The organism is Mycolicibacterium flavescens (assembly GCF_001722335.1).
GTDB lineage: Bacteria > Actinomycetota > Actinomycetes > Mycobacteriales > Mycobacteriaceae > Mycobacterium > Mycobacterium flavescens.
In genome coordinates, this window is sequence record NZ_MIHA01000016.1 from 1 (window position 1) to 57,362 (window position 57,362).

53 protein-coding genes, 1 tRNA gene and 1 pseudogene (1 of these 55 running past the window's edge) are annotated in these 57,362 nt (G+C 69.2%); 34 read left to right on the top strand and 21 right to left on the bottom strand.

Features of this window, described 5'->3' with window-relative positions; all coding sequences use genetic code 11:
- The 4 genes and pseudogenes from BHQ18_RS20035 to BHQ18_RS20050 all read left to right on the top strand — a co-directional run.
- Positions 1-190, top strand: a pseudogene (locus tag BHQ18_RS20035) (HNH endonuclease signature motif containing protein); the annotation flags it as partial.
- Between the two features lie 93 nt (positions 191-283).
- A complete protein-coding gene (locus tag BHQ18_RS20040; RefSeq protein WP_069415397.1) occupies positions 284-592 on the top strand; it encodes a helix-turn-helix transcriptional regulator in 309 nt (102 codons plus the stop codon).
- Positions 567-1,112, top strand: coding sequence for a hypothetical protein (locus BHQ18_RS20045; RefSeq protein ID WP_069415398.1), 546 nt, complete (start codon positions 567-569; stop codon positions 1,110-1,112). Before BHQ18_RS20040 ends, BHQ18_RS20045 begins: the two co-directional genes overlap by 26 nt.
- Positions 1,113-1,150: 38 nt before the next feature.
- Complete coding sequence (locus BHQ18_RS20050; RefSeq protein ID WP_069415399.1) at positions 1,151-1,516, top strand: hypothetical protein; 366 nt, start codon at positions 1,151-1,153, stop codon at positions 1,514-1,516.
- Here BHQ18_RS20050 and pgi read toward each other — a convergent pair whose 3' ends face one another.
- Entirely contained in the window at positions 1,517-3,166 is a 1,650-nt protein-coding gene (pgi, locus tag BHQ18_RS20055; protein ID WP_069415400.1) for a glucose-6-phosphate isomerase, read from the bottom strand.
- A 48-nt stretch (positions 3,167-3,214) separates the two neighbouring features.
- Here pgi and BHQ18_RS20060 point away from each other — a divergent pair, with 48 nt between their 5' ends.
- Both BHQ18_RS20060 and BHQ18_RS20065 read left to right on the top strand, forming a co-directional pair.
- Positions 3,215-4,675 (top strand): NAD-dependent succinate-semialdehyde dehydrogenase, encoded by a 1,461-nt coding sequence (locus tag BHQ18_RS20060; protein ID WP_069415401.1) that lies wholly within the window; start codon positions 3,215-3,217, stop codon positions 4,673-4,675.
- A gap of 79 nt (positions 4,676-4,754) precedes the next feature.
- Complete coding sequence (locus tag BHQ18_RS20065) at positions 4,755-6,725, top strand: SGNH/GDSL hydrolase family protein (RefSeq protein ID WP_084294179.1); 1,971 nt, start codon at positions 4,755-4,757, stop codon at positions 6,723-6,725.
- Between the two features lie 100 nt (positions 6,726-6,825).
- Here the strand turns inward: BHQ18_RS20065 and BHQ18_RS20070 are convergent, their stop codons facing one another.
- Positions 6,826-7,149: a chorismate mutase gene (locus tag BHQ18_RS20070; protein ID WP_264010301.1), complete on the bottom strand. Its 324-nt coding sequence runs from the start codon at positions 7,147-7,149 to the stop codon at positions 6,826-6,828.
- Positions 7,150-7,333: 184 nt separating this feature from the next.
- Here BHQ18_RS20070 and pcrA point away from each other — a divergent pair, with 184 nt between their 5' ends.
- Positions 7,334-9,637, top strand: coding sequence for a DNA helicase PcrA (gene pcrA, locus BHQ18_RS20075; RefSeq protein WP_069415403.1), 2,304 nt, complete (start codon positions 7,334-7,336; stop codon positions 9,635-9,637).
- On the opposite strand, the gene BHQ18_RS20080 is transcribed toward pcrA, so the two are convergent.
- On the bottom strand, positions 9,634-10,209 hold the full coding sequence (locus tag BHQ18_RS20080) for a hypothetical protein (RefSeq protein WP_205866151.1): 576 nt from the start codon (positions 10,207-10,209) through the stop codon (positions 9,634-9,636). The genes pcrA and BHQ18_RS20080 overlap by 4 nt on opposite strands.
- 9 nt (positions 10,210-10,218) lie before the next feature.
- Complete coding sequence (locus tag BHQ18_RS20085) at positions 10,219-11,268, bottom strand: M23 family metallopeptidase (protein ID WP_069415404.1); 1,050 nt, start codon at positions 11,266-11,268, stop codon at positions 10,219-10,221.
- Positions 11,269-11,517: 249 nt separating this feature from the next.
- On the opposite strand from BHQ18_RS20085, the gene sucC reads away from it, so the two are divergent.
- Complete coding sequence (gene sucC / locus BHQ18_RS20090) at positions 11,518-12,699, top strand: ADP-forming succinate--CoA ligase subunit beta (RefSeq protein ID WP_069415405.1); 1,182 nt, start codon at positions 11,518-11,520, stop codon at positions 12,697-12,699.
- Positions 12,700-12,711: 12 nt separating this feature from the next.
- A complete protein-coding gene (gene sucD, locus BHQ18_RS20095) occupies positions 12,712-13,614 on the top strand; it encodes a succinate--CoA ligase subunit alpha (RefSeq protein WP_069415406.1) in 903 nt (300 codons plus the stop codon).
- 76 nt (positions 13,615-13,690) lie between these two features.
- Here sucD and BHQ18_RS20100 read toward each other — a convergent pair whose 3' ends face one another.
- Together BHQ18_RS20100 and BHQ18_RS20105 are read right to left on the bottom strand one after the other, a co-directional pair.
- Positions 13,691-15,547: a S9 family peptidase gene (locus tag BHQ18_RS20100; RefSeq protein ID WP_069415502.1), complete on the bottom strand. Its 1,857-nt coding sequence runs from the start codon at positions 15,545-15,547 to the stop codon at positions 13,691-13,693.
- 24 nt (positions 15,548-15,571) lie between these two features.
- Positions 15,572-16,189: a TetR/AcrR family transcriptional regulator gene (locus tag BHQ18_RS20105; RefSeq protein WP_069415407.1), complete on the bottom strand. Its 618-nt coding sequence runs from the start codon at positions 16,187-16,189 to the stop codon at positions 15,572-15,574.
- Positions 16,190-16,316: 127 nt separating this feature from the next.
- On the opposite strand from BHQ18_RS20105, the gene BHQ18_RS20110 reads away from it, so the two are divergent.
- Positions 16,317-17,855 (top strand): acetyl-CoA acetyltransferase, encoded by a 1,539-nt coding sequence (locus tag BHQ18_RS20110; RefSeq protein ID WP_069415408.1) that lies wholly within the window; start codon positions 16,317-16,319, stop codon positions 17,853-17,855.
- Positions 17,855-18,586, top strand: a complete 732-nt coding sequence (gene modA / locus BHQ18_RS20115; RefSeq protein ID WP_069415409.1) for a molybdate ABC transporter substrate-binding protein — start codon at positions 17,855-17,857, stop codon at positions 18,584-18,586. The genes BHQ18_RS20110 and modA overlap by 1 nt, the downstream gene beginning before the upstream one ends.
- On the opposite strand, the gene BHQ18_RS20120 is transcribed toward modA, so the two are convergent.
- Positions 18,587-19,435, bottom strand: coding sequence for an LLM class F420-dependent oxidoreductase (locus BHQ18_RS20120; RefSeq protein ID WP_069415410.1), 849 nt, complete (start codon positions 19,433-19,435; stop codon positions 18,587-18,589).
- Positions 19,436-19,577: 142 nt separating this feature from the next.
- Between BHQ18_RS20120 and sfnG the strand changes: the two genes are divergently transcribed.
- From sfnG to BHQ18_RS20160, 8 genes are all read left to right on the top strand, one after another.
- Positions 19,578-20,708 (top strand): dimethylsulfone monooxygenase SfnG, encoded by a 1,131-nt coding sequence (sfnG, locus tag BHQ18_RS20125; RefSeq protein ID WP_069415411.1) that lies wholly within the window; start codon positions 19,578-19,580, stop codon positions 20,706-20,708.
- 51 nt (positions 20,709-20,759) lie between these two features.
- Complete coding sequence (locus BHQ18_RS20130; protein WP_069415412.1) at positions 20,760-21,653, top strand: DUF5336 domain-containing protein; 894 nt, start codon at positions 20,760-20,762, stop codon at positions 21,651-21,653.
- A 60-nt stretch (positions 21,654-21,713) separates the two neighbouring features.
- Entirely contained in the window at positions 21,714-23,096 is a 1,383-nt protein-coding gene (locus tag BHQ18_RS20135; protein WP_069415413.1) for a cell division protein PerM, read from the top strand.
- A 10-nt stretch (positions 23,097-23,106) separates the two neighbouring features.
- Positions 23,107-23,736, top strand: a complete 630-nt coding sequence (purN, locus tag BHQ18_RS20140; RefSeq protein ID WP_069415414.1) for a phosphoribosylglycinamide formyltransferase — start codon at positions 23,107-23,109, stop codon at positions 23,734-23,736.
- Positions 23,733-25,301 (top strand): bifunctional phosphoribosylaminoimidazolecarboxamide formyltransferase/IMP cyclohydrolase, encoded by a 1,569-nt coding sequence (gene purH, locus BHQ18_RS20145; protein ID WP_069415415.1) that lies wholly within the window; start codon positions 23,733-23,735, stop codon positions 25,299-25,301. Before purN ends, purH begins: the two co-directional genes overlap by 4 nt.
- Before the next feature lie 62 nt (positions 25,302-25,363).
- Positions 25,364-26,773, top strand: coding sequence for a toll/interleukin-1 receptor domain-containing protein (locus tag BHQ18_RS20150; RefSeq protein ID WP_069415416.1), 1,410 nt, complete (start codon positions 25,364-25,366; stop codon positions 26,771-26,773).
- 74 nt (positions 26,774-26,847) lie between these two features.
- On the top strand, positions 26,848-28,230 hold the full coding sequence (locus tag BHQ18_RS20155; protein WP_069415503.1) for a sigma 54-interacting transcriptional regulator: 1,383 nt from the start codon (positions 26,848-26,850) through the stop codon (positions 28,228-28,230).
- On the top strand, positions 28,223-30,205 hold the full coding sequence (locus BHQ18_RS20160; RefSeq protein WP_069415417.1) for a vWA domain-containing protein: 1,983 nt from the start codon (positions 28,223-28,225) through the stop codon (positions 30,203-30,205). The genes BHQ18_RS20155 and BHQ18_RS20160 overlap by 8 nt, the downstream gene beginning before the upstream one ends.
- On the opposite strand, the gene BHQ18_RS20165 is transcribed toward BHQ18_RS20160, so the two are convergent.
- The 8 genes from BHQ18_RS20165 to BHQ18_RS20200 form a co-directional block, all read right to left on the bottom strand.
- Positions 30,202-30,783, bottom strand: coding sequence for a DUF1707 SHOCT-like domain-containing protein (locus BHQ18_RS20165; protein ID WP_069415418.1), 582 nt, complete (start codon positions 30,781-30,783; stop codon positions 30,202-30,204). The two genes, BHQ18_RS20160 and BHQ18_RS20165, sit on opposite strands and share 4 nt — an antisense overlap.
- A 94-nt stretch (positions 30,784-30,877) precedes the next feature.
- Complete coding sequence (locus BHQ18_RS20170; protein ID WP_069415419.1) at positions 30,878-31,651, bottom strand: SDR family oxidoreductase; 774 nt, start codon at positions 31,649-31,651, stop codon at positions 30,878-30,880.
- Positions 31,651-32,418, bottom strand: coding sequence for an enoyl-CoA hydratase family protein (locus tag BHQ18_RS20175; protein ID WP_069415420.1), 768 nt, complete (start codon positions 32,416-32,418; stop codon positions 31,651-31,653). The genes BHQ18_RS20170 and BHQ18_RS20175 overlap by 1 nt, the downstream gene beginning before the upstream one ends.
- Positions 32,418-33,578, bottom strand: coding sequence for an acyl-CoA dehydrogenase family protein (locus BHQ18_RS20180; RefSeq protein ID WP_069415421.1), 1,161 nt, complete (start codon positions 33,576-33,578; stop codon positions 32,418-32,420). The genes BHQ18_RS20175 and BHQ18_RS20180 overlap by 1 nt, the downstream gene beginning before the upstream one ends.
- Positions 33,575-35,557 (bottom strand): acetyl/propionyl/methylcrotonyl-CoA carboxylase subunit alpha, encoded by a 1,983-nt coding sequence (locus BHQ18_RS20185; RefSeq protein WP_069415422.1) that lies wholly within the window; start codon positions 35,555-35,557, stop codon positions 33,575-33,577. The genes BHQ18_RS20180 and BHQ18_RS20185 overlap by 4 nt, the downstream gene beginning before the upstream one ends.
- A 7-nt stretch (positions 35,558-35,564) precedes the next feature.
- The gene (locus BHQ18_RS20190; protein WP_069415423.1) at positions 35,565-37,160 is read right to left on the bottom strand and encodes an acyl-CoA carboxylase subunit beta; all 1,596 of its coding nucleotides are present in this window, start codon (positions 37,158-37,160) and stop codon (positions 35,565-35,567) included.
- A gap of 91 nt (positions 37,161-37,251) precedes the next feature.
- Positions 37,252-38,400, bottom strand: a complete 1,149-nt coding sequence (locus tag BHQ18_RS20195) for an acyl-CoA dehydrogenase family protein (RefSeq protein WP_069415424.1) — start codon at positions 38,398-38,400, stop codon at positions 37,252-37,254.
- A complete protein-coding gene (locus BHQ18_RS20200; protein WP_264010300.1) occupies positions 38,397-40,097 on the bottom strand; it encodes an acyclic terpene utilization AtuA family protein in 1,701 nt (566 codons plus the stop codon). Before BHQ18_RS20200 ends, BHQ18_RS20195 begins: the two co-directional genes overlap by 4 nt.
- Positions 40,098-40,316: 219 nt before the next feature.
- Between BHQ18_RS20200 and rpmF the strand changes: the two genes are divergently transcribed.
- From rpmF to BHQ18_RS20235, 7 genes are all read left to right on the top strand, one after another.
- Positions 40,317-40,490 carry a 50S ribosomal protein L32 gene (gene rpmF, locus BHQ18_RS20205; protein WP_069415425.1) on the top strand — a complete coding sequence of 58 codons (174 nt, stop codon included), beginning with the start codon at positions 40,317-40,319 and terminating at the stop codon, positions 40,488-40,490.
- A gap of 52 nt (positions 40,491-40,542) precedes the next feature.
- Entirely contained in the window at positions 40,543-41,229 is a 687-nt protein-coding gene (locus BHQ18_RS20210; RefSeq protein ID WP_069415505.1) for a response regulator transcription factor, read from the top strand.
- Entirely contained in the window at positions 41,229-42,692 is a 1,464-nt protein-coding gene (locus tag BHQ18_RS20215; RefSeq protein WP_084294185.1) for a HAMP domain-containing sensor histidine kinase, read from the top strand. The genes BHQ18_RS20210 and BHQ18_RS20215 overlap by 1 nt, the downstream gene beginning before the upstream one ends.
- Before the next feature lie 172 nt (positions 42,693-42,864).
- Positions 42,865-44,181, top strand: a complete 1,317-nt coding sequence (locus BHQ18_RS20220) for a S1C family serine protease (protein ID WP_069415427.1) — start codon at positions 42,865-42,867, stop codon at positions 44,179-44,181.
- Between the two features lie 71 nt (positions 44,182-44,252).
- Positions 44,253-44,750: a MogA/MoaB family molybdenum cofactor biosynthesis protein gene (locus tag BHQ18_RS20225; protein ID WP_069415428.1), complete on the top strand. Its 498-nt coding sequence runs from the start codon at positions 44,253-44,255 to the stop codon at positions 44,748-44,750.
- Positions 44,751-45,346: 596 nt separating this feature from the next.
- Positions 45,347-45,973, top strand: a complete 627-nt coding sequence (locus BHQ18_RS20230; protein ID WP_069415429.1) for a porin MspA — start codon at positions 45,347-45,349, stop codon at positions 45,971-45,973.
- A gap of 481 nt (positions 45,974-46,454) precedes the next feature.
- Positions 46,455-47,093, top strand: a complete 639-nt coding sequence (locus BHQ18_RS20235; RefSeq protein ID WP_069415430.1) for a porin MspA — start codon at positions 46,455-46,457, stop codon at positions 47,091-47,093.
- Positions 47,094-47,145: 52 nt separating this feature from the next.
- Here the strand turns inward: BHQ18_RS20235 and mscL are convergent, their stop codons facing one another.
- The 4 genes from mscL to BHQ18_RS20250 form a co-directional block, all read right to left on the bottom strand.
- Entirely contained in the window at positions 47,146-47,604 is a 459-nt protein-coding gene (mscL, locus tag BHQ18_RS20240) for a large-conductance mechanosensitive channel protein MscL (protein ID WP_069415431.1), read from the bottom strand.
- A gap of 102 nt (positions 47,605-47,706) precedes the next feature.
- Entirely contained in the window at positions 47,707-48,357 is a 651-nt protein-coding gene (locus BHQ18_RS20245; RefSeq protein WP_069415432.1) for an SAF domain-containing protein, read from the bottom strand.
- Positions 48,358-48,425: 68 nt separating this feature from the next.
- Complete coding sequence (locus BHQ18_RS29240; RefSeq protein ID WP_084294187.1) at positions 48,426-48,752, bottom strand: FmdB family zinc ribbon protein; 327 nt, start codon at positions 48,750-48,752, stop codon at positions 48,426-48,428.
- Positions 48,753-48,824: 72 nt separating this feature from the next.
- Complete coding sequence (locus tag BHQ18_RS20250) at positions 48,825-49,400, bottom strand: 5-formyltetrahydrofolate cyclo-ligase (protein ID WP_069415433.1); 576 nt, start codon at positions 49,398-49,400, stop codon at positions 48,825-48,827.
- Between the two features lie 64 nt (positions 49,401-49,464).
- On the opposite strand from BHQ18_RS20250, the gene BHQ18_RS20255 reads away from it, so the two are divergent.
- The 8 genes from BHQ18_RS20255 (at position 49,465) to BHQ18_RS20290 (ending at position 56,454) form a co-directional block, all read left to right on the top strand.
- Positions 49,465-50,373, top strand: a complete 909-nt coding sequence (locus BHQ18_RS20255; RefSeq protein ID WP_069415434.1) for a UTP--glucose-1-phosphate uridylyltransferase — start codon at positions 49,465-49,467, stop codon at positions 50,371-50,373.
- Positions 50,374-50,421: 48 nt separating this feature from the next.
- Positions 50,422-51,681, top strand: coding sequence for a molybdotransferase-like divisome protein Glp (gene glp / locus BHQ18_RS20260; RefSeq protein WP_069415435.1), 1,260 nt, complete (start codon positions 50,422-50,424; stop codon positions 51,679-51,681).
- Between the two features lie 19 nt (positions 51,682-51,700).
- Positions 51,701-52,354, top strand: a complete 654-nt coding sequence (locus tag BHQ18_RS20265; RefSeq protein ID WP_069415436.1) for a GNAT family N-acetyltransferase — start codon at positions 51,701-51,703, stop codon at positions 52,352-52,354.
- 232 nt (positions 52,355-52,586) lie between these two features.
- Complete coding sequence (gene sepX / locus BHQ18_RS20270) at positions 52,587-53,621, top strand: divisome protein SepX/GlpR (protein ID WP_069415437.1); 1,035 nt, start codon at positions 52,587-52,589, stop codon at positions 53,619-53,621.
- Between the two features lie 51 nt (positions 53,622-53,672).
- A tRNA-Ala gene (locus tag BHQ18_RS20275) sits at positions 53,673-53,748 on the top strand.
- 60 nt (positions 53,749-53,808) lie between these two features.
- A complete protein-coding gene (locus BHQ18_RS20280; protein WP_069415438.1) occupies positions 53,809-54,108 on the top strand; it encodes a type VII secretion target in 300 nt (99 codons plus the stop codon).
- Between the two features lie 10 nt (positions 54,109-54,118).
- Positions 54,119-55,909 (top strand): alpha/beta hydrolase, encoded by a 1,791-nt coding sequence (locus BHQ18_RS20285; protein WP_205866152.1) that lies wholly within the window; start codon positions 54,119-54,121, stop codon positions 55,907-55,909.
- Positions 55,910-55,926: 17 nt separating this feature from the next.
- Positions 55,927-56,454 (top strand): lipoprotein LppJ family protein, encoded by a 528-nt coding sequence (locus tag BHQ18_RS20290; RefSeq protein WP_084294189.1) that lies wholly within the window; start codon positions 55,927-55,929, stop codon positions 56,452-56,454.
- A 4-nt stretch (positions 56,455-56,458) separates the two neighbouring features.
- Here the strand turns inward: BHQ18_RS20290 and BHQ18_RS20295 are convergent, their stop codons facing one another.
- Both BHQ18_RS20295 and BHQ18_RS20300 read right to left on the bottom strand, forming a co-directional pair.
- The gene (locus tag BHQ18_RS20295; protein WP_069415439.1) at positions 56,459-57,259 is read right to left on the bottom strand and encodes an SDR family oxidoreductase; all 801 of its coding nucleotides are present in this window, start codon (positions 57,257-57,259) and stop codon (positions 56,459-56,461) included.
- A 55-nt stretch (positions 57,260-57,314) separates the two neighbouring features.
- Positions 57,315-57,362, bottom strand: the 3' portion of a protein-coding gene (locus tag BHQ18_RS20300; RefSeq protein WP_069415440.1) for a superoxide dismutase. Its footprint extends 573 nt past the window's final position; only the last 48 of its 621 coding nucleotides appear in the window; its start codon lies beyond the right edge, outside the window; the stop codon is at positions 57,315-57,317.

The following is a 57,362-nucleotide window of genomic DNA, read 5'->3' on the forward strand; positions in this document are numbered from 1 at the left end:
CGGAAAACGCAAAGACGGCCGCACCGAATGGCGACCCCCACCGCAGTTGGACACCGGCCAGGCCCGGGTCAACAACTACCACCACCCCGAGCGTTACCTGATCCCCGACGACGGCGCCCACGACGCCGGCGGCGATGACGACGGCGCCGAAAGACCCGACCCCACCGACACCGACCGCGACGCCAGCTGACACCGCGGAACCCCACCACGCCGATAACCGCTATACCGGTCAATTTGTGGTAACCGCTTGACGAAGCGTTGGGTTTTCCTAACAATGCTTTGTATGAGTCCGGTGAGAAGGGGCAAGGCGCTCCCGATCTACAACCGCATCGGTGTGCTGCGCGCCGAGCGACGGATGACGCGGGCCGACCTCGCGGCGCTCATCGACGTCAACCCGCAGACCGTGGGGGCACTCGAACGTGGTGATCACTACCCGAGCCTCGATCTGGCGTTCCGCATCTGCGACGTGTTCGGCCTGCCCGTTGAAGCGGTGTTCTCCCGTACGGAGTTCACCCCGTTGTCCACCGAGCTCTACCGAAATCCGCGACCGCAAGGAGGCGACCGAGATGTCCCAACCGACCCGGCAACCTGATCGAAACCTGATCGACCGGTATCAGGACTTCCGCACCCGCCGATTCCTGAAACATGAACGCACATACGCGAATCTGTTTCCCCGCTGGCGGACGCAGTCGCGACGCCGCCTGCTCGTGGTGGGCCTGGCGATCACGTTCGCGTGCATGTTCGTCGTGAGCGTGTTGAGCGCAGTCAACATGCGGTGGGCTCCGCTGGCCTGGCTCGGCGCCTGCATCGTGTTCCTGCCGCTGTGGACGATGCTGCAGATCGTGTCCGGTCGGCAGGGCGACGCTCCCGAGGCGGCGCTCGACGAGTACGAGGTCCAGCAGCGCAACAGTGCGCGGTCAATCGGCCTGACCATCACCCAGTACCTGATGCTAATTCCGATCGGCTACCTGCTCATCGCGTCGATCTACCTGCAGGACACCGACGCCGACGTGGCCTACGCCGGCGCGCTGATGTCGCTGGCCGTGCTGGTGTTCGGCGGGTGCGCGCCGGCGATGATCCTCGGCTGGAGTCGACCCGACCCCGAGCAATGACTCTATGGTGGTCAGCGACAACCGTAGAGAGGAACACGATGCTCGCCCTGACCACCTGGACCGGAGGACTGCTCGTCGCGACAGGGGTGATCGCGTACATCGCCAGCGGAGCGGTCAGCGTCACCGCGCTCATCCCCGCGTTCGTCGGCGTGCTGCTGCTCATCGCCGCGCTGATCGGGCGTCGCTCCGACCAAGCCCGCAAGGTCGCCATGCACGCCGCCCTCGTGATCGCCCTGCTCGCGGCGCTCGGCGCGCTGCGCAATGTGTTCGGCCTCGGCGACGTGTTCGCCGGCACGGCCGAGCGACCCGCCGCGGTCATCACCAGCACCATCATGTTCGTGCTGCTGGTGGCCTACCTGATCGCCGGCGTGCGGTCGTTCGTCAAGGCCCGCGCCGCGCGCTGATCAGGCCGGCCGGCCCCGCTCGGACCGGTAGCGGCGCACCAGCGCGTCGGTCGACGAATCCGACTGCTCGGGCGGCGCGTCGCCGGCGGTGATCACCGGCAACAGCGCCTTGGCCTGCGTCTTACCCAACTCGACGCCCCACTGGTCGAACGAGTCGATGCCCCACACCACACCCTCGGTGAACACCTGGTGCTCGTAGAGCGCGATCAACTGGCCCAGCACCGACGGCGTCAACTTGGTCGCCAGGATCGACGTGGTGGGCCGGTTGCCCGGCATCACCTTGTGCGGCACCACATCCGGCGGCGTACCCTCCGCCGAGATCTCGTCGGCGGTCTTACCGAACGCCAGCACCTGCGTCTGCGCGAAGAAGTTGCTCATCAGCAGATCGTGCATGCTGCCGGTGCCGTCACCGGTCGGCAGATCGTCGGTCGGCTGCGAGAACCCGAGGAAGTCGGCGGGCACCAGGCGGGTGCCCTGATGCAGCAGCTGGTAGAAAGCGTGCTGGCCGTTGGTTCCCGGTTCGCCCCAGAAGATCTCGCCCGTACTGGTGGTGACCGGCGACCCGTCGGCGCGCACCGACTTGCCGTTGGACTCCATGGTCAGCTGCTGCAGATACGCCGCGAAGCGCGCCAGATCATTCGAATACGGCAGCACCGCACGGGTTTCGGCACCGAAGAACTCGTTGTACCACAACCCGATCAGACCCAGCAGCACCGGCACATTGGATTCCAGTGGCGCCGTTCGGAAATGCTCGTCGACGATGTGGAACCCGGACAGGAACTCGGCGAACCGCTCCCGACCGATCACCGCCATCACGCTCAGCCCGATCGCGCTGTCCACCGAGTAACGACCGCCGACCCAGTCCCAGAACCCGAACATGTTGTCGGTGTTGATGCCGAAATCGTCGACCAGCTTCTTGTTCGTCGACACCGCCACGAAATGCTTTGACACCGCAGCATCACCCAGAGCGTCGGTCAGCCACCGCCGCGCCGCCATCGCATTGGTCAGCGTCTCGAGCGTCGAGAACGTCTTCGACGCCACGATGAAAAGCGTTGTCGCCGGGTCCAGTCCGTCCAGCGTGGCCACCAGATCCGCCGGGTCGACATTGGACACGAACCGCGCCGAGATCCCGGCATCGGCGTAGTGCCGCAGTGCCAGCGTCACCATCGCCGGGCCGAGGTCCGATCCGCCGATGCCGATGTTGACGACTGTCTTGATCGGTTGCCCTGTCGCACCGGTCCATTCACCGCTGCGCAACCGGTCGGTGAAGTCGCCCATCCGGTCGAGCACCTCGTGCACGTCGGCGACGACGTTCTGCCCGTCGACCACCAACTCGGCGTCCCGCGGCAACCGCAGTGCGGTGTGCAGCACCGCGCGGTCCTCCGAGGTGTTGATGTGCGCGCCCGAGAACATCGCGTCGCGGCGCTGCTCCAGCCCGGCCGCCCTGGCGAGCTCGACCAGCAACCCGAGCGTCTCCCGCGTGACCCGGTGCTTGCTGTAGTCGATGTAGAGGTCGCCGACCGTCGCGGCCAGCTCGGTGCCGCGCGCCGGGTCCTGGGCGAACAGCTCGCGAAGATGTTTGGAGCCGATCTGCTCGTGATGACGGTGCAGCGCCTGCCAGGCCGGGGTCGAGGCGATATCGCTACTCATGTGCACGACCCTAATGCGGCGAAATGGCCAAAGGTGTAAGAGGGAGTTATGGATACCGCGAAGCTGCTTGCGTCTGTGCCCACCGGACTGTGGATCGGTGGTGAGGAGCGCCGGCCGATCGCCGACAGCTCCGCCACCTTCGACGTGCTCGACCCCTCCGACGACCAGGTGCTGGCCACCATCGCCAACGCCGGCGCCGAGGACGCGATCGCCGCGCTCGACGCCGCGTGCGAAGTGCAGGCCGACTGGGCGGCCACCCCGCCGCGCGAGCGCGGCGAAATCCTGCGGGCGGTGTTCGAGAAGATCAACGACCGTGCCGAGGACATCGCGACGCTGATGACCCTCGAGATGGGCAAGGTGCTGCCCGAGAGCATGGGCGAGGTCAAATACGGCGGCGAGTTCTTCCGCTGGTTCGCCGAGGAGGCGGTGCGCATCGCCGGCCGTTACACCCCCAGCCCGGCGGGCACCGGCCGCGTGCTGGTGACCAAGCAGCCCGTCGGCCCCTGCTACGCGATCACACCGTGGAACTTCCCGCTGGCCATGGGCACCCGCAAGATCGGCCCCGCCTTCGCCGCCGGGTGCACGATGATCGTCAAACCGGCCCAGGAGACGCCGCTGACCATGCTGCTGCTGGCCAAGCTGATGGACGAGGCCGGCCTGCCCAAGGGTGTGCTGTCGGTGCTGCCGACCAAGAGCCCAGGCGACGTCACCGCCGCCCTCATCGACGACGGCCGCCTGCGCAAGCTCACGTTCACCGGCTCCACCGGCGTCGGCAAGGCACTGGTCAAACAGTCCGCCGACAAGCTGCTGCGCACCTCGATGGAACTCGGCGGCAACGCGCCGTTCATCGTGTTCGACGACGCCGACATCGACGCCGCCGTCGACGGCGCGATCCTGGCCAAGATGCGCAACGGCGGCGAGGCCTGCACCGCGGCCAACCGGTTCCACGTCGCCAACTCCGTGCGCGAGGAGTTCACCGAGAAACTCGTCAAGCGGATGAGCGAGTTCACGCTCGGCAAGGGTCTCGACGAGTCGGCCACCCTCGGCCCGCTGATCAACGCCAAACAGGTCGCCACCGTTGAAGACCTGGTCTCCGACGCGGTCTCGCGCGGCGCGACCGTCGCCGTCGGCGGCGTCGCACCCGGCGGACCCGGCAACTTCTACCCGGCCACCGTGCTGGCCGACGTGCCCGCCGACGCCCGCATCCTCAAGGAGGAGGTGTTCGGCCCCGTCGCCCCGATCACCGGCTTCGACACCGAGGAGGAAGGGGTCGCTGCCGCCAACGACACCGAGTACGGGCTGGCCGCCTACATCTACACCCAGTCGCTGGACCGTGCGCTGCGTGTCGCCGAGGGCATCCAGTCCGGCATGGTCGGCGTCAACCGCGGCGTGATCTCCGACCCGGCCGCGCCGTTCGGCGGAGTCAAGGAGTCCGGCTTCGGCCGCGAGGGCGGTCTGGAAGGTATTGACGAGTACCTCGAGATCAAATACATCGCTCTGACGAAATAGTGGAGCCGTGACCAAGTAAGCCGAGACACGCCGCCGCGCCTGCCGCCGCGGGTCTGCTCGGACCGGCAAGATTTCCCGAGTGAATGCGCGTCGCTCCGTCGCGCCCGCTGATCGCCGCCCGGGTCGGCGTGGCGAGATTCCCGCCCTGGACGGCATCCGCGCCGTCGCCGTCGCGCTCGTGCTCGCCGACCACGGCGGCATCCCGGGAGTCTCCGGCGGGTTCCTGGGCGTCGACGTGTTCTTCGTGCTGAGCGGATTCCTGATCACCTCCCTGCTCCTCGACGAGCACGCCGGCAGCGGGCGAATCGGCCTGCGCGACTTCTGGATCCGTCGCGCCCGTCGGCTGCTGCCCGCGCTACTGGTGATGGTGCTCGCGGTCGTCGCCGCGCGCGGGCTGTTCGCCGCCGAGTCCGTCGCCACACTGCGCGACGACGCCGTCGCCTCATTTTTCTGGATGGCGAACTGGATGTTCGTCGCGCAGCAGACCGACTACTTCGCCCACGGCGCACCGCCGTCGCCGCTGCAGCACACCTGGTCGCTCGGCGTCGAGGAGCAGTACTACGTGCTGTGGCCGCTGCTGCTGATCGTGCTCGCCGCGGTGTTCTGCCGGCGCGACCGGCACCGGCTGCGCTGGGCGGTGTTCGCGGTGGCGAGCCTCGGCGCCGTCGCCTCGGCGGCCGCGGCCATCGTGTTCACCAACGCGGACACGCTGAACCGCATCTACTTCGGCACCGACACCCGCGCTCAGGCGCTGCTGATCGGCGCCGCCGCGGCCGCGCTGCTGGTGCACGACTGGACGACCGTCACACTCGGCGGGCCGGTGATCCGCACGCGCTGGCTGCGCGGGGTCGCCAGGGGACTGTCGGTCGCGGGTGTCGCGGTGCTCGGGTACTGCGCGCACACCGCGACCGGCAGCGTCGACGACTTCCGCGGCGGCCTGCTGGTCGTGGTGGCCGTGGCGGCGGTCCTGGTGATCGGGGCGGTCGCGCTGGACCAGGAGGGGCCCGTCGCGCGGGTACTGGCGTGGCGGCCGCTGGTGTTCCTGGGCGCCATCTCCTACGGCGTCTACCTGTGGCACTGGCCGATCTTCCTGGCGGTCAACGGTGAGCGGACCGGCTGGTCGGGGTGGTCGCTGTTCGCGGTGCGCTGCGCGGCGACGCTGGCGGTGGCCGTGCTGTCGTGGTGGCTGCTCGAGCAGCCGATCCGGCGCTGGCGCCCGGTGATCGTGCCGATGCTTCCGCTGGCCGGTGCGACGGCGGCGACGGCGGCCGTCGTCACCATGACCGTGCTCCCGGTCGGGGTGCCGACCCAACCGGTCGAGCAGTCGAACATCGACTCGGCGGCGCTGATCGCGCCCGAGGTCCCGGTCGAGGTCCGCAGGCCCACCGCGCGCGAGCCCGGCACCCGCAGCGTCGCGGTGTTCGGCGACTCGGTGGCGTGGACGCTGATGCGGTATCTGCCGCCGACGCCGGGCTTCTCGTTCTCCAACTACACGACCATCGGGTGCGGGATCGCGCGCGGCGGGCCGTACCGCTACGTCGGGCAGACGCTGAACCAGAAACCCGAATGCGACACCTGGCCGAGCCGGTGGTCCCAGCGCATCAGCCACGACCGGCCCGACGTGGTGCTGCTGGTCATCGGCCGCTGGGAGGTCGTCGACCGGATGAACGAGGGCCGCTGGACACACATCGGCGAGCCGGCCTACGACGCGTACCTGCGCGGAGAGCTCACCCGGGCGCTGGACATCCTGTCGTCGACCGGCGCGCGCATCGTGGTCACCACCGAGCCCTACAACCGGCGCGCCGAGAAACCCGACGGCAGCCTCTATCCCGAAGACGACCCCGACCGCACCGACGACTGGAACGCGCTGGTGCGCAGCGTCGTCAAGTACCGGCAGAACGTCACGGTGCTCGACCTGAACCGCAAACTCGGGCCCAACGGGGGCTACACCAACCGGATCAACGGCATCAAGGTGCGCGCCGACGGTGTGCACCCGACGCCGGAAGCGGTCGAGTGGCTGACGCCGTGGCTGGTCGACGCGCTGCGCTAGCGATCTCGGTGCGCGCAGGTGCGCTGAGCGCAACCAACGACGCCGAAATCGCTCAGGAGTGGCCGAGGCGGCTTCGTCAGGAATGGCCCAGGCGGCTTCGTCAGGAATGGCCCAGGCGGCCACGGCCCAGCCGCAGCAGCAGCATCGCGAGGTCCTTGCCCTCGGGGCCGAGTTCGCTGTAGCGCTCGATCACCTTCATCTCGCGGCTGTGCACGAGGCGGGTCCCGCCGGACGCCATCCGGGCCTGCCCGATGAGCTTGGACACCTCGGTGCGCCGTTTGACGGCGGCCAGGATCTCGGCGTCGAGCCGGTCGATCTCCTGGCGAAGATCATCGATATCAGGCACGGTCTCGGTTTCGATCGTCATGGCATTCTCTTCACTCTCGTTGGGTGGGGTCCGAGGGCGCTTCCGGTCGGGCCTCACACAAGAGACGAGCCCCGGATCCAGAAGCGGACCGCGGGGCTCTCGGGGAAGCAGCTACACCACGGGCACCGCGGACCGGTACCCGTAGAAAAATCGCCGCTTGTCGAGCACGAGAGAAAGTGTGCCACCAACGCCAGCGTCAACGCAAAGGTTGTCGCAGTGCAGCGGTAGGTTTGGAGACGATATGTCTGTTTCATCTCCGGCCGCCGATACCGACCAATTGCTCGACGGGCTCAACCCGCAGCAGCGCCAGGCCGTGCTGCACGAGGGCTCGCCGCTGCTGATCGTCGCCGGCGCGGGCTCCGGCAAGACCGCGGTGCTCACCCGCCGCATCGCCTACCTGCTCGCCGCCCGCGACGTCGGGGTCGGCCAGGTGCTGGCCATCACGTTCACCAACAAGGCCGCCGCCGAGATGCGCGAGCGCGTCGTCGGGCTGGTCGGCCCCCGCGCCCGCAGCATGTGGGTGTCGACGTTCCACTCCACCTGCGTGCGAATCCTGCGCAATCAGGCCTCGTTGATCAAGGGGCTGAACTCCAACTTCTCCATCTACGACGCCGACGACTCCCGGCGGCTGTTGCTGATGATCGGCAAGGACATGGGCCTGGACACCAAGCGGTACTCGCCGCGGCTGCTGTCCAACGGCATCTCCAACCACAAGAACGAACTGATCGGTCCCGAACAGGCCGCCGCCGAGGCGTCCGAGGCCGGTGAGGAACTGCCCGGCATCATCGCCGAGGTCTACGCCGAGTACCAGCGCCGGCTGCGCGCGGCCAACGCGTTGGACTTCGACGACCTGATCGGTGAGACGGTCGCTGTGCTGCAGGCGTTTCCGCAGATCGCCCAGTACTACCGCAGGCGGTTCCGGCACATCCTGGTCGACGAGTACCAGGACACCAACCACGCGCAGTACGTGCTGGTGCGCGAGCTGGTGGGCGTCGAGACGGTTGACGGTGTGCCGCCCGCCGAGCTGTGCGTGGTCGGCGACGCCGACCAGTCGATCTACGCGTTCCGAGGCGCGACGATCCGCAACATCGAGGACTTCGAACGCGACTTCCCCAATGCCACAACGATTCTGCTCGAACAGAACTACCGCTCGACGCAGAACATCCTGAACGCGGCGAACTCGGTCATCTCCCGCAACACCGGCCGCCGCGAGAAGCGGCTGTGGACCGACGAGGGCGACGGCGAGCTGATCGTCGGCTACGTCGCCGACAACGAGCACGACGAGGCCCGCTTCGTCGCGCAGGAGATCGACACGCTCGCCGATCAGGGCTACTCCTACAACGACTTCGCGGTGTTCTACCGCACCAACAACTCCTCACGCGCGATCGAGGAGGTCTTCATCCGCGCCGGCATCCCGTACAAGGTCGTCGGCGGCGTGCGGTTCTACGAGCGCCGTGAGATCCGCGACATCGTCGCGTACCTGCGGGTGCTCGACAACCCCGGCGACTCGGTGAGCATGCGGCGCATCCTCAACACCCCGCGCCGCGGCATCGGCGACCGCGCCGAGGCGTGCGTCGCGGTGTACGCCGAGAACACCGGGCTGTCCTTCAACGACGCGCTGCAGGCCGCCGCCGAAGGCAAGGTGCCGATGCTCAACACCCGTGCCGAGAAGTGCATCTCGGCGTTCGTCGAGATGCTCGACGAGCTGCGCGGGCGCCTCGACGGCGAGTTGGGCGAACTGGTCGAGGCGGTGCTCGACCGCACCGGCTACCGCACCGAACTCGAATCCTCCAGCGATCCGCAGGATCTGGCCCGGCTCGACAACCTCAACGAATTGGTCAGCGTCGCACACGAATTCAGCATCGACCTGGCCAACAACCAGGCGCTCGCCGAAGACGAGGCCGTCGACGAGGACATCCCCGACACCGGGGTGCTGGCCCAGTTCCTGGAGCGGGTCTCACTGGTGGCCGACGCCGACGAACTGCCCGAGCACGGCGCCGGGGTGGTCACGATGATGACCCTGCACACCGCCAAGGGTCTGGAGTTCCCGGTCGTGTTCGTCACCGGCTGGGAGGACGGCATGTTCCCGCACATGCGCGCGCTGGGCGACCCGACCGAGCTGAGTGAGGAACGCCGGCTGGCCTACGTCGGCATCACCCGCGCCCGGCAGCGGCTGTATCTGAGCCGGGCCAAGGTCCGCTCGTCGTGGGGCCAGCCGATGCTGAACCCGGAATCGCGCTTCCTCAAGGAGATTCCGCAGCACCTGATCGACTGGCGGCGCACCGATCCGACCCCGTCGTACAGTGCGCCGGTGAGCGGCGCTGGCCGCTTCGGTACCCCCCGCCCGTCGCCGACCCGCACGGGTGCGGGCAAACGCCCGCTGGTGGTGCTCGAGCCGGGCGACCGGGTCACCCACGACAAGTACGGGCTCGGCCGCGTGGAGGAGGTCAGCGGGGTCGGCGAGTCCGCGATGTCGCTGATCGACTTCGGCAGTTCCGGACGCGTGAAGCTGATGCACAACCACGCGCCGATCAGCAAGCTCTAACCCGAGCGCTCCCAGCGGCCGGTGGCGGGCAGCGCCGCCAGCACGATGCAGGCCACCGGCAGCAGCGGGATCGCGTACACCACGGCGGGCAGCTTGGCGCCCGCGACGAACAGGCTCGAGAAGATCAGCAGGGCCACCACCGCGCCGACGACGATCAGCAGCCGGCTCACCCACCGTCGTAGCAGCAACCCGATCAGCCCGGCGATCAGCGCGGCCGCCGAGATCGCGGTCAGGAAGCCGACTGCCACACAGAACAGCCGGTCGGTGCGCCACCACCCGGTGATCAGGTCGGTGGCGATGACGGCCGTCGTCCAGCCGGTGAGGATGGCCACCACCGCGGTGGCCATCGCGGTCCCCGGTTTGGCCGGGGCGGGCTGGGTCGGGCCGACGGTGACGGGCCGGGCCCGCGGGATGTACTGGGTCTGCGGCTCACCCTGAGCGCCCAGCTGCGTGGGCACGTCCGTGAGCTGGGTCGGCGGCTCGGAGGCGGGGAACGCGCCGGTGGGGTGACGACGGATGATGCTCGTCTGCGGATCGGGGGAGTCCCCGGTGATCTGCTCGTCGCTGGCCACTCAGCCAGACTAGTTGCCGGGTGAAATCCCGCGTTTGGCCAGCCAACCGACCGGATCGACGCGGGCCGTGCCGCCCTGCAACACCTCGAAGTGCAGATGCGGACCGGTCGAGTTGCCGGTGTTGCCCATCTTGGCGATCTGGTCGCCGGCCCACACCCGCTGACCGACCTCGACCTGCCAGGAGCTCAGATGGCCGTAGAGCGTCACGGTGCCGTCGGAGTGGCGGACCTTGACCATGTTGCCGTAGCCGGCGTACGGGCCCGCTGAGATCACCACACCGTCGGAGGCGGCGAGGATCGGGGTGCCGATGGAGTTGGCGATGTCGATGCCGCCGTGCAGCACGCCCCAGCGGTATCCGAAGCCCGACGTCCACACACCCTTGGTGGGCATCACGAACATCGGCCGCTGCAGCCGCGCCTCGCGCTCGGCGCGCTCCTGGGCGTAGGCGGCGGCCTTCTGGATCTCCTCGGTGTGCAGCGCCGTGCTGGCCGCCGGGGTGACCGCGACGACCTGCATGCCGTCCGAGGAGCCGCCTGCCGGGTCGGCGAGGGTGGCGTGGTCGACGGCCAGCGTGGCGGTCGCCGACGAGTCGTGGGTGGCGTTGGCCATCGAGTAGGCGCCGGCGGCCGTCGCACCCACCGCCATCGCCGCCACCATCAGCCGGCCCTTCACGGGCACTTCCTGCTTGCGGTGCGCGCCGCCGCGGGCGCTGCCGATGTTGATCACATCGGTGGCGGCCATGCCGTCGCTGGTGTCGGTGTAGCTGTCGCGGTAGGCGCGGGTCCGTCGCGTCTGGGCGGGATCGGCGGCGAACTGCGACGGCACCGCCAGCGGCTGCGGGGTCTCGTCGCAGTCGTGCAGGTCGTCGAGTTCGGGTGCATCGATCACCGCGGCCTCGCGGTCGAAGGCGCTGTTCTCGCGGAAGTCGAGGTCGTGCAGCCCGCCGAACTCGTTGAACGGGATGATGTCGGTGACTTCGGCGGGACTTTCGGTGACGCGACCGTCTATTTGCCGATTCGTCGCTCTATGAAGAGATCTCGACGAACGGTGCGAAGCCAACCTGAAGAATCCTTTGAGTCGTGACCTAAACGTGATCTAGACCAGAGGCACGTTAACCAAATTCCAATGATGGCTGCAACCCGGGAGGTCATTCCCGCGCCGATTGTGACTTGTATCACGATGCCGGACCGGTGAGATCTACCACATGAGTGGTGGGCGGTGTCAGCCTACGGCAGGCGGGTGGATAAAGTTCCCCCGAGCCTTCGGCCAACCACTTCCGCAAATCGACGCGCTAGAGACAGTGAGCTAATGGATCTCTTCGAATACCAGGCGAAAGAGCTCTTCGCCAAGCACAACGTGCCCACCACACCCGGGCGGGTGACCGACAACGCCGAGGACGCCAAAGCGATCGCCGAGGAGATCGGCAAGCCGGTGATGGTCAAGGCCCAGGTCAAGACCGGTGGTCGCGGGAAGGCGGGCGGCGTCAAGTACGCCGCGACCGCCGACGACGCGTTCACCCACGCCCAGAACATCCTCGGCCTCGACATCAAGGGCCACATCGTCAAGAAGCTGCTGGTCTCCGAGGCCAGCGACATCGCCGAGGAGTACTACATCTCCTTCCTGCTCGACCGCGCGAACCGCACCTACCTGGCGATGTGCTCGGTCGAGGGCGGCATGGAGATCGAAGAGGTCGCGGCCACCAAGCCGGACCGGCTGGCCAAGGTCCCCGTGGACGCCACCAAGGGCGTCGACGAGGCGTTCGCCCGCGAGATCGCCAAGAAGGGCCACCTGCCCGAGGAGGTGCTCGACTCCGCGGCCGTCACCATCGCCAAGCTGTGGGAGGTCTTCGTCAAGGAGGACGCCACGCTGGTGGAGGTCAACCCGCTGGTGCGCACGCCCTCCCGCGGCGAAAACGATCCAGGTCAGATCCTGGCGCTCGACGGCAAGGTCACCCTCGACGCGAACGCCGACTTCCGGCACGAGGACCACGCGCAGTTCGAGGACCGCGACGCCACCGATCCGCTGGAGCTCAAGGCCAAGGAGAACGACCTCAACTACGTCAAGCTCGACGGCGAGGTCGGCATCATCGGCAACGGCGCCGGCCTGGTCATGTCGACGCTGGACGTGGTCGCCTACGCCGGTGAGAAGCACAACGGCGTCAAGCCCGCCAACTTCCTCGACATCGGCGGTGGCGCCTCGGCCGAGGTGATGGCCGCCGGTCTCGACGTGATCCTCAACGACTCTCAGGTCAAGAGCGTGTTCGTCAACGTGTTCGGCGGCATCACGAGCTGCGACGCGGTCGCCAACGGCATCGTCAACGCGCTGAAGATCCTCGGCGACGAGGCGAACAAGCCGCTGGTGGTCCGGCTCGACGGCAACAACGTCGAAGAGGGGCGTCGCATCCTCGCCGAGGCCAACCACCCGCTGGTGATCCAGGCCGACACCATGGACGCCGGTGCAGACAAAGCCGCCGAGCTGGCGAACAAGTAAGGGACGCGAGTCATGTCGATCTTTTTGAACAAGAACTCCAAGGTCATCGTTCAGGGCATCACCGGCGGCGAGGGCACCAAACACACCGCGCTGATGCTCAAGGCCGGCACCCAGCTGGTCGGCGGCGTGAACGCGCGCAAGGCCGGTACGACGGTGTCGCACAAGGATGCTGACGGCAAGGACATCGAGCTGCCGGTGTTCGGCTCGGTCGCCGAGGCGATGAAGGAGACCGGCGCCGACGTGTCGGTGGTGTTCGTGCCGCCGAAGTTCGCCAAGGACGCGATCATCGAGGCCATCGACGCCGAGATCCCGCTGCTGGTGGTCATCACCGAGGGAATCCCGGTGCAGGACAGCGCGTATGCGTGGGCCTACAACGTGGAGAAGGGGCAGAAGACCCGCATCATCGGCCCGAACTGCCCGGGCATCATCACCCCCGGCGAGGCGCTGGCCGGTATCACCCCGGCCAACATCACCGGCTCCGGTCCGGTCGGCCTGGTGTCGAAGTCCGGCACGCTGACCTACCAGATGATGTTCGAGCTGCGTGATTTCGGCTTCTCCACCGCGATCGGTATCGGCGGCGACCCCGTCATCGGCACCACGCACATCGATGCGATCGAGGCGTTCGAGAAGGACCCCGACACCAAGATCATCGTGATGATCGGTGAGATCGGTGGCGACGCCGAGGAGCGGGCCGCCGACTACATCAAGGCCAACGTGACCAAGCCGGTCGTCGGCTACGTCGCGGGCTTCACCGCGCCGGAAGGCAAGACGATGGGTCACGCCGGCGCCATCGTGTCCGGCTCGTCGGGCACCGCCGCCGCCAAGAAGGAGGCGCTGGAAGCCGCCGGTGTGAAGGTCGGCAAGACGCCGTCGGAGACCGCCCAACTGGCCCGCGAGATCCTGCAGAGCCTGTAGCTTTCTCTGCCGAGCAGACGCGAAGTGCCCCAATTGCGCGAGCTTTTGGGCACTTTGCGTCTGCTCGCGCGGGTTACTAGAGGTGCTTGGCGAGGAACCGCTCGACGGCGCGGTACATGTCGATGGAGTTGTCCGGGTTCAAGAATCCGTGTCCCTCGTCCTCTTTGACCATGTACTCGACCTCGACCCCGCGCTCGCGTAGTGCCGCGACGAGGTTGTCGGACTCGGCCTGCACAACGCGGGTGTCGTTCGCGCCCTGCACAACCAGCAACGGGGTGCGGATCCGGTCGACGTGGGTGATGGGGGAACGGGCCCGCATGTCGGCTTCCTGCGCCGGATCCGACGGGTCGCCGACGTAGAGGTGCCAGTTGTTGGCCAGGAACGGCCGGGCCACATTCGGCAGGGTGCGCATGAAGTTGGCCAGGCTCGAGATGCCCACGTAGTCGACAGCCGCAGCGAACACGTCCGGGGTGAATGTGACGCCCACCAGCGCGGCGTAACCCCCGTACGAGCCGCCGAAGATCGCGACCCGGTCCGGATCGGCGTAGTCCTCCTTGACCGCCCACTCGACGGCGTCGATCAGGTCGTCGTGCATCTTGCCCGCGAACTCACCGATGGCGGCCTTGGTGAACGCCTTCCCGTAACCGGTCGAACCGCGAAAGTTGATCTGCAGCACCGCATACCCGCGGTTGGCCAGCAGCTGCACATCGGGCTGGTAGTACCAGCAGTCCCTCGACCACGGGCCGCCATGGACCAGCAGGACCATCGGCAGCCCGACTGGTTCCACGCCCACCGGCAGGGTGAGATAGCCGTGCAGCGGCAGGTCGTCACGAGCCCTCAGGGCCACCGGTGTCATCGGCGCCAGCATGTCGGGGTCGAGCTGCGGGTAGGGCCGGAACAGCAGCCGGCTCTCACCGGTCGCGTGGTCGTAGAGATAGGTGACACCCGGGTCGCGGTCGTGCAGGAAGTCGACGATCCACCGCCTCCCGCTGCAGTCCGACGAGATGCCCGACAGGTCACCGTCGGAGAGCGCGCTGAGCTTCTCCAGCACCGCGGCGAAATCCGGGTCGAGAGCGTGAATCACCTGTCGCTCACCGTAATAACGGGCGCCGATCAGGTCGCCGGTCGTCGCGCTGAGGATCAGCGGTGACGGCAGCGTCAGCTGCGCTGCGAGGTCGAACTCCGGATGGCTGTCGACCTCGGTCTCCTCCCCGGTGGCCACATCCACGCGGACCAGCCGGGTGCGGTCACTGCCCCGGTTGGAGCCCAGCCACAACCCGCTGCCGTCGGGGGTCACCACGACCGGGAAGATCCCCAGCGGATAGTCGGTGCCGTCGTCGGTCACGATCGTGCGCAACGACGCGTTCGCGCTGTCCCACTGCGCGATGTCGATGTTGCCGTCGGCGGTCAGCGTGTTGGTGAACAGGCCGCCGTTCGGGTCGCTGATCCAGTGCACGACGTTGCCGGGGTTCTCGGCGACCATCGTGAGATCGCCGGTGGCGATGTCGAGTTCGTAGGCGTCGAACAGTTGAGGGTTGCGCTTGTTCATCTGAACGACGGCGGTGCCCGGCCGTCGCTCCGGCAGGTCGAACACTGTCCGCACGCCGGGGAACGGCGTGAGGTCCACGGCGTCACCGGACGGGTCGTCCGGGTCGACGCGGTAGAGGTGCCAGTTCTCGTCGCCGCCGTTGTCCTGCAGGTACAGCAGCCACCGGGAGTCCTGGCTCCACCGGTAGATATGGACGCTCCGGGTCCTGTCGGCCGTCACGCATCGTGGCTCGTCGTTGCCGTCGACGTCCTGCACCCAGACGTTGAGCCGGTCGTGCCACGGCGCCAGGAAGGCGATGCGGGTGCCGTCGGGCGAGATCGTCGCGGCGGCCCGGGCCGGCGGACGAAAGAACTCCTCGACGGTGATTTGGGGTGGCAGTGCCATCATTTCCCTTCGTGGGGTTGTGATTCAGTGCGGGACGGGCCCGCCGAGACGTCCGTTGGTGGCGTCCCTGATTGCGCGGTCGATGAGCGCGAGGGTCTGCTCCTGGGTGACTGCCTCGCCTTCGACGATGACCGCGCGGCTGACGTCCTCGTCGACGACGCGGAACGCGCCGGTGACCGCGGCCGCACACAGGCGGACGGTCAGGTCGTTCTCCTCGAGGTTCAGCCGATCTGCCACCACCGGGATGAAGCCGTGCTCCATCCGGTCGTGGACCATCAGGTAGGCGGTGCGCAGCGCCGGTTCCGACTCGGTCATGGTGGCGATGCGCATCGCGCTGATTTCGTCGGCGATCTCCTGCGGGTCCACCGGCTGCGAGAGCGTCTCCGCCGCAAGATGTTCGGCGAGTGACAGATCGTGCGGCCACCGGTGCAGGATCGCCACGAACCGGTCGGCCGACCGGGCCAGCAGCGGCTCTACACAGCTCTCCTTCGACCGGAAATAGCGCCAGACCGTCCGCGTGGAGACACCCGCCGCCGCGGCGATGTCGTCACCGCTGGTATCGGCGACCCCCCGTTCCCAGAACAGCCGGCAGGCGTGTCGCGACACCTCCAGACGCGCCAGGACCTGCTTCTCACCGCCCATCCCACCTCCTTTTGTCACTAAGTGACAGCCTGACTATGTCACTAAGTGACAGAACGGTCAAGCCGATGCAGGAATCGGCCGGCGCGTCCATTAGCCTGTCGAATTAACAGTCGTCAGGAGGTCTGTAATGGTCGATCCCCGGACCCCCGTGATCGTCGGCGTCGGGCAGTTCACCGAGCGTATCGACGATCCGGACTACCGCGGCATGTCGGCGGTGGAGCTGGCGACCGAGGGAGTGCGCGCCGCGCTCGCCGACACCGGCGTCGACGCCGCGAAGGTAGCCGAGGCCATCCAGACCGTCTATGCACTCCGTCAGTTCGAGATCTCCGGGCCGATGCCCGCGACGCTCGGCAAGTCCAACAACTACCCGCGCTCGGTGATGCGCCGCGTCGGCGGCGATCCGGCCCGGGTGGTGCTCGAACCCGTCGGCGGGCAGGGACCGCAGAAGCTGGTCACCGAGGCCGGCGCCGCGATCGCGGCCGGTGAGTTAGACGTCGCGATGATCATCGGCTCGGAACCGGGGTCGACGGCACGCTTTTGGCGCCATGCCGCCGAATCAGGACGGGACAAGCCCGACTTCACCGAGCACATCGAGGGCCAACTCGAAGACCGCGGTCACCAGATCCACCGGTACTTCACCGAGTACACCGCCAATCACGGGCTGACCGGCGCCGCCGTGCAGTACGGGCTGCTGGACAACGCCCGCCGCGCCCAGCTCGGGCTCAGCGTCGCCGATTACCGGCGTCAGATGGCCGAACTGTTCGCCCCGATGTCGAAAGTGGCTGCCAAGAACCCGTTCTCGTCGTCACCGGTGGAGCGGACAGTCTCCGACATCGTCACCGTCAGCGACGACAACCGGATGATCTGCGATCCGTACCCGCGGCTGCTGGTCGCCCGCGACCAGGTCAACCAGGGCGCCGCCGCGATCATGATGTCGGTGGAGTCGGCGCGCAGACTCGGTGTGCCCGAAGACAAGTGGGTGTACGTCCACGGGCACTCGGACCTGACCGAGCAGGGCCTGCTGGACCGGGTCGACCTCGGCGCCAGCCCGGCGGCGGTGCACGCCGCCCGGGAAGCGTTGCGGGTGGCCGGAATCAGCGTCGATGACGTCGCGACGTTCGATCTGTACAGCTGCTTCCCGTTCCCGGTGTTCGTGGTGTGCGAGGCGCTGGATCTGGCCGCCGACGACCCCCGCGGGCTGACCGTCACCGGCGGGTTGCCCTACTTCGGCGGGCCCGGCAACAGCTACTCGCTGCACGCGATCGCCGAGACCGTCACCCAATTACGGGACAAGCCAGGCGAGTTCGGCTTCGTCGGTGCCAACGGCGGCACCATGAGCAAGTACTCGGTCGGTATCTACTCGACGACGCCGGCGGACTGGCGGCCCGATTCCAGCGCCGAACTCGACGCGCAGATCGCGGCGTTGCAGACCGTGCCCGTCAACGAGTGGCCCGAGGGCCGCGGCACCGTCGAGACCTACTCCGTGCGCTACGACTGGCCCACCCGCACCGGGATCATCGTCGGCCGCGCCGACGCCGACGGGTCGCGGTTCATGGCGATCACCGAAGACCCCGACCTGCTGGCGCTGCTGACCGGTGGCGACCCGCTGGGCGCGGCGATCGACGTGCGTCGCGACGAGAAGGTCAACCGCGCGACACTGGCCTGATGAAGGCGTTATTCGGTGTCCTGCTGCTCGTGCTGGCGGCCGGGTGCGCACCACGCGACGACCCGTCGACGCTGGTGGTGTTCGCCGCGGCGTCGCTGTCGGAGGTGTTCACCGAGATCGGGCAGGATTTCGAACGCGACCACCCCGGTGTCACGGTGGAGTTCTCGTTCGCCGGATCCGCCGACCTCGTCACGCAGCTGACCCAGGGCGCCCGCGCCGACGTGTTCGCCTCCGCCGACGCCCGCAACATGGCGCGCGCCGCGCAGGCCGGGCTGCTGGCCGGGGATCCGGTCGACTTCGCGACCAACACCCTGACCATCGTCGTCGCACCCGGGAACCCGCACGGCATCAACGGGTTTGGTGACCTGGCCCGGCCCGGACTCGATGTGGTTACCTGCGCGTCGCAGGTGCCGTGCGGGGCGGCCACCGAGGAGGCCGAACGCGTGGCCGGGGTGCAACTGGCCCCGGTCAGCGAGGAGTCATCGGTCACCGACGTGCTGAACAAGGTCGCCGCCGGACAGGCCGACGCCGGCGTCGTCTACGTCACCGACGCCAAGGCGGCGGGTGATCGGGTCACCTCGGTGCCGGTACCCGAGATCGCCGACGTCGTCAACACCTATCCCATTGCGGCGCTGCAGGATTCACCGCGGCCTGACCTCGCACGCCAGTTCGTCGACGCCGTCGTCACCGGGCGGGAACTGCTCGACGAGGCCGGGTTCGGCAGGCCCTGATCAGACCAGCGCGGCCAGCTTGCCTGCAAGCCGCTCGACATAGGCGGCGACGTCGTCGGGGGACTTGTCCGGCAGCCCGAACAGCACCTCGGTGACGCCGAGATCGGCCCAGCGGGCCAGCTTCTCGGGATCGGGCTTGAAGTCGAGCGCGACGATCTGCGGTGCGCCGTCGCGGCCGGCGGACGCCCAGGTGTCCTGCAGCAGCTTGACCGGGGCGTCGATGTCGAAGTCGCGCGGCGTGGTGATCCAGCCGTCGGCCGAGCGGGCGATCCACTTGAAGTTCTTCTCGGTGCCTGCCGCGCCGACGAGCACCGGGATGTGCGACTGCACCGGTTTCGGCCACGCCCAACTCGGCCCGAAGTTGACGAACTCGCCCTCGTAGGACGCCTCCTCCTCGGTCCACAGCGCGCGCATGGCCTCGAGGTACTCGCGCAGCATCGTGCGGCGGCGACCGGGGGGAACGTTGTGGTCGGCCAGTTCGTCGGTGTTCCAGCCGAAGCCCACGCCGAGGCTTACCCGCCCGCCGGACAGATGGTCGAGCGTGGCGATCGACTTGGCCAGCGAGATGGGGTCGTGCTCGACCGGCAGCGCGACGGCCGTCGACAGGCGGACCCGCGAGGTCACCGCGGCCGCGGTGCCCAGGCTGACCCACGGATCCAGCGTGCGCATGTAGCGGTCATCCGGCAGCGACTCGTCACCGGTGGTGGGGTGCGCGGCCTGCCGCTTGATCGGGATGTGGGTGTGTTCGGGCACGTAGAACGTGGTGAAGCCGTGGTCGTCGGCGAGTTTGGCGGCGGCCGCCGGGGTGATGCCGCGGTCGCTGGTGAACAGTACGAGCCCGTAATCCATCCCAGAATTAGAACGTGTTTCAGTTCGGAGGGCAAGGCCCGTGCGATTCGATGCGGGCGGCCGGCAGCGCCGGCTGACGAGTTTGCGTCAGCGCGATCCATACCGGCGACGGCACCGCGCGCGAGCGCTGAGATGGCACACCATGACGACCGAACGCATCGCCGAGCAGGTCAAGTTCGCCTACTGGGTGCCCAACGTCAGCGGCGGGCTGGTGACCAGCGACATCGAACAGCGCACCGACTGGAACTACGACTACAACGCCAAGCTCGCCAGGACCGCGGAGAACAACGGCTTCGAGTACGCGCTCAGCCAGGTCCGCTACGAGGCCAGCTACGGCGCCGAGTACCAGCACGAATCCACCAGCTTCAGCCTCGCGCTGCTGCTGGCCACCGAGCGGTTGAAGGTGATCGCCGCCGTGCACCCCGGGCTGTGGCAACCCGCGGTGCTGGCCAAGCTGGGCGCGACGGCCGATCAGCTCAGCAACGGCCGGTTCGCGGTCAACGTCGTCTCCGGCTGGTTCAAAGACGAATTCACCCATCTCGGTGAGCCGTGGCTCGAGCACGACGAGCGCTACCGCCGCAGCGCGGAATTCCTGCAGGTACTGCGCAAGATCTGGACCGAGGACGACGTCGACTTCCGCGGCGACTTCTACCGCATTCACGACTTCACGCTCAAACCGAAGCCCGTCAACACCGCCGCGCGACCCAACCCGGAGATCTTCCAGGGCGGCAACTCCACCGCCGCGCGCCGCAACGGTGGCCTCTACGCCGACTGGTACTTCTCCAACGGCAAGGACTTCGACGGCGTCACCGAGCAGATCGTCGACGTCCGCGACCACGCCCGCACCGTCGACCGCGAGGTCCGCTTCGGGCTCAACGGCTTCATCATCGCGCGCGACACCGAGAAGGAGGCCCGCGATGTGCTGCGCGAGATCGTCGACAAGGCCAACCGCCCCGCGGTCGAAGGATTCCGCGCCGCCGTACAGCAGGCCGGCAACTCGACCGCCGACAAGCGCGGCATGTGGGCCGATTCCACGTTCGAGGACTTGGTGCAGTACAACGACGGGTTCCGCACCCAGTTGATCGGCACGCCCGAGCAGATCGCCGAACGCATTGCGGCGTACCGCAAACGCGGCGTCGACCTGATCCTGGGCGGCTTCCTGCACTTCCAGGAGGAGATCGAGTACTTCGGCGCCAAGGTGTTGCCGTTGGTCCGCGAAATCGAGGAGTCCGAGCGGGATTCGGTGGGCGAACCCGTGCTGGTCTCGGCATGACCCACCGTGCGCTAGCGTGGTTTCGAAGCCCGCCCGAGCACAGGAGAGGCCATGTCGTACCCCTCAGGACCGCCCGGTAATTCCGGATACCCGCCCGCACAGCAGCAGACCAATCCGTTCGCCGCCCAGACACAGCAGTTCGGTAAGCCCGAACCCGGGGTCGACGCGCCCAACAAGCTGCCGACCTATCTCGCGGCGGTGGTGGCAGTTCTCGGCATCGCCGTCTACCTGTCCAGCTTCGCGCCGCTGTTCACGATCTCGGCCTCCGACTTCCCGGGGCTGGGCAGCATCAGCGGAAGCTCCTTCGGCCTGGTGCTCGCGGTCGGGGCGGCGCTGCTGGCCGGGCTGCTCGCCGCGGCCAGCCTGCTGCCCCGCCAGACCGTGTCGACCGCGGTGTACGCGGTGCTCTCGGTCGTCGCGTTCCTGCTCGTGATCGCCGAGGTGATCAACAAGCCCGGCCAGGCGGCCATCGACTGGGGTCTCTACCTGATCATCGCGTTCTCGCTGTTCCAGGCGATCGTGGCGGTCGCGGTGCTGCTGTTCGAGTCCGGGATCATCAGCCCGCCGGCCCCGCGGCCCAAGTACGACCAGCCTTACGGCCAGCAGTACGGCGCGCCGGGCCCGTACTACGGCCAGCCGGGCCAGATCCAGGGCGGCTACGGCGGCCCGCAGCAGCAGCGGCCGGGCTATCCGTCGACCTACCCCGGTACGTATCCGGGTGGTCCGTCGACCGGCGGGCACCAAGCCCCACAGCAGCAGGGGCAACCAGGTCAGCAGGGCCAACAGGGCCAGCCGGGTCAGCAGGGGCAGGGCGGCCAGCAGACCGGGCCCCCGACCCCGCCGACCGGTTTCCCGACCTACGGTCAGCCGCCGTCGGGCTCTTCGCCGACGACGCAGCAGGCGCAGCCGTCGTCTTCCTCGCAGTCCGGCCAGTCCACCTCGTAGTCTGAGCTGCGCATGCGGCAACCGCGCATGCGTGAGCTTGTGCGAGGAGCGGCGCCACCTGTGAATCAACGGCCAGTCGGCACACGCCAGGCGCGTGAGCTGCTCAGGGTCGCGTTCGGGCCGTCGGTGGTGGCGCTGGTCGTGATCGCGGCGATCGTGCTGCTGCAGCTGCTGATCGCAAACAGCGACATGACCGGCGCGCTCGGCGCGATCGCCAGCATGTGGCTGGGTGTGCACCTGGTGCCGGTGTCGATCGGCGGCGCGGAGCTCGGGGTGATGCCGCTGCTGCCGATGCTCGCGATGGTGTGGGGCACCGCGCGCACGACGGCCGCGGCCACCGCACCCGTCGGCGCGGGCGTGTCCTGGTTCGTCACCCGCTGGGTGGTGGCCTCCGCGCTGGGTGGGCCGCTGCTGATCGCGGCGATCGCGCTGGCCGTCGTGCACGACGCCGCCTCGGTGCTCACCGAACTGCAGACCCCGCACGCGCTGCGCGCGTTCCTCAGCGTGCTGGCCGTGCACGGGATCGGCGCGGTGATCGGGGTGGGCTCGCGCGTCGGCAGGCGGCTGATGGCCGCCGCGGGGCTGCCCGGCTGGCTGCCCGACTCGATTCGGGCCGCCGCGGCCGGGCTGCTGGCGCTGGCGGGCCTGTCCGGTGTGGTGATGGCCGGTTCGATGATCGTGCACTGGTCGACGATGGACGAGCTGTACTCGATCACCGGGTCGCTGTTCGGGCAGCTCAGCCTGACCGTGCTGTCGGTGCTCTACATCCCGAACGTGATGGTCGGCACCGCCGCGGTCGCGGTCGGGTCCAGCGCGCACATCGGGCTGGCGACATTCAGTTCGTTCACCGTGCTCGGCGGCGACATCCCGGCGCTGCCGGTACTGGCGGCGGTGCCGACGCCGCCGCTCGGGCCGGTGTGGGTGGCGCTGCTGATCGTGGCCGCGGTCTCCGGGGTGGCGGTCGGTCAGCAGTGCTCGCGCCGGCCGCTGCCACTGCTGCCCGCGATGGCCAAGGTGCTCGTCGCCGCAGCGCTGGCCGCGGTCACCATGGCGGTGCTCGGGCACGCGGGCGGGGGTCGGCTGGGCAACTTCGGCGACGTCGGGGTGGACCAGACGACGTTCGGTCCCGCGGTGTTCCTGTGGTTCGCCGGGATCGGCGCGCTCACCGTGGCGATGGCCGGCGGCGTGACGCGTCGGCCCCGCAAACCGAAGCCTGCCCCTGACCCTGTGCCCGATCCCGACCCCGAGCCCGGCCCGGAACCCGATCTTGACGCCGAGCCTCCGGCGGAGCCGGAACCCGAGCCTGACCCTGCGCCCGAACCGGAGCTCGAAGCCGAGCTCGAAGCCGAGCCGAAAGCCGCCGCCGCGGCCGATCCGCACGTCGTCCACGACCCCGAGGAACACTTCATGGCGGACGACGACGGCCCCTCGGGCACCCATTAGGCTGCCAGGCGTGCAGCAACCCCTCCGCGTACCGCCGAAGGCGCCTGCACGGGTCGTTGTGCTGGCTTCCGGCACGGGGTCGCTGCTGCGCTCGCTGCTCGACGCGACCGCCGGTGACTATCCGGCGAAGATCGTGGCCGTCGGCGTCGACCGCGACTGCCCGGCCGTCGACATCGCCGCGGCCGCTTCGGTGCCGTCGTACACGGTGCGGCTGCGCGACTACCCGGACCGCGACGCCTGGGACGCGGCGATCACCGAGGCCACCGCCGCGCACCAGCCCGACCTCATCGTGTCGGCCGGGTTCATGAAAATACTTGGCCCGCACTTTCTTTCGAAGTTCATGGGCCGCATCATCAACACCCATCCGGCGTTGCTGCCCGCGTTCCCCGGTGCGCACGCGGTGCCCGACGCGCTGGCCTACGGCGTGAAGGTGACCGGATGCAGCGTTCATCTGGTCGACGCGGGCACCGACACCGGGCCGGTGCTGGCCCAGGAGGCGGTCCCGGTCCTCGAGGACGACGACGAGGCGACGCTGCACGAACGGATCAAGGTCGTCGAGCGGCGACTGCTGGTGGATGTACTGGCCGCGGTGGCAGTCCGCGGCGTGACCTGGACGGGACGAAAGGCGAGACTGGGATGAGCGACGGCAAGCGGCCGATTCGGCGGGCGTTGATCAGCGTCTACGACAAGACCGGCCTGGCCGACCTGGCGCGTGGGCTGCACGACGCCGGGGTCAGCATCGTCTCGACCGGGTCGACCGCGAAAACGATAGCCGCCGCGGGTGTTCCGGTGACCCCGGTGGAGGAGGTCACCGGTTTCCCCGAGGTACTCGACGGCCGGGTCAAGACCCTGCACCCGCGGGTGCATGCGGGTCTGCTCGCCGATCAACGTAAGCCCGAACATGTTTCGGCGCTGAGCGAGCTCGGCGTGGAGGCGTTCGAACTCGTCGTGGTCAACCTGTACCCGTTCACCGAGACCGTCGCCTCCGGCGCGAGTGAAGACGAATGCGTCGAGCAGATCGACATCGGCGGGCCCTCGATGGTGCGCGCCGCCGCCAAGAACCACCCCAGCGTCGCGGTCGTGGTCGACCCGATCGGCTACGACGGGGTGCTCGCTGCGGTGCGGGCCGGCGGGTTCACGCTCGATGAGCGAAAGAAGTTGGCGGCGTTGGCGTTCCGGCACACCGCCGAATACGACGTGGCGGTCGCGTCGTGGATGGGTGCGGTGCTGTCGCCCGAACAGGACGGTGACGCGTCACTGCCGCAGTGGGTCGGCGCGACCTGGCGGCGCGACACGGTGCTGCGTTACGGCGAGAACCCGCACCAGACCGCCGCGCTGTACCGCGACGACGCGGCGTGGCCCGGGCTGGCGCAGGCCGAGCAGCTGCACGGCAAGGAGATGTCCTACAACAACTACACCGACGCCGACGCCGCCTGGCGCGCCGCGTTCGACCACTCCGAGACCTGCGTGGCGATCATCAAACACGCCAACCCGTGCGGCATCGCGATCTCGTCGACCTCGGTGGCCGACGCGCACCGCAAGGCCCACGAGTGCGATCCGCTGTCGGCGTTCGGTGGGGTGATCGCGGCCAACACCACGGTCAGTGTCGAGATGGCCGAAACCGTCGCCGACATCTTCACCGAGGTGATCGTCGCGCCGGCGTACGAGCACGGCGCGGTCGAAGTGCTGGCCCGCAAGAAGAACATCCGGGTGCTGGTGGCCTCCGAACCACAGCCCGGCTCCACCGAGTTCCGTCAGGTCAGCGGCGGGCTGCTGGTGCAGCAGCGCGACGAGTTCACCGCGCCCGGCGACGATCCGGTCAACTGGACGTTGGCCACCGGTGAACCGGCCGACCCCGCCACGCTGTCGGACCTCAAGTTCGCCTGGCGGGTTTGCCGGGCGGTGAAGTCCAACGCGATCGTCGTGGCCGCCGACGGGGCCACCGTCGGGGTCGGGATGGGTCAGGTCAACCGCGTCGACGCCGCCCGGCTGGCCGTGCAGCGCGCCGGCGACCGGGTCCGCGGCGCGGTCGCGGCCTCCGATGCGTTCTTCCCGTTCCCCGACGGGCTCGAGGTGCTCATCGACGGCGGCGTGAAAGCCGTCGTGCACCCCGGCGGATCGGTGCGCGACGAGCAGGTGACCGAAGCCGCGGCAAAGGCCGGGATCACGCTGTACCTGACCGGAGCGCGCCACTTCGCGCACTAAACCGGGCGCGAACGGGCAGGATGAAGTCCGTTCCTGTCGCCCCGCCCCGGAGGGTCAGCACCGTGGCCGTGTTCATCAGCTACTCGAGCCGCGACGCGGACGTCGTCGGGCACCTGGCGGGCGCGCTGCGCCGCGGCCACCACGATCTGTGGATGGACGACGAACTCAGCGGCGGCGACGCCTGGTGGCGCGCGATCCTCGGCAAGATCCGCGACTGCGATGTGTTCCTGGCCGCGCTGTCGCAGAACATGCTGGCCTCCAAGGCCTGTCAGGCCGAGATGCGGTACGCGCTGGCGCTGGGCAAGCCGATCCTGCCGGTGCTGGTCGGCCCCGTCGACAGCATGCGCACCAACCCGCTGGCGGGTATGCAGGTGATCGACTTCCAGCAGCGCAGCATCGAGGCGTGGATGGAGCTCGACGAGGCGGTCCGCGCCAAACAGGCGTCCGCGCCCGCGCTGCCTGACCCGCTGCCGGCCGAGCCGCCGATGCCGTTCGCGTATCTGATGCGGCTCGGCGGGCAGATCAGCGGATCGGAGCTGACCCCCGCGCAGCAGACGGTGATCGTCGCCGAGCTCAAGGCCGCGCTCGAGGACGACGGCGACGACGCCGGCGCGCGCCGCGACATCTGCGCGCTGCTGCGGCAACTGCGCGACCGCCCGGACGTCACGTACCGGACCCGCACCGACGTCGACGCGCTGCTGGGCCAGTTGGAGCCGGTTCCGACGGCCGTGCCCGCGGAACCGGACACGCCGCGGCGCGGCCGTCTCGGGCTGATCCTGGCCGGGGTCGCGGTGGCCGTCGTGCTCGTCGTCGTGACGGTCCTGGTGGTGGTGAACAGCGGTTCCGAGCCGGCGCAGAACGCCCGCCCGGCAGCGCCGTCGGCCGCCGCGCAGCCCGGCGCACCCGCGCCGCAGGGGGCCGGTGAAACCGTCGCCGCCGGGGTGTCCGACGGCGGCGCCTGCACGGCCACCGACCAGCCGCTGTCGGTCATCCCGACCGACCCCGACGAGCCGGTGCTGAAGATCCCGCAGCCGCCGGGCTGGGAACGCAACACCTGGATGGAGTCCGACGGCATCTTCCGGTTCGCGCTGTACAACAACGCCATGATGAGCCCCGACGGGGTGGCGGCCAGCGCGTTGGTGTCCCTGGACGAGGAGCGGTCGCTGACCCCCGCGGACAGCCTGTTCATGCTCAAGCGCGGCGCGCTCTCGGCGATCGGGGCCACCGACGTCACCGCCGAGAAGCACACCGTGTGCGGACTACCCGCCGAGACGGTCCGCTACCAGACCGGCGCGATCGCCGGGCTGGCGCCGCATCCGGCGACGCTGCTGCTCGTCGTGCTGCAGACCACCGACCGCACCTACACCGCATCGCTGACGATTGAGGCCGCCGACGCTCGGAACCCGGCGTTCGAGGCCGATGCCTCCGCGATGCTGACGGGCTTCCAGATGCTCCCACCCGCGGGCCGTTGACTCTCTGCGCCTGAACGTGCGCCGTTTCGCGTGCGGGTAACCCACGTTCGCGCCACACGTCGTAGCTTGGAGTGGTGACTCAACCGCAAGATCTGCCGCGCACCGTCGGCGAACTGAAAGCTTCCGGCCACCGCGCGCGGGGCGTCAAGGACGAAATCCGGGAGAACCTGCTCGCCGCGCTGGCCGAAGGCCGCGACCCGTGGCCGGGCATCTTCGGCTTCGAGGACACCGTCATCCCACAACTGGAGCGCGCGCTGATCGCCGGCCACGACCTGGTGCTGCTCGGCGAGCGCGGACAGGGCAAGACGCGGCTGCTGCGCGCGCTGACCGGCCTGCTCGACGAGTGGACCCCGGTGATCGCCGGATCCGAACTGGGCGAGCACCCGTTCACCCCGATCACCCCCGAGTCGATCCGCCGCGCGGCCGACTCCGGCGACGACCTGCCGATCACCTGGCGCCACCGCAGCGAGCGGTACACCGAGAAACTCGCCACCCCCGACACCAGCGTCGCCGACCTGGTCGGCGACATCGACCCGATCAAAGTGGCCGAGGGCCGGAGCCTCGGCGACCCCGAGACCATCGCGTTCGGCCTGATCCCGCGCGCACACCGCGGCATCGTCGCGATCAACGAGCTGCCCGACCTCGCCGAGCGCATCCAGGTGTCGATGCTCAACGTGATGGAGGAGCGCGACATCCAGGTCCGCGGCTACACGCTGCGGCTGCCGCTCGACGTGCTGGTCGTGGCCAGCGCCAACCCCGAGGACTACACGAACCGCGGGCGGATCATCACCCCGCTCAAGGACCGGTTCGGCGCCGAGATCCGCACCCACTACCCGCTGGAGCTGGCCGCCGAGGTCGGCGTCATCCAGCAGGAGTCGCACCTGGCCGCCGAGGTGCCCGAGTACCTGCTGCACGTGCTGGCCCGCTTCGCCCGCTACCTGCGCGAGTCGCGGTCCATCGACCAGCGCTCCGGCGTCTCGGCCCGCTTCGCGATCGCGGCCGCCGAAACCGTCGCCGCGTCCGCACGGCACCGCTCGGCGATCCTCGGTGAACAGGAGGCCGTCGCCCGGGTGGTCGACCTGTCCACCGTGGTCGACGTGCTGCGCGGCAAGCTGGAGTTCGAGTCCGGCGAGGAGGGCCGCGAACAGGCCGTCCTCGAGCACCTGCTGCGCCGCGCCACCGCCGACACCGCGCAGCGGCTGCTCGGCGGGATCGACGTCGGGCCGCTGGTGGTGGCGATCGAGAACGGCTCGGCGGTCACCACCGGCGAACGGGTGTCGGCTCGCGACGTGCTGGCCGCGGTCCCCGAGGTGCCCGCGATCGCCGAGATCCAGAAGCGGCTGGAGGCCACCACCGACGGGCAGCGGGCCGCCGCGGTCGAGTTGGCGCTCGAAGCGCTGTATCTGGCGAAGCGGATCGACAAGGTCTCCGGTGAGGGCGAAACAACCTATGGCTAAACATGTCTCGCGGTACTCGCGATACACCGGCGGGCCCGACCCGCTGGCGCCGCCGATCGATCTGCGCGACGCGCTCGAGCAGATCGGTCAGGACGTGATGGAGGGCAGCTCGCCGAGGCGGGCGCTCGCCGAGCTGATGCGTCGCGGCACCAAGGACATGCGCGGCGCCGACAAGCTCGCCGCCGAGGCCAACCGTCGTCGTCGAGAACTGTTGCAGCGCAACAACCTCGACGGGACCCTGGCCGAGATCAAGAAGCTGCTCGACGAGGCGGTGCTGGCCGAGCGCAAGGAACTGGCCCGCGCGCTCGACGACGACGCGCGGTTCAACGAGATGCGCATCGAGTCGCTGCCCCCGTCGCCGGCCAAGGCGGTCCAGGAGCTCTCCGACTACGACTGGCGCTCACCGGAAGCCCGCGAGAAGTACGACCAGGTCAAGGATCTGCTCGGCCGCGAGATGCTGGATCAGCGGTTCGCCGGCATGAAGGAGGCGCTGGAGAACGCCACCGACGAGGACCGGCAACGCGTCAACGAGATGCTCGACGACCTCAACGACCTGCTGGACAAGCACGCCAAAGGTGAAGACACCCAGCAGGATTTCGACAACTTCATGGCCAAGCACGGCGAGTTCTTCCCGGAGAACCCGCGCAACGTCGACGAACTGCTCGACTCGCTGGCCCAGCGCGCTGCGGCCGCGCAGCGGTTCCGCAACAGCCTGAGCGCCGAGCAGCGCGCCGAACTGGATGCGTTGGCGCAGCAGGCATTCGGATCTCCGTCGCTGATGAATGCGCTCAACCGGCTCGACTCGCACCTGCAGGCAGCCCGGCCGGGCGAGGACTGGACCGGGTCGTCGAAGTTCTCCGGCGACAACCCGCTGGGCATGGGTGAGGGCGCGCAGGCGATGGCTGACATCGCCGAGCTCGAACAGCTCGCCGAGGCGCTGTCGCAGAGCTACGCGGGCGCGACGATGGAGGACGTCGACCTCGACATGCTGGCCCGCCAGCTCGGGGAGGAGGCCGCCGTCGATGCCCGCACGCTCTCGGAGCTCGAACGCGCGCTGATGGATCAGGGTTTCCTCGACCGCGGCTCCGACGGCCAGTGGCGGCTGTCGCCCAAGGCGATGCGCCAGCTCGGGCAGACGGCCTTGCGCGATGTGGCGCAGCGTCTTTCGGGTCGGCACGGGGAACGCGACACCCGCCGCGCCGGCGCGGCCGGTGAGCTGACCGGCGCGACCCGGCCGTGGGCGTTCGGCGACACCGAGCCGTGGAACGTGACGCGCACGTTGACGAACGCGGTGCTGAGGCGGGCCGGGAATCCGGAATCGAGCCTGGGCTCACCCATTCAGATCACGGTCGAGGACGTGGAGATCTCCGAGACCGAGACCCGCACCCAGGCCGCGGTGGCGCTGCTGGTCGACACCTCGTTCTCGATGGTGATGGAGAACCGGTGGCTGCCGATGAAGCGCACCGCGTTGGCGCTCAACCACCTCGTCAGCACCCGGTTCCGTTCCGATGCGCTGCAGATCATCGCGTTCGGCCGCTACGCGCGCACGGTGAGCGCGGCCGAGCTGACCGGTCTGGAAGGCGTGTACGAGCAGGGCACCAACCTGCACCACGCGCTGGCCCTGGCCGGGCGGCATCTGCGCAGGCACCCGAACGCCCAGCCGGTGGTGCTCGTCGTCACCGACGGGGAACCGACCGCGCATCTGGAGCACTACCCGAGTGACGAGGGCGGGCCTGCGGTCTTCTTCGACTACCCGCCGCACCCGCGCACCATCGCGCACACCGTCAAGGGCTTCGACGAGATGGTCGGCCTCGGCGCGCAGGTGACGATCTTTCGGCTGGGCAACGACCCGGGTCTGGCGCGGTTCATCGACCAGGTGGCGCGCCGGGTCGAGGGCCGCGTGGTGGTGCCCGATCTGGACGGGCTGGGCGCCGCCGTGGTCGGCGACTACCTGAGGTCCCGTCGCAGGCGCTAGGCCGCCTTGCGCTTCTTGCGCTTGACGCCGACGCTGCCCCACAGCGCGAAGCCGCGGATACACACGCACGGTGCGCCCGGTGAACCCTCGCCCGCCACCGACTGGTCGAAGGTGCCCATCACGCCGATGCCGCGCAGGTCCACGTTGACCTCCGGCGGCACCAGGATGGTCTGGCCGCCGAAGATCGAGTACGAGTGGATCTCCACCTCCGGTGAGGTGAAGTCGGCGTACCGCAAATCGACCACCCCGCCGCCGAACAGCGCGAAAGTGGTCATCCGCCGCGGCACGTTCCACCGGCCGCGGCGTTCGAAACCGCTCATGATCGCCAGCAGCATGGTCGACGGCGCCGGCCGGCACGGCCCGCCGGCCCGGCCGCGGGTCACCGCGCCGGGGAGATCGGCCGACAGCCGGTCCAGCTCGTCGTAGGTCTGCGCGGCATACGCCTTGGTCAGGCGGTCTTCGTATTCGGGTAGCTGCAGGCGGCCCTGGGCAGCGGCGTCAGTGAGCAGCTGCGCGACCTGTATCCGATCGGTGTCGCCAGCACGCATCGAACCGTTCCGCGACGCTGAAGTGCTCATCGTTTACGAGCCTACGACGAACCGTGGCACATGCAAGCTCGTTGTCCAAACTGTGCCCTCATCACTCACGGCGAAGAATGTAGACGAGCAAACTTTATGCCGGGGAACCGGGGGCGCCGCCCAGGTAGTCCGCGAAGCCGACCGTGCCGACCGGGTTGTCCGGGACCAGGTTGGCGCCCGCCCGCAACGCCGCCGCGGTGCGCCCGGGCACCGGTAGCGCAACCACGCGGCGACGGCTGCGGCGCGCGTCGAGGTACATCTGCGCCAACTCCGCGTGGGTGTGGACGGTGGGACCGCCGATGTCGGGTGCGCGTCCGACGGGCGGTGCGTCGGCGAGCTCGACGAGCCGGGCCGCGACGGCCGCGGTGTCGATCGGCTGGAACCGGACACCGCGCAGCGCCCACAGCACCGGGGAGTAGCGCTGCACCGCGAACATCGTGCGCAACAGTTCGTGGAACTGGGTGGCGCGCAGCACGGTGTGGCGGACGCCGGAACCGGTGAGGACCCGCTCGGCGCCGAGCTTGGCGCGGTAGTAGGGCAGCGGGATGCGGTCGATCCCGACGATCGACACGTGCACGATGTGGGCGACTCCCGCGCGGGCGGCCGCCGCGACCAGGTTGCGCATGCCGTTGACGTCCTTGCCGCCGGTCGGCTGGGTCGCGCAGTTGACGACGACGTCGATCCCGTCGAGCGCGGCGTCCAGACCGGTGCCGTCGAGCAGATCACCCTGGGCCCAGTGCACGCCGGTGTAGCCGACGTGGCTGCGGCGGCTGAGCGCGCGCACCCGGTGCCCCGCCCCGACGGCTTCGGGGACCACGCGGTGTCCCAGCGTGCCCGTCGCCCCGGTGACGAGGATGGAGTGCGGCATCAGCCCATCCAGCGCGGTGGTCGCTTCTCGAGAAACGCGAGCATGCCTTCGCGGGCCTCCTCGGAGACGAACAGCTCGGCGGACTGCCGGGTGAGCTCGTCGGCGTGCTGATCGAAGGTCTCCAGAATAGGCCGTGTCGTCAAGGCTTTCGAGGCCGCCAGGCCCTGCGGCGACGCCTGCCCGATGGCGGCGGTGAGGTCGGCGACGGTGGCGTCGACGTCGTCGGCGGCGACGCTGACCAGCCCGGTGTCGGCGGCCTGCGCGGGCCCGAACTTCTCGCCGGTGAGGAAGTAGCGGCCGGCCGCGCGGGCGGTCATCTTCGGCAGCAGGGTCAGCGAGATGATCGACGGCGCGACGCCGATGCGCGCCTCGGTCAGCGCGAACGTGCTCGCCGGGCCCGCGACGACGATGTCGCACGCCCCGACCAGGCCGAGCCCGCCGGCGCGGACGTGGCCGTCGATCGCGCCGATCACCGGGACGGGCAGCTCCAGGATGCGGCGCAGCAGGCGGGTCATCTCACGCGCCCGGTCGACGGCCAGCTCGCTCGGGTCCTGGCCCGCCGCCTCGCCCAGATCAGCTCCGGCACAGAAGGTTCCGCCGGTGTGGCCGAGCACGACGACCCGCACGCCGGGGTCGTCGACCGCCGCGGTGAGGCACTGGTGCAACTGGTCGACCAGCGCGGTCGACAGCGCGTTGCGGTTGGCGGGCGAGTCCAGCGTGATGCGCGCGACCGGCCCGTCGACCGCGTACCCGACCAGCGCCGTCATCAGTACGACCGGGGCAGGCCCAGCGAGGTCTGCGCGACGAAGTTCAGGATCATCTCGCGGCTGACCGGGGCGATGCGCGCCAGCTTGGACGCCGTGACCGCCGCGGCGATGCCGTACTCCTTGGTCAGGCCGTTGCCGCCCAGCGACTGCACGGCCTGATCGACGGCGCGCACCGAGGCCTCGCCGGCGGCGTACTTGGCCATGTTGGCCGCCTCCGCGGCGCCGACGTCGTCGCCCGCGTCGTAGAGCGTGGCCGCCTTCTGCATCATCAGTTTCGCGAGTTCGATCTCGATGTGGTTCTGCGCCAACGGGTGTGACAGGCCCTGGTGGGCGCCGATCGGCGTCTTCCACACCTGCCGGGTCTTGACGTAGTCGACGGCCTTGTCGATCGCGAACCGGCCCATGCCGACGGCGCTGGCCGCACCCATGATCCGCTCGGGATTCAGCCCCGCGAACAACTGCGCGATCGCGGCGTCCTCGGAGCCGACGAGCGCGTCGGCGGGCAACCGGACCTCGTCACAGAACAGCTGGAACTGGTTCTCCGGGCTGACGATCTCCATCTCGATCTTGGTCCAGCTCAGGCCCTTGGTGTCGGTCGGCACGATGAACAGTGCGGGCTTGAGGTTGCCGGTCTTGTGGTCTTCGGTGCGGCCGACGACGAGCACGGCCTGCGCCTGGTCGACGCCGGAGATGTACACCTTCTGCCCGGACAGGATCCAGTCGCCGCCGTCGCGGCGGGCGGTGGTGGTGATGCGGTGGCTGTTGGAACCCGCGTCGGGTTCGGTGATCGCGAACGCCATCGTGACCGACCCGTCGGCGATGCCGGGTAGCCAGCGCTTCTTCTGCTCCTCGGTGCCGAACCTGGCGATGATCGTGCCGTTGATGGCGGGGGAGACGACCATCAGCAGCAGCGGGCAGCCCGCCGCCGACATCTCCTCCATCACGATGGCCAGCTCGTACATGCCGGCGCCGCCGCCCCCGTACTGCTCGGGCAGGTTCACCCCGATGAAGCCGAGTTTGCCTGCCTCGCTCCATAATTCGTCGGTGTGCTGGTCGGCGCGGGCCTTGGTGAGGTAGTAGTCCTGGCCGTAGTTGGCGGCCATGGCGGCGACCGCCTTGCGCAGCGCCTGCTGCTCCTCGGTCTCGACGAATCCACTCATGGTTCTCCTTCGGCCGGGTCCTGTACCCGGGCTAGTACGTAGCCGACGTCGACCTGCTGGCCGACCTCGACGTTGAGTTCGGTGAGCACGCCGTCGGCCGGCGCGGTCACGGTGTGCTCCATCTTCATCGCCTCCAGCCACAGCAGCGGCTGGCCCGCGGTGACCGCGTCGCCGACGGCGGCGCCGACGCGCAACACCGATCCCGGCATCGGCGCCACCAGCGAACCGTGCGCGACGCCGGCGTCGGGATCGCCGAACCGCGGCACGGTCACGAAGTGCGCGGGCCCCGAGGGCGAGTCGACGAACACCTGGTCGCCGTAGCGGGCGACGTCGAACGGCCGGTCGACGCCGTCGACGGTGAGCACGACGCGGTCCGGCGCCGCGGAGGCCAGGGCGACACCGTCGTGGCCGGGCAGTTGCAGGCCCGAGCGGTCGAACCGGTAGCGCACCTCGTGTTCGGCGCCGGCGTCGTCGGTGTACCGCTTGACCAGGAAGCCTGACGCCAGGTTGCGCCAGCCGCTCGGAGCTGACGCGAGAACCGTTGCGTTACTGCGGTTGTCGGCCGCATCGCTGAGCGCCGCGGCGACTGCGGACAGCGCGACCGTGCGGTCGTCGGTGATCGGCGCGGCCAGTGCGGCCAGGCCGTGGGTGTCGAAGAACGCGGTGTCGGTGGCGCCGTCGAGGAACGCCGGGTGGCGCAGCACGCGGACCAGCAGGTCGCGGTTGGTGCGCACCCCGTGGATCCTGGCGCGGGTCATCGCGTCGGCCAGCACGGCGGCCGCGCGGCGCCGGGTCGGTGCATAGGAGATCACCTTGGCCAGCATGGGGTCGTAGAAGACGGAGACCTGCGAGCCGTCGACGATCCCGGAGTCGACCCGGACACCTATGCCGCCGAGCGTGGTGAACGCCGCTCGCGCGGTGGGGATTTCGAAGTGGTGCACGGGACCGGCCTGCGGCTGCCAGTCTTTGGCGGGGTCCTCGGCGTACAACCGGACCTCGATGGAATGTCCGTGCGCGGGCGGCGGTTCCGGGCCGAGCCGGCCGCCGTCGGCGACCAGCAGCTGCTGCTCGACGAGATCGAGCCCGGTGGTCTCCTCGGTGACCGGGTGTTCGACCTGCAGCCGGGTGTTCATCTCGAGGAAGAAGAAGTCGCCCGCGCCCGGACCGTCCGGGGCGGCCATGAACTCGACGGTGCCCGCGCCGGTGTAGCCGATGGCGGTGGCGGCCAGGCGGGCGGCTTCGAACAGCTTGGCGCGCATGCCCGGTGTGCGCTCGACCAGCGGCGAGGGTGCTTCCTCGACGATCTTCTGGTGGCGGCGCTGGATCGAGCATTCGCGTTCGCCGACCGCCCACACGGTGCCGTGCCCGTCGGCGAGCACCTGCACCTCGACGTGGTGGCCGCTGGCCAGGTAGCGCTCGCAGAACACGGTCGGGTCGCCGAACGCCGCCTGGGCTTCCCGGCGCGCGGCCTGCACCTGCGCGGGCAACTCGGGCACGTCGCGCACGATGCGCATCCCGCGCCCGCCGCCGCCCGCGGACGCCTTGATCAGCACCGGCAGTTGCTCGGCGGTCACGGTCTCGGGGTCCAGTTCCTCGAGCACCGGCACCCCGGCGGCGGCCATCATCTTCTTGGCCTCGATCTTGGAACCCATCGCCGTGACCGCCTCGACCGGCGGGCCGATCCAGACCAGGCCGGCGTCGATGACCGCGGCCGCGAATTCGGCGTTCTCCGAAAGGAACCCGTAGCCGGGATGGATCGCGTCGGCACCCGATGCGCGGGCCGCGGCGATCAGTTGGCCGGCATCGAGGTAGCCGTTCCTGCCGTCCAGCCGGACCCGCGCGTCGGCCTCGGCGACGTGCGGGGACGCTTCGTCGGGGTCGGTGTAGACCGCGACCGTGCCGATACCCAGGCGTCGGCAGGTGGCGAAGACGCGCCGGGCGATCTCGCCGCGGTTGGCCACCAGAACTCGCGTGATCATCGAAGCCTCACATCCGGAAGACGCCGAAGTTCGACGTCCCCTTGATCGGGCCGTTGGCGATCGCCGACAGGCACATTCCCAGCACGGTGCGGGTGTCGCGGGGGTCGATGACACCGTCGTCGTAGAGCCGCCCGGACAGGAACATCGGCAGCGATTCGGCGTCGATCTGCGCCTCGACCGCGGCCCGCAGCGCGGCGTCGGCGTCTTCGTCGACGGTCTGGCCGCGGGCCTCGGCGGCCGCGCGGCTGACGATCGAAAGCACCCCGGCCAGTTGGGTGCCGCCCATCACCGCGGACTTGGCGCTCGGCCAGGCGAACAGGAACCGCGGGTCGTAGGCCCGCCCGCACATGCCGTAGTGGCCGGCGCCGTAGGACGCGCCGATCAGCAGCGAGATGTGCGGCACGGTCGAATTGGACACCGCGTTGATCATCATCGAGCCGTGCTTGATCATGCCGCCCTCTTCGTACTTGCGGCCGACCATGTAGCCGGTGGTGTTGTGCAGGAACAGCAGTGGGGTATCGGAGCGGTTGGCGAGCTGGATGAACTGGGTGGCCTTCTGCGACTCCTCGCTGAACAGCACACCGCGCGCGTTGGCCAGGATGCCGATCGGATAACCCCACAGCCGCGCCCATCCGGTGACCAGCGACGAGCCGTACATCGGCTTGAACTCGTCGAACTCCGAACCGTCGACCACGCGGGCGATCACCTCGCGCGGGTCGAACGGGATGCGCAGGTCGGCGGGCACGATGCCGACGAGTTCCGCCGCGTCGTAACGCGGTTCGACGACGGCCGTGGGCGTCGGACCCTGCTTGTGCCAGTTCAGCCGCGCGACGATGCGCCGCCCGATCCGGATCGCGTCGGGCTCGTCGAGCGCGAAGTAGTCCGCCAGACCCGAGGTGCGGGCGTGCATCTCGGCGCCGCCGAGCGACTCGTCGTCGGCCTCCTCCCCGGTGGCCATCTTGACCAGCGGCGGGCCGGCCAGAAACACCTTCGAGCGTTCCTTGATCATCACCACGTGGTCGGACATGCCGGGAATGTAGGCGCCGCCGGCGGTCGAGTTGCCGAACACCAGCGCGATGGTCGGTATCCCGGCCGCCGACAGCCGGGTCAGGTCGCGGAACATCTGCCCGCCGGGGATGAAGATCTCCTTCTGCGTCGGCAGGTCGGCGCCGCCGGACTCGACCAGCGAGATCACCGGCAGCCGGTTCTGCAGAGCGATCTGGTTGGCGCGCAGGATCTTCTTGAGCGTCCACGGGTTGCTGGTGCCGCCCTTGACCGTCGGATCGTTCGCGACGATCAGGCATTCGACGCCTTCGACCGCGCCGATCCCGGTCACCGCGCTGGCGCCGACCGCGAAGTCGCTGCCCCAGGCCGCCAGCGGGCTGAGTTCGAGGAACGGCGCGTCCGGGTCGAGCAGCAGCTCGATGCGTTCGCGTGCGGTGAGCTTGCCGCGATCGTGGTGGCGCTGAACGTATTTCTCGCCGCCGCCGGCCAGCGCCCTGGCGTGCTCGGCTTCGAGTTCGGCGAGTTTGGCGGTCATCACCGCCGCGGCCTCACCGTAGGCATCCGAGGCGGGATCCAGTGTCGAGCGAAGTGCGGTCACGACCGAGACCTTTCTGCCGCCGAGTGTGAAACCAGTGCGATTTTTCGGCCGATTTCTCGCCGTGGCTTCACACTCGGGAAGATCGGCACCGTCATGATTGATATCCCAACGTCTTGGCGGCCAGCGAGGTGAGGATTTCGGTGGTGCCGCCGCCGATGCCCAGGATGCGCATGTCGCGGTACTGGCGTTCGACCTCGGATTCGGCCATGTAACCCATCCCGCCGAACAACTGCACCGCCTGGTTGGCCACCCACTCACCGGTCTCGACCGCGGTGTTCTTGGCGAAGCACACCTCCGCGATCAGCCCCGCCTCACCCGTTAGTTGCCGTTCGACGACGTTGCGCGTGTACACCCGCGCCACGTCGATGCGGCGGGCCATCTCGGCGAGCGTGTTCTGCACGGACTGGCGCGAGATCAGCGGCCTGCCGAAAGTCTCACGGTTGCGGCACCATTCGACGGTCAGGTCCAGGCAGCGCTGCGCGCTGGCGTACGCCTGGGCGGCCAGGCCCACCCGCTCGGAGACGAACGCGCCGGCGATCTGCACGAACCCGGAGTTCTCGGCGCCGACGAGGTTCTCCGCGGGCACCCGCGCATCGGTGTAGGACAGTTCGGCGGTGTCGGAGGACCGCCAGCCCATCTTGTCGAGCTTGCGGGTGACCTCGAAACCGGGCGTGCCCTTGTCGACGACGATCAGCGAGATCCCGGCCGCCCCCGGCCCGCCGGTGCGCGCAGCGGTCACGACGTAGTCCGCGCGCACCCCCGACGTGATGTAGGTCTTGGCGCCGTTGAGGACGAACCCGTCCCCGTCGCGGACGGCGCGGGTGCGGAGGTGGCCGACGTCGGAGCCGCCGCCGGGTTCGGTGATGGCCAGGCTGCCGATCTTGTCCCCGCGCAACGTCGGTCGCACGTAGGTGTCGATCAACCGCTCGTCGCCCGACGCGATCATGTGCGGCACCGCGATCCCGGAGGTGAACAGCGACGCGAACACCCCGCCGGGGCACCCCGCGTAATGCAACTCCTCGCAGACCACGACCGCGTCGGCGCCGTCACCGCCACCGCCGCCGACCGACTCGGGGAATCCGGCGCCCAGGAGCCCCGCGTCACCGGCCTTGCGGTGCAGATCGCGTGGTAGTTCGCCGCCGCGTTCCCACTCGTCGACGTTCGGCAGGATCTCCCGTTCGGCGAACGCGCGCACGGCTTTACGTAGCTGTTGACGCTCGGCGGTGTCCCAGATGCTCATGCCAACCACTCCGTCGGTATGTCGACGACCCGGCTGCGCAGCCATTCGCCGAGTCCCTTGGCCTGCGGGTCGAAGCGGGCCTGATATGCGACGCCCTGCCCGAGGATGTCCTCGATGACGAAGTTGACCGCCCGCAGGTTCGGCAGCAGGTGCCGGTGCACGGGCAGGCGGGCCGCCTCGGGCAGCAGTTCGCGCAGCTTGTCGACGGTCAGAAGATTTGCGAGCCAACGCCATTGGTCGTCGGTGCGTACCCAGACCCCGACGTTGGCGCTGCCGCCCTTGTCGCCGCTGCGCGCGCCCGCGATCATCCCGAGCGGCGCCCGGGTGGTCTCGCCGTAGGTGAGGGGTTCGGGCAGGGCCGGCGGCGCGACCGGGGCCAACTCCAGAACCTCGGGGGCAGGCGCGATCTCGACGCGGGTGCCGTCCGCGTGCACGGCGACGTGTTCGACCGCGGCGGCGGGCACGTACGCGGGGGCGAACACACCGTAGACCTGCCCGGCACCCGGCGGGCTGGTCGCGTGGAACCCGGGGTAGCTGGCCAGCGCGAGTTCGACTGCGGCCGAAGAGAATCGGCGTCCGACCTTGTCGGGGTCCCGGTCACGCACCACGCAGCGCAGCAGCGCGCTGGCGGCTTCCTCGGTGTCGGCGTCGGGGTGCTCGGTGCGCGCCAGGGTCCACGTCATCTCGGCGGGCCGGTCGGTCAACGCGGCCTCCAGCTGCCGCCGGACCAAATCCGCCTTGGCCTCGATGTCGAGCCCGGTCAGCACCAGCGCCATCTCGTTGCGGAAGCCGCCGATGCTGTTGAGCGAGACCTTCAGCGTCGGCGGCGGCGGTTCGCCGCGGACTCCGCTGATGCGCACCCGGTCGGGGCCGTCGTCGGACAGCTCCACGGAGTCCAGGCGCAGCGTGGCGTCCGGGTTGGCGTAGCGCGCGCCGCCGATCTCGTAGAGCAGCTGGGCGGTGACCGTGCCGACGGTGACCGCGCCGCCGGTGCCCGGGTGCTTGGTGATCACCGAGGAGCCGTCGGCGGAGATCTCGGCCAGCGGGAAGCCCGGACGGGTCAGATCGGGGAGTTCGGTGAAGAAGGAGTAGTTGCCGCCGGTGGCCTGCGCGCCGCATTCGATGACGTGGCCGGCGGCGACCGCGCCGGCCAGCCGGTCGTAGTCGGTGCGGGCCCACCCGAAGTGCGCGGCCGCGGGCCCGACGGTCACCGAGGCGTCGGTCACCCGGCCGGTAACCACCACGTCGGCGCCGGAGTTCAGGCATTCGGCGATGCCCCACCCGCCCAGGTAGGCGTTGGCGGCCAGCACCCCGTCGAACCCGAACTCGGCGGACCGGTCGAGCAGGTCGTCGCCCGCGACAGCGGCCACCGAGACGCTGAGCCCGAGCCGCTCGGCGAGCCCGCGGACCGCGTCCGCCAGTCCCGCCGGGTTGAGCCCGCCGGCGTTGGTGACGATGCGCACCCCGCGGTCCAGCGCCAGTCCCAGGCACTCCTCGAGCTGGGTCAGGAACGTCTTGGCGTAGCCGCGGTCGGGCGATTTGGCGCGGTCACGCGCCAGGATCAGCATGGTCAGCTCGGCCAGATAGTCGCCGGTCAGGTAGTCGAGGTCGCCGCCGGTCAGCATCTCGCGCATTGCCGAGAGCCGGTCCCCGTAGAAGCCCGAGCAGTTGCCGACGCGGACGGCGTCACCAGTCACGCAGGCTCCCTTCACACCGGCCGCTCAACCAACCGGTAGGTTACGCGTTACCGCCGGTATCGTGTCAAGGTTTTCGGCGGCCGACTCCGCTGTTTTGGAGGCTACCCAGGTCGTTGGTTATCCTGAAGAGCACTTGCCGGCGCCCCGTGCTGCGCGCGGTGATGCCAGAACCGCCGGTCCGCCGGCGCAGACTTACCCCGTCAAGAGGAGAACCCGATCATGGCTGTGCCCAAGCGCAGGATGTCGCGCTCGAACACCCGTAGCCGGCGCGCGCAGTGGAAGGCCAAGGCCACCGGACTGGTCAACGTGAACGTCGCCGGTCAGCAGCACAAGGTGCCGCGTCGGCTGCTCAAGGCCGCTCGTCTCGGCCTGATCGACCTCGACCGCCGCTAGATCGTTTCGCGCCTCTCAGGTCACTCTCAGACAGGGGGCCGACACTGTGGCCGTGCGCATTCTTGTCGTCGACGACGATCGCGCGGTGCGTGAGTCGCTGCGTCGCTCCCTCTCCTTCAACGGGTACTCGGTCGATCTGGCCCAGGACGGTGTCGAGGCTCTCGAGGCCATCGCCAGCGACCGGCCCGACGCGCTCGTGCTGGACGTGATGATGCCCCGGCTCGACGGCCTGGAGGTGTGCCGGCAGCTCCGCAGCACCGGTGACGACCTGCCGATCCTGGTGCTGACGGCCCGCGACTCGGTGTCCGAGCGGGTGGCCGGCCTCGACGCGGGCGCCGACGACTACCTGCCCAAGCCGTTCGCCCTCGAGGAGCTGCTGGCCCGCATGCGGGCGCTGTTGCGCCGCACCAGCCTCGACGAGGGCGCCGATTCGGCGGCGTTGACGTTCTCGGACCTGACACTGGATCCGATCACCCGCGAGGTCACCCGCGGCGATCGGCAGATCAGCTTGACCCGCACCGAGTTCGCGCTGCTGGAGATGCTCATCGCCAACCCGCGTCGCGTGCTGACCCGCAGCCGCATCCTCGAAGAGGTGTGGGGCTTCGACTTTCCGACGTCCGGAAACGCCCTCGAGGTGTACGTCGGTTACCTGCGTCGCAAGACCGAAGCTGAAGGAGAGCCGCGACTGATCCACACCGTGCGCGGGGTGGGTTATGTGCTACGCGAGACGCCTCCGTGATGACTGGCTCGAACGGGACTGGGCCTCAACCGGTTTGGCCCCACCCGCAGCCGAGGGCACGGTCGGTGACGCTGCGCTGGCGGGTGATGCTGCTGGCGATGTCGATGGTCGCGATGGTCGTGGTGCTGATGGCGGTGGCGGTCTGGGCGGTGGTGTCGCGCGCGCTGTACGACGACGTCGACGACCAACTGCGCAGCCGGGCGCGGCTGCTGATCGAGAGCGGCTCGCTGGAGGTCGACCCGGGCAAGGCGATCGAGGGCACCGCGTACTCCGACGTCAACGCGATGCTGGTGATCCCGGGGCGGGCCATCTTCACCGCCAACCAGCAGGGCCAGACCCTGCCGCTCGGCGAACCCGAGAAGGCGGTGCTGCGCGGTGACCTGATCATGTCGCTGCGCACCGCCAACCACCAGCGGGTTCTGGCGATGCACCTGTCCAACGACAGTTCGCTGCTGATCTCCAAGAGCATGGCGCCGACCAGCGAGCTGCTCGGGAGGCTGGGCACCGTGCTGCTGATCGTCGGCGGCATCGGGGTGGCGGTGGCGGCGATGGCCGGCGGTGCGGTGGCCCGCGCGGGCCTGCGGCCGGTCGGCCGGCTGACCGAGGCTGCCGAACGCGTGGCGCGCACCGACGATCTGCGGCCGATCCCGGTGTTCGGCAGCGACGAGCTCGCCAGGCTCACCGAGACGTTCAACATGATGCTGCGCGCGTTGGCCGAATCCCGGGAACGCCAGGCCCGGCTGGTCACCGACGCCGGTCACGAACTGCGCACCCCGCTGACGTCGCTGCGTACCAACGTCGAGCTGCTGATGGCGGCGATGGCGCCGGGCGCGCCCCGGCTGCCGGACCAGGAGATGGAAGAGCTGCGCGCCGACGTGATCGCGCAGATCGAGGAATTGTCGACGTTGGTCGGCGATCTCGTCGACCTGACCCGTGACGACGCGGGGGTGGTGGTCAACGAGTCGGTGGACCTCGCCGAGGTGGTTGACCGCTCGCTGGAACGAGTTCGCCGCCGCCGCAACGACATCGAGTTCGACGTGTCGGTCTCGCCGTGGGTGGTCCACGGGGATGGCAACGGCCTGGCCCGCGCTGTGCTCAACCTGCTCGACAACGCCGCCAAGTGGAGTCCGCCCGGCGGGCGGGTCGTGGTGCGGCTGGCCCAGATCGCGCCGGGGCATGCGGAGTTGGTGGTCTCCGACTACGGTCCGGGCATCCCGCCGCAGGAACGCTCGCTGGTGTTCGAACGGTTCTACCGCTCGACGACGGCGCGGGCGATGCCCGGTTCCGGCCTGGGGCTGGCCATCGTCAAGCAGGTGGTGCTGCGCCACGGCGGCTCGCTTCGCGTCGCGGACACCGTCTACGGCGGACAACCGCCCGGCACGTCGATGCACGTGGTGCTGCCGGGTCAGCCCGGTTCCACGCTCGACTACGACGAACCCGCCGAGCCGACACGCGCCCGCTGATACCCCGGCGGGCCCCGTCGTCGGCGATGATTGGCGGGGGCGGGAAGGGGAAATGAAGTTTGGGTGTGTTTCGAAGGTTCTCTAAGTGGATTCTCAGCCGCACTGGGCACTGTTGAGCACGCATGAACGTTGAGCAGTTATCGGACCCTATGACAGAAAGAGCCCGAGCGACATGACGAACCACCCCAGGTATACCCCGCCTCCGCCGCCCGGCCGCAGTCCGGTCGGTCAGCAGCAGGCGGGTTATCCGAGCGGTCCCCAGCGCCCCGGTGGCTACCAGCAGCAGTACGACTGGCGGTATGCCACCACCGGGCAGCACCCGACGTCGGCGCAGTTCCGTTCACCGTACGACCCCTATCGCGGTGCGCCCCAACCGATGCCGGGGCAGCCGCCTCAAAAGCGTTCCCGCGCAGGAGCATTGGCTGCCGGCATGCTCGCCGTGGCGGTCGTCTCGGCGGGTATCGGCGGCGGCGTGGCCACGCTGGTAGCCGGTGACGGACCGTCGTCGTCTTCCATCGGCGGGGCAGCCCCCACCGTGCCCGCGGCCAGCCTGCCCGCGGGCTCGGTCGAGCAGGTCGCGGCCAAGGTGGTGCCCAGCGTGGTCAAGCTCGAGACCGACATGGGACGCGCCTCCGAGGAGGGCTCGGGAGTGATCCTGTCCTCGGACGGGCTGATCCTGACCAACAACCACGTGGTCGCCGCCGCCGGTCAGGGCGGACCGGGCGGGCAGACCAAGGTGACGTTCTTCAACGGGCGCACGGCGCCGTTCACCGTCGTCGGCACCGATCCCAGCAGCGACATCGCGGTGGTCCGCGCCCAGGGTGTCTCGGACCTGCAGCCGATCACGATCGGTTCCTCCGCGGACCTGCGGGTCGGCCAGGACGTGGTGGCGATCGGTTCGCCGCTCGGCCTCGAAGGCACCGTGACCACCGGCATCATCAGCGCGCTGAACCGTCCGGTGGCCGCCGGCGGTGACGCGCGCAACCAGAGCACGGTGCTCGACGCGATCCAGACCGACGCCGCGATCAACCCCGGCAACTCCGGCGGCGCGCTGGTCAACATGAACGGCGAACTGATCGGCGTGAACTCCGCGATCGCCACGCTGGGCGCCGACGCCGGCCCGCAGGCCCAGAGCGGCTCGATCGGGCTGGGTTTCGCGATCCCGGTCGACCAGGCCAAGCGGATCGCCGACGAGCTGATCAAGAACGGCACCGCCGCGCACGCCTCGCTGGGTGTGCAGGTGGGCAACGACGCGGCAGTGGACGGCGCCCGCATCGTCGAGGTCAACCCCGGCGGCGCGGCCGCAGCGGCCGGCCTGCCGAGCGGTGTGGTGGTGACACGGGTCGACGACCGGGTGATCGGCAGCGCGGATGCGCTCGTCGCCGCGGTGCGGTCCCGGGCGCCCGGCGACAAGGTGACGCTGACCTATCTGGACCCGTCCGGTCAGCCGCAGAGCGTGGACGTCACGCTCGGTAAGGCCCAGCCGTGAGCACGCCGACGGATCAGGTCACCTTGAGAGTGGTCGCGCCGGCGTCACTGCCCGCATATACGGTTGCAGTCATGGAACAGCCAGGGGAGTTGGTGGGCCGGGCCCTCGTCGTGGTCGTCGACGACCGCACCGCACACGGTGACGAGGAGGACCACAGCGGTCCGCTGGTCACCGAACTGTTGGGGGAGGCGGGGTTCGTCGTCGACGGGGTCGTCGTGGTGTCCTCCGACGAGGTCGAGATCCGCAACGCCCTCAACACCGCGGTGATCGGCGGCGTCGACCTCGTGGTGTCGGTGGGCGGCACCGGCGTCACCCCGCGTGACGTCACACCAGAAGCCACCCGCGACCTCCTCGACCGCGAACTGCTCGGCATTTCCGAGGCGCTGCGCGCGTCCGGGCTCTCGGCAGGCATCGTCGACGCCGGGGTCTCCCGCGGACTTGCCGGAATCTCCGGCAGCACACTCGTGGTGAACCTCGCCGGCTCCCGCGCTGCGGTGCGCGACGGTATGGCCACCCTCGGTCCGCTGGCGGGCCAGGTCATCGGCCAGCTCTCCAGCCTCGAGATCTGAGTGAGTAGCAGCCACCAGTGGCACAGAATGTGATCTTCATCACAACGGAGCGGGTCCGTGGGTGACCCGTCCGGTCGCCCGCGCCGGGCAGTTAACGACGTGTTCGGGGAGGAACTGCCCCGGACATCGGCTGACGAGCGCGACGATTCCACGCCCGAAGACGAGGCCGAGCGCGACCGTTGGTTGCGGGAAAATCGTCCGCCGCACCATCTTTGATCGCTTCGGACCGCTCGTGTGAGGCGGATCATCTTCTCACCCCGGTCGTGAACTTAGCCGCATCTGTAGCCGGCGGATTCCAGCGTGCGTCGTCACCGCCCGGTGACAGCGCCGTGACCAGTGCCGCGGCACGCTCCCTAGCAAAGCGGCAGCTGGCGTAACGGTGGGCGACATCGGGCCGATGTTCGCGTTGCCGGGCTGAAGCACGACCGTTATGTTCCTCCTGTTTAGGATGAGCAGAACGTAAGAGCCGCATGTGAGGTCTCTCATTTGCGCCACATGAGGCTCCTGCGTCGTGTGTGGTGTACCGGTAGGGCCAGGCACGAACACAAAGAACACGGCGAGCCAGGTGGCTGGCCGTCGACATAGCTAGGGAGAACATGAAGGTAATCAGTCGGGTGCTGATCGCGTTGGTCGCGGCCATCGCATCTCTGTTCGTGAGCACTGGCACCTCTCACGCAGGTCTGGACAACGAGTTGAGCCTGGTCGACGGCCAGGACCGGACTCTGACCATCCAGCAGTGGGACACGTTCCTCAACGGCGTGTTCCCCTTGGACCGCAACCGGCTGACCCGCGAGTGGTTCCACTCCGGGCGCGCCAAGTACATCGTCGCCGGCCCCGGCGCCGAGGACTTCGAGGGCACCCTGGAGCTGGGCTACCAGATCGGCTTCCCGTGGTCGCTGGGTGTGGGTATCAACTTCAGCTACACCACCCCCAACATCCTGATCGACGATGCGCCGATCACGAACCCGCTGAGCTCGATCATCACCCCGAACCTGTTCCCGGGTGTGTCGATCAGCGCCGACCTCGGTAACGGCCCCGGCATCCAGGAAGTCGCGACCTTCTCGGTCGACGTCGCCGGCGCTGAAGGCGGCGTGGCGGTCAGCAATGCGCACGGCACGGTGACCGGTGCCGCCGGCGGCGTGCTGCTGCGTCCGTTCGCTCGGCTCATCTCCTCGTCGGGTGACAGCGTCACCACCTACGGCGAACCTTGGAACATGAACTAACGCTCTCCCAGGCAAACGAAACGGCCCCCGGACTCCCCGGGGGCCGTTCTCGTTTCCAGGCCAGCACATGGCCGCCCGGTTTCCGGTTGGTTACACGAAGATGACCCGGCGCAGTGATCTTGAACACAGCCCCCGGCAGCGCGTTGACCGGTGTGTTCGCTGCGGAGGATGCGGCCGGGCCGGGTCCGGACGCCGTAACGCGAGCTTGGCGGCCCAGCCGACGGCCCACGGAACAAAAACCGTGCTGACGCAAGCGTTAACGGCGCCGTGCGCAAAACTCAGCAACGCGTCCGCGGGCCCTTGAGAAGTTCACCCCCCGCGTTGCCGGGGCGCCCCGGCGCCGTTATGTTCCTCGTGTCAACAATGAGTAGAACGTAAAAGCAACATGTGAAAGCTCTCATTTGAACCACATGGAGTGAGCGCGTCAGACCACCTCAGTGCAGACCCAGCGGGGGTCCGCATCGACATGGCAAGGGAGAACATGAAGGTAATCAGTCGGATGCTGATCGCGATGGTCTTGTCGGTCGCGGCCGCCGTCGCATCTCTGTTCGTGAGCAGCGGTACTTCTCACGCAGGTCTGGACAACGAGTTGAGCCTGGTCGACGGCCAGGACCGGACTCTGACCATCCAGCAGTGGGACACGTTCCTCAACGGCGTGTTCCCGTTGGACCGCAACCGGCTGACCCGCGAGTGGTTCCACTCCGGGCGCGCCAAGTACATCGTCGCCGGCCCCGGCGCCGAGGACTTCGAGGGCACGCTGGAGCTGGGCTACCAGATCGGCTTCCCGTGGTCGCTGGGTGTGGGCATCAACTTCAGCTACACCACCCCCAACATCCTGATCGACGATGCGCCGATCACCGACCCCTTCAGCTCGATCATCACCCCGAACCTGTTCCCGGGTGTGTCGATCAGCGCCGACCTCGGTAACGGCCCCGGCATCCAGGAAGTCGCGACCTTCTCGGTCGACGTCGCCGGCGCTGAAGGCGGCGTGGCGGTCAGCAATGCGCACGGCACGGTGACCGGTGCCGCCGGTGGCGTGCTGCTGCGTCCGTTCGCTCGGCTCATCTCCTCGTCGGGTGACAGCGTCACCACCTACGGCGAACCCTGGAACATGAACTGACACAACCAGACACGCGAACGGCCCCCGATCGCTCGGGGGCCGTTTTCGTTGCTCAGTCCCTGTCGGCGCTGGTGAACTTCGCGGTGTCCGGGCTCGGGCCGGTACCGGGCCCGGCGGCGTGCGCGCCGGCCGATCCGTTCGTCTCGGCGAGGATGTTGCGGATCTCGGTCAGGATCGACAGCTCGGTGTCTTGGGCCTGCTCGACCTCGCCCTTCTTACGGAGCCGGTTGTAGGGCACCATGATCAGGAAGTACACCACCGCGGCGACCAGGAGAAAGTTGATGGCCGCCGACAGCAGCACGTTCAGGTCGATGGCCTGGCCGCCGCCGATGCTGATCCGCAGGATGCCGTAGTCGGCCTCACCGCCGGCGCCGATCCGGCTGATGAGCGGTTGGATGATGCTGTCGGTGAAACTGGTGACCAGGCCGGTGAAGGCGGTACCGATGACCACCGCCACCGCCAGGTCGACGATGTTGCCTCTCGCCAGGAATTCCTTGAAGCCCTTGAGCATGCTGTCGCGAACCTCCTCACTCGTGTCCGGCCACGGACGACGGCCGACAGCTAAGCACGTTAGCCGCGCGGCTCGCGCCGCAGGGCGAATCCGGGCGCGTGTTCAGTGCAGCGTGACGGTGACCGCCTGCACCAACGCGGCGGCGGCGACCGCGTTCGCCGCGTGCGCGGGCAGCGCCACCAGCACCACCCGGTCGGCGCCGGCGGTCGCGCCGGCCCCCTTCGGCGACACCAGCACGACGATCGCGTCGGTCGCGACGACCCGCGCATCGGCTTCGGCCTCGGCGCCCGCGGCCAGCACGTCGACCACGTCGCCGGTGCGCAGCAGGTCGAGCACCGCGCCGTCGTCGAGCGTCAGCGGGACGATCCGCGCGTTCGGCCCGGCGGTCGCCTCGACGAGGCGCGGGCTGAGCAACCGGACGTCGGTCAGCGGCTCACCGCGCCGCACCGGACCGGCCGGCCGGCGGCCGAGCACCGCGGACGCGTCGGCCTGCACACCATCGGGAACCGCTGTCGCACTGGCTGTTTCGATCCGGACGTCGTCCTCGGTGAGCGCGGCACCGGGCGTCAGGTCGCGGGCCGCGACGACCACGGCGACGCGCTCGTCCGCCGGGTCGGGGCGCAGTGCGGCCACGGCTGCGAGGACGACGAGGGCGGCCGCGGCCACGCGGCGGGCCGCCATGGTGCGCGTCCAGTCGGGGCGGGCCAGTTCGGCGAGCCGGTTCAGCGGCGACGGATTGAGACGTTCCCCCATCCCGCCAAGTTAGGCAGGGCAGAGCCGCGATGGGGCGACGGACGCTCGCCCTGTGGATAACCCGGGGGTCAGCTGGAGGCCGCGGCCGGCGCGGCCGACGACGAGGTGCTCGAGCTCGACTCGCTCGAGGAACTCGACTTCTCCGACGAAGACTTCTCCGACGACGACGAGCTCGACTCCGAGCTGCTGCTCTTGGCGTTCACCGAGCTCTTGCCGGCCTCGCGGCTGTCGGTGCGGTAGAAGCCGCTGCCCTTGAAAACCACTCCCACGTTGCCGAAGAGCTTGCGCAGGCGGCCGTTGCACTTGGCGCACGTGGTCAGCGAGGCGTCGCTGAACGCCTGAACAGCGTCGAACCGATCGCCGCACTCAGTGCATGCATAGGAATAGGTAGGCACGAAAACCTCCGAGGTGGTCAAACTTGTTAGCACTCTACCGGCTCAAGTGCTAGAACCGCCAGGTGGCGTACGTCATTCCCCGGTACCCACTGCCACGAGACCGCCACCCGGCGTGAGTACATGGGTCATCGGCACATCATGCGGCTCGGCGGGCAGCTCGTCGACCAGTTCGTCGTCGCGCACCACCGCGATCAGCCGCGCGTTCGCAGACGCCATCGGCAGCGACCGGTCATAGAAGCCGGCGCCCCGGCCCAGCCGCACCCCGGACCGGTCCACCGCCAGCGCGGGCACCAGAACCGTCGCCGCGTCGGCGACGGCCTCGACCGGCTGCGTCGGCCCGGCAGGCTCCAGCAGGCCGAACCGCGCCGCCACCAGTTCACCGGGAACGTAGGCGCCCCAGCGCAGCGGTCCGTCGCCGTCGACCACCGGCAGCAGCACCTGAACACCGTCCGCAACGAGGACATCGAGCATGTCGAGGGACCCGGGCTCGGACCCGACCGGGACGTAGGCGCACACGATCTGGCCGGCGTTGCCGAGCCCGACCATATGCCCGGTCAGCGCCCGCGCCTCCGCGTCGCGCACCCGCGCGGGGACGGCGCGCCGGCGGGCGATGACCGCGGCGCGCAGCTCGGCCTTCGTCGCGCTCACCGACTCGCTTCCAAACTCCGACCTCACCCGGTTGAACCTGCCCAATGAGGTTAATGTGTGAGCGATGAGGCCAGAGGTACCGATTCCCTACACCGCTGTGGTCCCGGCGGCAGGGCTGGGCACCCGCTTCCTGCCCGCCACCAAGACCGTCCCCAAGGAGCTGCTGCCGGTCGTCGACACCCCCGGCATCGAGCTGGTCGCCGCCGAGGCCGCCGAAGCCGGGGCGGGGCGACTGGTGATCGTCACCTCCGAGGGCAAGGACGGCGTCGTCGCCCACTTCGTCGAGGACCTGGTCCTGGAGGGCACGCTCGAGGCGCGCGGCAAGCAGTCGATGCTGGAGAAGGTCCGGCGCGCGCCTGCGCTGATCAAGGTCGAGTCGGTGGTGCAGGCTCAGCCGCTGGGCCTGGGGCATGCGGTCAGCTGCGTGGAACCCAAGCTCGGCCCCGACGAGGACGCGATCGCGGTGCTGCTGCCCGATGACCTGGTGCTGCCGACCGGCGTGCTGGAGACCATGTCGAAGGTCCGCGCCAAACGCGGCGGCTCGGTGCTGTGCGCGATCGAGGTGCCTCGCGAGGAGATCAGCGCATACGGCGTGTTCGACGTCGAGGCCGTGCCCGACACCAACAATCCGAATGTGTTGCGGGTCAAGGGCATGTTCGAAAAGCCGAAGGCCGAGGACGCCCCCTCGCCGTTCGCGGCGGCCGGCCGCTACGTGCTCGACCGCGCGATTTTCGACGCGCTCAAACGGGTGCCGCGCGGCGCGGGCGGGGAGATCCAGCTGACCGACGCGGTCGCGCTGCTCATCAACGAGGGCCATCCGGTGCACGTGGTCGTGCACCGCGGATCTCGACACGACCTCGGAAATCCCGGCGGGTACCTCAAGGCTGCGGTTGACTTTGCACTGAAGCGCGATGACTACGGGCCGGAACTCCGGCGGTGGTTGGTGGAGCGACTGGGGCTGATCGACTGCTGATCTCGCGCAGGCAATCCACGACGGCCCTGACGCGGAGATAGGGGCACGGTGCGTTCGGTCGAGGAACAGCAGGCACGAGTCGCGGCTGCGGCGGTGGCGCCGCGTCCGGTGCGAGTGGCGATCGCCGAGGCGCAGGGGCTGATGTGCGCCGAAGAGGTGGTCACCGAGCGGCCGCTGCCCGGGTTCGACCAGGCCGCGATCGACGGTTACGCGGTGCGCAGCGTCGACGTGCTCGGCGTGGGCGACGACGGCGACGGTGAGGAGCCCGCCGAACGCGAGATCAGCCTGCCGGTGATGGGTGTCATCGAGGCGGGCGCCCGCACGCCGAGCCGGCTGCAGCCGCGGCAGGCCGCGCGGGTGCAGACGGGCGCGCCGATGCCGACGCTGGCCGACGCGGTGCTGCCGCTGCGCTGGACCGACGGCGGCGACGCGCGGGTGACCGTGCTGCGCGGCGTGCGCTCGGGCGCCTACGTCCGCCGCACCGGCGACGACGTACAACCCGGCGACGTCGCGGTGCGCGCGGGCACGATCATCGGACCCGCGCAGGTGGGGCTGCTGGCCGCCGTCGGGCGGGAACGCGTGCTGGTGCATCCGCGGCCGCGGCTGTCGGTGATGTGCGTGGGCGGCGAGCTGGTCGACATCTCCCGCACCCCGGGCAACGGGCAGGTCTACGACGTCAACTCCTATGCGCTGGCCGCTGCCGGCCGCGACGCCGGCGCGGAGGTGAACCGGGTCGGCATCGTCGACACCGATGCCAAACAGCTGCGCGAGGTCGTCGAGGGGCAGATCAGCCGCTCCGAGGTGGTGGTGATCGCCGGCGCGGTCGGCGGCGCGGCGGCCGAGGCGGTGCGCTCGGTGCTGGCCGAACTGGGCGAGATGGAGGTGACGCGCATCGCGATGCACCCCGGGTCGGTGCAGGGGTTCGGCCAACTGGGTCGCGACGGCGTGCCGGTCTTCCTGCTACCCGCCAATCCCGTCAGCGCGCTGGTGGTGTTCGAGGTGATGGTCCGGCCGCTGATCCGGCTGTCGCTGGGCAAGCGGCAGGCGCACCGGCGGATCGTGCAGGCGCGCACGCTGTCGCCGATCGAATCGGTCGCCGGCCGGCGCGGCTATCTGCGGGGTCAGCTGATGCGCGACCAGGACACCGGCGAGTACCTGGTGCAGGCGCTCGGCGGCGGGCCGGGGGCGTCGTCGCATCTGCTGGCCACCCTGGCCGAAGCGAACTGTCTGGTGGTCGTGCCCAGCGAGGCCGAGCAGATCCGGACCGGCGAAATCGTCGACGTCGCGTTCCTGGCGCAGCGCGGCTGACCCGTACCGGCGTGTCGAGATGAGCTTCTGGCGGTCCAGTGCCCAGCACCCGGGATGGCCGCGGCCCGCGGGTCCGCTCGGGGTGCGGGCGGGGGTGGTGCGGCTGCGACCGGTGCGGCTGCGCGACGGCGCGCAGTGGAGCCGCATCCGGCTGGCCGAGCGCGCGCACCTGGAGCCGTGGGAGCCGGCGACCGGGGTCGACTGGGAGACCCGCCACGCCATCACGTCGTGGCCGGCGGTGTGCTCGGGGCTGCGCGCGGAAGCGCGGAAGGGCCGCATGGTGCCCTACGTCATCGAGGTCGACGGCGAGTTCGCCGGACAGCTGACGATCGGCAACATCACCCACGGCGCGCTGCGCTCGGCATGGATCGGATACTGGGTTTCCAAGGCGCTCAACGGAGGTGGCGTCGCGACGGCCGCGCTGGCGCTCGGTGTCGACCACTGCTTCGGACCCGTCGCGCTGCACCGGGTGGAGGCGACGGTGCGGCCGGAGAACGCTGCGAGCCGGGCGGTGCTCGGCAAGGTCGGCTTCCGCGAGGAGGGGTTGCTGCGGCGCTACCTCGAGGTCGACGGCGCCTGGCGCGATCATCTGCTGGTGGCGGTCACGGTCGAGGAGATCGAGGGCTCGGCGGCGGCCACGCTGGTCCGGCAGGGGCGGGCGTACTGGACGTGACGAGGGTGTGCGCACCTGTTCGTCGAGTTCTGCCGGAGGGTCGTTCGCGGAGCAAAAGCACGACCCCGGCGCAGAAATCGAGGGTGCCGAACGCGTCAGCTTGTTACCAATGTGACATTTGTGACTGTTGGTGCTTGTCTGCCGTGAATTACAGGTGTGTAATTGTCTCGGCGCGCCGCTCACGGATGCGCAGGTCACAGACCTAGCCTTATCGGGGAAAGGAGCAGGCGACATGCCAAGCATCCCCCAGTCCCTCCTGTGGATCTCTCTCGTCGTTCTCTGGCTTTTCGTGCTCGTGCCGATGCTGATCAGCAAGCGCGACTCCGTGCGGCGGACCAGTGACGTGGCGCTGGCGACCCGGGTGCTCAACAGCGGGCGCAACGCGCGGTTGCGCAAACGGCACGGCCCCGCCGCCGGCCACGCGCATGACCCCGACTGGCGCCCGTCCGAGGACGAGTTCGACGACCGCTTCGACGACCGCTTCGACGAGGAGGAAGCCCCCGCGGAGCGGACGCTCGTGCGGGCGGCGGCCGTCACGGCCGAGTCCGAGGCCGAGACCGACTATCTCGACGTGGACGTGGTCGCGGAGGCCGCGCTGCCCGCCGGCGCTTCGGCGACGGTCGAAAACGACGAGCTGACTCTGCAATTCGACGAAGAACCGGAAGTCGCGGAGCCGGTCGCCGAAGTCGAGCCGGAACCTGAACCAGAACCCGAACCAGAGCCCGAACCCGCACCGGAGCCCGAGGACGAGCTGGACGACGAGTACGAGTACGTCGACGACTCGTCGGGTCTGGAGGCGCCGGAGGACGACCGGGAGCTGGCCGACTCGTTGTCGGCCGCGCGCCGGCGACGCTACGAGTCGAAGACCGCGGCCGCGGTCAGTGAGCGCAAGTACAAGTTCCGCAGGCGGACGCTGACGGCGATGGCGGTGCTGCTGGTCGGCACGGCCGCCGCGGCGTTCACCGTGTCGCCCGGGCTGTGGTGGGCGTGCGGCGCGGTGTGCGCGGTGACGGTCATGTATCTGGGGTATCTGCGCAGGCAGACACGGATCGAGGAGCGGTTGCGGCGTCGGCGCGCGCAGCGGATCGCGCGGTCGCGGCTGGGGGTGGAGAACACCGACGACCGCGAGTTCGACGTCGTCCCGGCGCGGCTGCGGCGGCCCGGGTCGGTGGTGCTGGAGATCGACGACGAGGACCCGATCTTCGAGCATCTGGACTACGCACCGTTCGCGCGGCATTTCGACCTGCCGCGGGCCGCGGGCCAGTAGGCCTCGATTTTCGGGGGCCGTCCGATGGCTGGTAGCCTGCTACCGGTATCAGGGGCTATGGCGCAGTTGGTAGCGCGACTCGTTCGCATCGAGTAGGTCAGGGGTTCGATTCCCCTTAGCTCCACCACGATTGTCAGGCAGCAGAACGTGAGCCGGACACGGACCCCGCTACCGTAAAATTCTCCCCATGGCAGCGACTCTGCGCGTCGCCCCCTCGACACTGCGTGAAGTGGCCGCGGCCCAAACCGACGTCAGCTCGTACGTCTCCGGCATGGGGACCGGAACCCAGTTGGGCACCGCCGCCGCCGGACTCACCGAACTCGAGAGCGCCGCGGCCTGCCAACTGGCCGCCGAACTGCTCGACAAGACCGCCGCCGTCGTTTCCAAGGAGCTCAGCGCACACGCCGAGCGGCTGACTCAGGCCGCGGAGCGGTACACGGCCACCGATCAGTCGCTGGCCCAGCGCCTGCGCAACATCGCCGAGTGAACCCGTGCCGGTGACGATCCCTCAGGTTGAGGCCGCCCGCCCCGAGGGACTGACTTCGGCCGCCGCCGAGCTCTCGCGGCAGGCATCCGGACTCAACCAGCAGATCACCGCCCAGCAGGCCGCGCTGGAGAACCTCCGACAGGGCTGGAACGGAACCGCGTCCGACCGGGCGCAGGCGAAAGCCGCTCCGACGCTCGAACAGATGCGTCGGCTGCACGAGACCATGACCACTCTGCAGACGACGCTGCAGAACGGCGGAGCCACGTTGTCCGCCAACCGCACCAGCGTCTTGCAGACCTTCGACCAACTGCAACAGCAGGGCTGGCAGGTCGGCCCCGACGGCAGCGTCTCGGTCAAGCCGGGAAGTCCGCTCGACCAGTACGCCAAGGCCAGCGCGGTCAACGCCATGCGCGTCGATCAGCTCGCCGCGGCCAACAACCTCGCCATGAAGACCGCGCTCGCCAACTTCGACACGGCAGACCGCCAACTCAGCCAGGGGGTGCGCACCACGGTCGCCGGGCTGTCCGACACCACGATGCAGGCGTTCGGTCCCGGCGGCCCGTTGCCGCAGACACCCGCACCGCAGACCGGTCCCAAGATTCCCGACACCAAGGACCCGGTCGAGGTGAAGGACTGGTGGGGTTCGCTGTCAAAAGAGGAGCGCGACAGGCTCATCCGCGAACAACCCGAAAAGATCGGCGGCCTCAACGGTGTCCCGGTCGAGGCTCGCAGCCAGGCCAACAAGACGGTCATGCAACGCGACATCGACCGCGTCGAGCAGCGGGCGAACGTCACCGGCGCCACGGTGGACCAGGTCAAGGCCAACCCCGACAAATTCGGTCTCACCACCACCGACATCACCCGCTACAACAACGCCGTCCAGGTCAAGCGCGGACTGGAGACCAACAGCGCGAACACCGGTGGCACCGAGACCTTCCTGTACGTCTACGAGCCCGAGGCGTTCAACGGGCAGGGGCGGGCCGCGGTCGCGATCGGAAACCCGGACAACGCCGACAACACCGCCGTCGTCGTACCCGGCACCGGCAACAGCGTCACCTCGGGTTGGCTGAGCAACCCCGACGCCGCCAACGTCTACAACGAGACCGTCGCCGCCGACCGCAACAGCACGACGTCGGTCGTCGCGTGGATGGGCTACAACGCACCCGACAGCCTGTTCGACCCGCAGGTGGCCCAGGTCGGTAACGCGCGTGAGGGCGGCAACCTGCTGGCCAACGACATCAACGCGCTCGAGCTGACCAACCGTGGCGACCCCCACATCACCGTGATGGGGCACTCCTACGGATCCACCACGGTCGCCGATGCCTGCGCCGGTTACGGTCTGCGCGCCGACGACGTGGTCCTGGTGGGATCGCCGGGCACCGATCTGGCCAAGACAGCGGCCGACTTCAACCTGCCGCCCGGCGGGCAGGTCTACGTCGGCGCCGCTTCCACCGATCCCATCACCCACCTCGGCGGAAACACCCAGGCGCACGTCCCCGGCACCGGCGTCACCGTCGGATTGGGTTCGGACCCGGCCGATTCCGGGTTCGGCGGCACCCGCTTCAAGGCGGAGGTCGCCGGTATCGACTGGCCGTGGAAGGACCACAGCGGCTACTACATCCCGGGCAGCGAATCGCTGTACAGCATGGCCGAGATCGCCTCTGGCAACGGCGACCGGCTCGATGACGCGGGTATGACCGCGAGGGAGCGCTCCACCATCGGCGTCCCGATCCCCGGGGTTCCCGACGTCAAGTTCGACCCGGAGACCTACCGACCCGCCACCCGTGACCACTACCACTGACAGATTGGACGCCAACGATGCGCAACCACGGCACCCGCACGTTGCCGAAGGTGACCGCCGTCGTCGCGCTGTGCGCGTCGCTGATGACAGGATGTGACTCGATGACAGCTCAGAACGGGCCCGGCGACGACGCTTTGACACCCGAACAGTCCAAGGCCCAGGTCGTCGACAGCGCGCGTGAAGTTGTGCAGACACTCCAATTACCCGTCACCCGAGTGCTTTTCCGGCACGAGTCCTGCAACGACCAGCAGGAGCCGCCGTTCCGCGGGAACGTCAGCATCTGGCTGCCGCTGGCGCCCAGCTTCGAGGACTCCGACCGCGAGATGGCGCAGTGGGTTCAGCAGCTGAAGGCCCAGGGGTGGTCCGGCGACACCGAATTCAAGTCCCACGGCACCACCGTCGAGAAGAACAACGTCGTCGCGTCGTTCGCGCCGCAGAACGCCAGTACCCCCAACCGGATGGTGACGTTCTACGGTGAGTGCCGCGATTTCACCACCACCAGGGCGACAGCCGGTGACCCGCAGGATATCTCGCTCGACGAGTGAGAAGTCAGCTGCTCGCCGTCGTGAAGATGCCGCCGTCGACCGGGAGGATCGCACCGGTCACGTACGAGCCCGCCCGGCTGGCCAGATACACCGCGATGCCGGCCATGTCGTCGTCGCGGCCGATTCGGCGCATCGGCGTCGTCGCGGCGATCTGATCGCCGTACTCCTCGAGGGTGGCCGCCATCATCTTGGACGGAAATGGCCCCGGCGCAACGGCATTGACGGTGATGTGCTGTGGCCCGAGCTCGCGGGCCAGCACCCGGGTGAGCTGGTGGACGGCCGCCTTGCTGCTGCTGTACGAGTATGTCGGCAGCAGCGGCACCCGAAGCCCGTCGATGCTGCCGACGTTGATGATCCGCGCCGGGTCGTCCGCGGTGCCCGCGGCGCGCAGGGCGGGCAGCAGCGCCTGCACCATCCAGAACGGCGACTTGACGTTGAGGTCGAGCACCTTGTCCCACGCGGAATCGGGAAAGCTCTCCAACGGGGCGCCCCACGTGGCTCCGGCGTTGTTGACCAGGATGTGCAGCGGTTCACCGTCCGCGGTCACATGCTCGGCCAGGCGCAGGCATTCCTCGTGGCGCGACAGGTCCGCTGGTACCGCGGAGACCTCGCCGAACTCCGACAAACGTTCCTCGGCCCGCGCGCAGCCGTCGGGCTTGCGTGAGCTGATCACGACGCGCGCGCCGGCCTGCAGCAGTCCCCGCGTCATCATCGCCCCGACACCCCGGGTGCCGCCGGTGACCAGGGCGCGCTTACCGGTGAGATCGAAAAGTCCTGTGTGCGTGCTGAACTGGTCTTCACTCATCGGCAAGTGCCTCCGTCGTTCGTCTGCGGTGGGCGGTTGGGCGCCCGGGTAGAGACTAGAAGATCAGCCCGGCCGCTCTGGTGGTGGCGGCCGCGAAGCGGTT

Bases quoted from the DNA above. Each gene is read 5' to 3' on its own strand.
- BHQ18_RS20040 (WP_069415397.1), top strand. From the start codon at position 284: ATGAGTCCGGTGAGAAGGGGCAAGGCGCTCCCGATCTACAACCGCATC.
- BHQ18_RS20045 (WP_069415398.1), top strand. From the start codon at position 567: ATGTCCCAACCGACCCGGCAACCTGATCGAAACCTGATCGACCGGTAT.
- BHQ18_RS20050 (WP_069415399.1), top strand. From the start codon at position 1,151: ATGCTCGCCCTGACCACCTGGACCGGAGGACTGCTCGTCGCGACAGGG.
- pgi (WP_069415400.1), bottom strand. From the start codon at position 3,166: ATGAGTAGCGATATCGCCTCGACCCCGGCCTGGCAGGCGCTGCACCGT.
- BHQ18_RS20060 (WP_069415401.1), top strand. From the start codon at position 3,215: ATGGATACCGCGAAGCTGCTTGCGTCTGTGCCCACCGGACTGTGGATC.
- pcrA (WP_069415403.1), top strand. From the start codon at position 7,334: ATGTCTGTTTCATCTCCGGCCGCCGATACCGACCAATTGCTCGACGGG.
- sucC (WP_069415405.1), top strand. From the start codon at position 11,518: ATGGATCTCTTCGAATACCAGGCGAAAGAGCTCTTCGCCAAGCACAAC.
- sucD (WP_069415406.1), top strand. From the start codon at position 12,712: ATGTCGATCTTTTTGAACAAGAACTCCAAGGTCATCGTTCAGGGCATC.
- BHQ18_RS20100 (WP_069415502.1), bottom strand. From the start codon at position 15,547: ATGGCACTGCCACCCCAAATCACCGTCGAGGAGTTCTTTCGTCCGCCG.
- BHQ18_RS20105 (WP_069415407.1), bottom strand. From the start codon at position 16,189: ATGGGCGGTGAGAAGCAGGTCCTGGCGCGTCTGGAGGTGTCGCGACAC.
- BHQ18_RS20110 (WP_069415408.1), top strand. From the start codon at position 16,317: ATGGTCGATCCCCGGACCCCCGTGATCGTCGGCGTCGGGCAGTTCACC.
- modA (WP_069415409.1), top strand. From the start codon at position 17,855: ATGAAGGCGTTATTCGGTGTCCTGCTGCTCGTGCTGGCGGCCGGGTGC.
- BHQ18_RS20120 (WP_069415410.1), bottom strand. From the start codon at position 19,435: ATGGATTACGGGCTCGTACTGTTCACCAGCGACCGCGGCATCACCCCG.
- sfnG (WP_069415411.1), top strand. From the start codon at position 19,578: ATGACGACCGAACGCATCGCCGAGCAGGTCAAGTTCGCCTACTGGGTG.
- BHQ18_RS20130 (WP_069415412.1), top strand. From the start codon at position 20,760: ATGTCGTACCCCTCAGGACCGCCCGGTAATTCCGGATACCCGCCCGCA.
- purH (WP_069415415.1), top strand. From the start codon at position 23,733: ATGAGCGACGGCAAGCGGCCGATTCGGCGGGCGTTGATCAGCGTCTAC.
- BHQ18_RS20160 (WP_069415417.1), top strand. From the start codon at position 28,223: ATGGCTAAACATGTCTCGCGGTACTCGCGATACACCGGCGGGCCCGAC.
- BHQ18_RS20165 (WP_069415418.1), bottom strand. From the start codon at position 30,783: ATGAGCACTTCAGCGTCGCGGAACGGTTCGATGCGTGCTGGCGACACC.
- BHQ18_RS20170 (WP_069415419.1), bottom strand. From the start codon at position 31,651: ATGCCGCACTCCATCCTCGTCACCGGGGCGACGGGCACGCTGGGACAC.
- BHQ18_RS20175 (WP_069415420.1), bottom strand. From the start codon at position 32,418: ATGACGGCGCTGGTCGGGTACGCGGTCGACGGGCCGGTCGCGCGCATC.
- BHQ18_RS20180 (WP_069415421.1), bottom strand. From the start codon at position 33,578: ATGAGTGGATTCGTCGAGACCGAGGAGCAGCAGGCGCTGCGCAAGGCG.
- BHQ18_RS20185 (WP_069415422.1), bottom strand. From the start codon at position 35,557: ATGATCACGCGAGTTCTGGTGGCCAACCGCGGCGAGATCGCCCGGCGC.
- BHQ18_RS20195 (WP_069415424.1), bottom strand. From the start codon at position 38,400: ATGAGCATCTGGGACACCGCCGAGCGTCAACAGCTACGTAAAGCCGTG.
- rpmF (WP_069415425.1), top strand. From the start codon at position 40,317: ATGGCTGTGCCCAAGCGCAGGATGTCGCGCTCGAACACCCGTAGCCGG.
- BHQ18_RS20215 (WP_084294185.1), top strand. From the start codon at position 41,229: ATGACTGGCTCGAACGGGACTGGGCCTCAACCGGTTTGGCCCCACCCG.
- BHQ18_RS20220 (WP_069415427.1), top strand. From the start codon at position 42,865: ATGACGAACCACCCCAGGTATACCCCGCCTCCGCCGCCCGGCCGCAGT.
- BHQ18_RS20225 (WP_069415428.1), top strand. From the start codon at position 44,253: ATGGAACAGCCAGGGGAGTTGGTGGGCCGGGCCCTCGTCGTGGTCGTC.
- BHQ18_RS20230 (WP_069415429.1), top strand. From the start codon at position 45,347: ATGAAGGTAATCAGTCGGGTGCTGATCGCGTTGGTCGCGGCCATCGCA.
- BHQ18_RS20235 (WP_069415430.1), top strand. From the start codon at position 46,455: ATGAAGGTAATCAGTCGGATGCTGATCGCGATGGTCTTGTCGGTCGCG.
- mscL (WP_069415431.1), bottom strand. From the start codon at position 47,604: ATGCTCAAGGGCTTCAAGGAATTCCTGGCGAGAGGCAACATCGTCGAC.
- BHQ18_RS20245 (WP_069415432.1), bottom strand. From the start codon at position 48,357: ATGGGGGAACGTCTCAATCCGTCGCCGCTGAACCGGCTCGCCGAACTG.
- BHQ18_RS20255 (WP_069415434.1), top strand. From the start codon at position 49,465: ATGAGGCCAGAGGTACCGATTCCCTACACCGCTGTGGTCCCGGCGGCA.
- BHQ18_RS20265 (WP_069415436.1), top strand. From the start codon at position 51,701: ATGAGCTTCTGGCGGTCCAGTGCCCAGCACCCGGGATGGCCGCGGCCC.
- sepX (WP_069415437.1), top strand. From the start codon at position 52,587: ATGCCAAGCATCCCCCAGTCCCTCCTGTGGATCTCTCTCGTCGTTCTC.
- BHQ18_RS20280 (WP_069415438.1), top strand. From the start codon at position 53,809: ATGGCAGCGACTCTGCGCGTCGCCCCCTCGACACTGCGTGAAGTGGCC.
- BHQ18_RS20290 (WP_084294189.1), top strand. From the start codon at position 55,927: ATGCGCAACCACGGCACCCGCACGTTGCCGAAGGTGACCGCCGTCGTC.
- BHQ18_RS20295 (WP_069415439.1), bottom strand. From the start codon at position 57,259: ATGAGTGAAGACCAGTTCAGCACGCACACAGGACTTTTCGATCTCACC.